The sequence below is a fragment of the Pseudomonas sp. NFACC02 genome, from assembly GCF_900110765.1.
Taxonomy (GTDB): domain Bacteria; phylum Pseudomonadota; class Gammaproteobacteria; order Pseudomonadales; family Pseudomonadaceae; genus Aquipseudomonas.
The window spans coordinates 1-57,671 of record NZ_FOEO01000029.1 but is presented as its reverse complement, the minus strand read 5'-3'; the positions used below and the strand labels follow the sequence as shown (position 1 = coordinate 57,671).

The 57,671-nt window shown below is 59.7% G+C and carries 52 protein-coding genes, 1 tRNA gene, 1 pseudogene and 1 riboswitch (1 of these 55 running past the window's edge); of the genes and pseudogenes, 29 read left to right on the top strand and 25 right to left on the bottom strand.

Annotation, left to right across the window (positions count from 1 at the left end; genetic code table 11):
* Positions 1-776, top strand: the 3' portion of a protein-coding gene (gene cmoB, locus BMY73_RS20395; protein WP_092409267.1) for a tRNA 5-methoxyuridine(34)/uridine 5-oxyacetic acid(34) synthase CmoB. Its footprint begins 184 nt before the window's first position; only the last 776 of its 960 coding nucleotides appear in the window; its start codon lies off the left edge, out of view; its stop codon occupies positions 774-776.
* Between the two features lie 170 nt (positions 777-946).
* Here the strand turns inward: cmoB and pdxJ are convergent, their stop codons facing one another.
* The 11 genes from pdxJ to rpoE all read right to left on the bottom strand — a co-directional run bounded on the left by pdxJ (position 947) and on the right by rpoE (position 11,409).
* A complete protein-coding gene (pdxJ, locus tag BMY73_RS20390) occupies positions 947-1,693 on the bottom strand; it encodes a pyridoxine 5'-phosphate synthase (RefSeq protein WP_062388187.1) in 747 nt (248 codons plus the stop codon).
* Positions 1,694-1,738: 45 nt separating this feature from the next.
* Positions 1,739-2,428 (bottom strand): DNA repair protein RecO, encoded by a 690-nt coding sequence (gene recO / locus BMY73_RS20385; protein ID WP_062388190.1) that lies wholly within the window; start codon positions 2,426-2,428, stop codon positions 1,739-1,741.
* Between the two features lie 159 nt (positions 2,429-2,587).
* Positions 2,588-3,490: a GTPase Era gene (era, locus tag BMY73_RS20380; protein WP_062388193.1), complete on the bottom strand. Its 903-nt coding sequence runs from the start codon at positions 3,488-3,490 to the stop codon at positions 2,588-2,590.
* Positions 3,483-4,172: a ribonuclease III gene (rnc, locus tag BMY73_RS20375; protein WP_062388196.1), complete on the bottom strand. Its 690-nt coding sequence runs from the start codon at positions 4,170-4,172 to the stop codon at positions 3,483-3,485. The genes era and rnc overlap by 8 nt, the downstream gene beginning before the upstream one ends.
* On the bottom strand, positions 4,169-4,546 hold the full coding sequence (locus tag BMY73_RS20370; RefSeq protein ID WP_062388201.1) for a DUF4845 domain-containing protein: 378 nt from the start codon (positions 4,544-4,546) through the stop codon (positions 4,169-4,171). Before BMY73_RS20370 ends, rnc begins: the two co-directional genes overlap by 4 nt.
* Positions 4,547-4,649: 103 nt before the next feature.
* Entirely contained in the window at positions 4,650-5,504 is an 855-nt protein-coding gene (gene lepB, locus BMY73_RS20365; RefSeq protein ID WP_062388204.1) for a signal peptidase I, read from the bottom strand.
* A gap of 9 nt (positions 5,505-5,513) precedes the next feature.
* Complete coding sequence (lepA, locus tag BMY73_RS20360) at positions 5,514-7,310, bottom strand: translation elongation factor 4 (protein WP_062388208.1); 1,797 nt, start codon at positions 7,308-7,310, stop codon at positions 5,514-5,516.
* A gap of 169 nt (positions 7,311-7,479) precedes the next feature.
* Entirely contained in the window at positions 7,480-8,883 is a 1,404-nt protein-coding gene (locus BMY73_RS20355) for a DegQ family serine endoprotease (RefSeq protein ID WP_370588179.1), read from the bottom strand.
* Between the two features lie 349 nt (positions 8,884-9,232).
* On the bottom strand, positions 9,233-10,195 hold the full coding sequence (locus tag BMY73_RS20350; protein ID WP_092409265.1) for a MucB/RseB C-terminal domain-containing protein: 963 nt from the start codon (positions 10,193-10,195) through the stop codon (positions 9,233-9,235).
* A gap of 8 nt (positions 10,196-10,203) precedes the next feature.
* Positions 10,204-10,794 (bottom strand): anti sigma-E factor RseA C-terminal domain-containing protein, encoded by a 591-nt coding sequence (locus tag BMY73_RS20345; RefSeq protein WP_062388221.1) that lies wholly within the window; start codon positions 10,792-10,794, stop codon positions 10,204-10,206.
* Between the two features lie 33 nt (positions 10,795-10,827).
* Positions 10,828-11,409, bottom strand: a complete 582-nt coding sequence (gene rpoE / locus BMY73_RS20340) for an RNA polymerase sigma factor RpoE/AlgU (protein ID WP_037014368.1) — start codon at positions 11,407-11,409, stop codon at positions 10,828-10,830.
* A 498-nt stretch (positions 11,410-11,907) separates the two neighbouring features.
* On the opposite strand from rpoE, the gene nadB reads away from it, so the two are divergent.
* On the top strand, positions 11,908-13,524 hold the full coding sequence (gene nadB, locus BMY73_RS20335; protein ID WP_092409263.1) for an L-aspartate oxidase: 1,617 nt from the start codon (positions 11,908-11,910) through the stop codon (positions 13,522-13,524).
* Here the strand turns inward: nadB and BMY73_RS20330 are convergent.
* A complete protein-coding gene (locus BMY73_RS20330; RefSeq protein ID WP_092409261.1) occupies positions 13,493-13,960 on the bottom strand; it encodes a protein YgfX in 468 nt (155 codons plus the stop codon). The genes nadB and BMY73_RS20330 overlap by 32 nt on opposite strands.
* Positions 13,944-14,198: an FAD assembly factor SdhE gene (locus BMY73_RS20325; protein ID WP_062388232.1), complete on the bottom strand. Its 255-nt coding sequence runs from the start codon at positions 14,196-14,198 to the stop codon at positions 13,944-13,946. The genes BMY73_RS20330 and BMY73_RS20325 overlap by 17 nt, the downstream gene beginning before the upstream one ends.
* 165 nt (positions 14,199-14,363) lie before the next feature.
* Here BMY73_RS20325 and BMY73_RS20320 point away from each other — a divergent pair, with 165 nt between their 5' ends.
* Together BMY73_RS20320 and BMY73_RS20315 are read left to right on the top strand one after the other, a co-directional pair.
* Positions 14,364-15,305 carry a CAF17-like 4Fe-4S cluster assembly/insertion protein YgfZ gene (locus BMY73_RS20320; RefSeq protein WP_092409259.1) on the top strand — a complete coding sequence of 314 codons (942 nt, stop codon included), beginning with the start codon at positions 14,364-14,366 and terminating at the stop codon, positions 15,303-15,305.
* A gap of 100 nt (positions 15,306-15,405) precedes the next feature.
* Positions 15,406-16,227 (top strand): HDOD domain-containing protein, encoded by an 822-nt coding sequence (locus BMY73_RS20315; protein WP_092409257.1) that lies wholly within the window; start codon positions 15,406-15,408, stop codon positions 16,225-16,227.
* Positions 16,228-16,333: 106 nt separating this feature from the next.
* Here BMY73_RS20315 and BMY73_RS20310 read toward each other — a convergent pair whose 3' ends face one another.
* A complete protein-coding gene (locus BMY73_RS20310; protein WP_092409255.1) occupies positions 16,334-17,743 on the bottom strand; it encodes a sensor histidine kinase in 1,410 nt (469 codons plus the stop codon).
* Positions 17,736-18,407 carry a response regulator gene (locus BMY73_RS20305; RefSeq protein ID WP_092409253.1) on the bottom strand — a complete coding sequence of 224 codons (672 nt, stop codon included), beginning with the start codon at positions 18,405-18,407 and terminating at the stop codon, positions 17,736-17,738. The genes BMY73_RS20310 and BMY73_RS20305 overlap by 8 nt, the downstream gene beginning before the upstream one ends.
* A 473-nt stretch (positions 18,408-18,880) precedes the next feature.
* Between BMY73_RS20305 and BMY73_RS20300 the strand changes: the two genes are divergently transcribed.
* The 4 genes from BMY73_RS20300 (at position 18,881) to BMY73_RS20285 (ending at position 22,945) form a co-directional block, all read left to right on the top strand.
* Complete coding sequence (locus BMY73_RS20300) at positions 18,881-19,867, top strand: Bug family tripartite tricarboxylate transporter substrate binding protein (protein WP_162770558.1); 987 nt, start codon at positions 18,881-18,883, stop codon at positions 19,865-19,867.
* 79 nt (positions 19,868-19,946) lie between these two features.
* Positions 19,947-20,405: a tripartite tricarboxylate transporter TctB family protein gene (locus BMY73_RS20295; RefSeq protein ID WP_062388246.1), complete on the top strand. Its 459-nt coding sequence runs from the start codon at positions 19,947-19,949 to the stop codon at positions 20,403-20,405.
* A 1-nt stretch (position 20,406) separates the two neighbouring features.
* A complete protein-coding gene (locus BMY73_RS20290; RefSeq protein WP_092409251.1) occupies positions 20,407-21,918 on the top strand; it encodes a tripartite tricarboxylate transporter permease in 1,512 nt (503 codons plus the stop codon).
* Positions 21,911-22,945 (top strand): AbrB family transcriptional regulator, encoded by a 1,035-nt coding sequence (locus BMY73_RS20285; protein ID WP_092409249.1) that lies wholly within the window; start codon positions 21,911-21,913, stop codon positions 22,943-22,945. The genes BMY73_RS20290 and BMY73_RS20285 overlap by 8 nt, the downstream gene beginning before the upstream one ends.
* A 105-nt stretch (positions 22,946-23,050) precedes the next feature.
* Here BMY73_RS20285 and ung read toward each other — a convergent pair whose 3' ends face one another.
* Positions 23,051-23,746, bottom strand: coding sequence for a uracil-DNA glycosylase (gene ung / locus BMY73_RS20280; protein ID WP_092409247.1), 696 nt, complete (start codon positions 23,744-23,746; stop codon positions 23,051-23,053).
* A gap of 171 nt (positions 23,747-23,917) precedes the next feature.
* Between ung and BMY73_RS20275 the strand changes: the two genes are divergently transcribed.
* Entirely contained in the window at positions 23,918-25,030 is a 1,113-nt protein-coding gene (locus tag BMY73_RS20275) for an enoyl-CoA hydratase/isomerase family protein (protein WP_092409245.1), read from the top strand.
* A gap of 100 nt (positions 25,031-25,130) precedes the next feature.
* Here the strand turns inward: BMY73_RS20275 and BMY73_RS20270 are convergent, their stop codons facing one another.
* Complete coding sequence (locus BMY73_RS20270) at positions 25,131-25,664, bottom strand: hypothetical protein (RefSeq protein ID WP_092409243.1); 534 nt, start codon at positions 25,662-25,664, stop codon at positions 25,131-25,133.
* A 276-nt stretch (positions 25,665-25,940) separates the two neighbouring features.
* Positions 25,941-26,043, top strand: a riboswitch (guanidine-I (ykkC/yxkD leader).
* A 59-nt stretch (positions 26,044-26,102) separates the two neighbouring features.
* Between BMY73_RS20270 and BMY73_RS20265 the strand changes: the two genes are divergently transcribed.
* The 12 genes from BMY73_RS20265 (at position 26,103) to BMY73_RS20210 (ending at position 41,261) form a co-directional block, all read left to right on the top strand.
* Positions 26,103-27,170: a putative urea ABC transporter substrate-binding protein gene (locus tag BMY73_RS20265; protein ID WP_092409241.1), complete on the top strand. Its 1,068-nt coding sequence runs from the start codon at positions 26,103-26,105 to the stop codon at positions 27,168-27,170.
* Between the two features lie 27 nt (positions 27,171-27,197).
* Positions 27,198-28,013 carry an ABC transporter permease gene (locus BMY73_RS20260; RefSeq protein WP_092409239.1) on the top strand — a complete coding sequence of 272 codons (816 nt, stop codon included), beginning with the start codon at positions 27,198-27,200 and terminating at the stop codon, positions 28,011-28,013.
* Positions 28,010-28,774 carry an ABC transporter ATP-binding protein gene (locus BMY73_RS20255; RefSeq protein ID WP_092409237.1) on the top strand — a complete coding sequence of 255 codons (765 nt, stop codon included), beginning with the start codon at positions 28,010-28,012 and terminating at the stop codon, positions 28,772-28,774. The genes BMY73_RS20260 and BMY73_RS20255 overlap by 4 nt, the downstream gene beginning before the upstream one ends.
* 12 nt (positions 28,775-28,786) lie before the next feature.
* The gene (locus tag BMY73_RS20250) at positions 28,787-29,512 is read left to right on the top strand and encodes an urea amidolyase associated protein UAAP1 (protein WP_092409235.1); all 726 of its coding nucleotides are present in this window, start codon (positions 28,787-28,789) and stop codon (positions 29,510-29,512) included.
* A gap of 11 nt (positions 29,513-29,523) precedes the next feature.
* A complete protein-coding gene (locus tag BMY73_RS20245; RefSeq protein WP_062388278.1) occupies positions 29,524-30,147 on the top strand; it encodes an urea amidolyase associated protein UAAP2 in 624 nt (207 codons plus the stop codon).
* A gap of 123 nt (positions 30,148-30,270) precedes the next feature.
* On the top strand, positions 30,271-33,912 hold the full coding sequence (gene uca / locus BMY73_RS20240; RefSeq protein ID WP_092409281.1) for an urea carboxylase: 3,642 nt from the start codon (positions 30,271-30,273) through the stop codon (positions 33,910-33,912).
* Between the two features lie 228 nt (positions 33,913-34,140).
* The gene (locus BMY73_RS20235; RefSeq protein ID WP_139214258.1) at positions 34,141-37,287 is read left to right on the top strand and encodes a dermonecrotic toxin domain-containing protein; all 3,147 of its coding nucleotides are present in this window, start codon (positions 34,141-34,143) and stop codon (positions 37,285-37,287) included.
* 112 nt (positions 37,288-37,399) lie between these two features.
* Complete coding sequence (locus tag BMY73_RS20230; RefSeq protein ID WP_092409231.1) at positions 37,400-38,881, top strand: sensor domain-containing diguanylate cyclase; 1,482 nt, start codon at positions 37,400-37,402, stop codon at positions 38,879-38,881.
* A complete protein-coding gene (locus BMY73_RS20225) occupies positions 38,878-39,096 on the top strand; it encodes a cysteine-rich CWC family protein (protein WP_092409229.1) in 219 nt (72 codons plus the stop codon). Before BMY73_RS20230 ends, BMY73_RS20225 begins: the two co-directional genes overlap by 4 nt.
* A 27-nt stretch (positions 39,097-39,123) precedes the next feature.
* The gene (locus BMY73_RS20220) at positions 39,124-39,816 is read left to right on the top strand and encodes a pseudouridine synthase (protein ID WP_092409227.1); all 693 of its coding nucleotides are present in this window, start codon (positions 39,124-39,126) and stop codon (positions 39,814-39,816) included.
* A 310-nt stretch (positions 39,817-40,126) separates the two neighbouring features.
* Positions 40,127-41,011: an alpha/beta fold hydrolase gene (locus BMY73_RS20215; RefSeq protein ID WP_062388288.1), complete on the top strand. Its 885-nt coding sequence runs from the start codon at positions 40,127-40,129 to the stop codon at positions 41,009-41,011.
* A gap of 176 nt (positions 41,012-41,187) precedes the next feature.
* Positions 41,188-41,261: transfer RNA gene (locus BMY73_RS20210), tRNA-Gly, on the top strand.
* A gap of 298 nt (positions 41,262-41,559) precedes the next feature.
* Here the strand turns inward: BMY73_RS20210 and BMY73_RS20205 are convergent.
* Together BMY73_RS20205 and BMY73_RS20200 are read right to left on the bottom strand one after the other, a co-directional pair.
* Positions 41,560-41,799: a DUF2188 domain-containing protein gene (locus BMY73_RS20205; protein WP_092409279.1), complete on the bottom strand. Its 240-nt coding sequence runs from the start codon at positions 41,797-41,799 to the stop codon at positions 41,560-41,562.
* A gap of 95 nt (positions 41,800-41,894) precedes the next feature.
* On the bottom strand, positions 41,895-42,122 hold the full coding sequence (locus BMY73_RS20200) for a hypothetical protein (RefSeq protein ID WP_062383637.1): 228 nt from the start codon (positions 42,120-42,122) through the stop codon (positions 41,895-41,897).
* 184 nt (positions 42,123-42,306) lie between these two features.
* Between BMY73_RS20200 and BMY73_RS20195 the strand changes: the two genes are divergently transcribed.
* The gene (locus BMY73_RS20195) at positions 42,307-43,338 is read left to right on the top strand and encodes a DUF4917 family protein (protein WP_062383640.1); all 1,032 of its coding nucleotides are present in this window, start codon (positions 42,307-42,309) and stop codon (positions 43,336-43,338) included.
* A 36-nt stretch (positions 43,339-43,374) separates the two neighbouring features.
* Here the strand turns inward: BMY73_RS20195 and BMY73_RS20190 are convergent, their stop codons facing one another.
* Entirely contained in the window at positions 43,375-43,833 is a 459-nt protein-coding gene (locus BMY73_RS20190; protein WP_256571233.1) for a type II toxin-antitoxin system PemK/MazF family toxin, read from the bottom strand.
* 253 nt (positions 43,834-44,086) lie between these two features.
* Entirely contained in the window at positions 44,087-44,317 is a 231-nt protein-coding gene (locus tag BMY73_RS20185) for a hypothetical protein (protein ID WP_062383647.1), read from the bottom strand.
* A gap of 264 nt (positions 44,318-44,581) precedes the next feature.
* Between BMY73_RS20185 and BMY73_RS20180 the strand changes: the two genes are divergently transcribed.
* The gene (locus BMY73_RS20180; protein ID WP_062383652.1) at positions 44,582-45,481 is read left to right on the top strand and encodes a DMT family transporter; all 900 of its coding nucleotides are present in this window, start codon (positions 44,582-44,584) and stop codon (positions 45,479-45,481) included.
* Here the strand turns inward: BMY73_RS20180 and BMY73_RS20175 are convergent.
* From BMY73_RS20175 to BMY73_RS20160, 4 genes are all read right to left on the bottom strand, one after another.
* Positions 45,478-46,695 carry a class I SAM-dependent methyltransferase gene (locus BMY73_RS20175; RefSeq protein ID WP_092409225.1) on the bottom strand — a complete coding sequence of 406 codons (1,218 nt, stop codon included), beginning with the start codon at positions 46,693-46,695 and terminating at the stop codon, positions 45,478-45,480. The genes BMY73_RS20180 and BMY73_RS20175 overlap by 4 nt on opposite strands.
* Before the next feature lie 108 nt (positions 46,696-46,803).
* Entirely contained in the window at positions 46,804-47,421 is a 618-nt protein-coding gene (locus tag BMY73_RS20170; protein ID WP_062383659.1) for a TPM domain-containing protein, read from the bottom strand.
* A 27-nt stretch (positions 47,422-47,448) separates the two neighbouring features.
* Complete coding sequence (locus tag BMY73_RS20165; RefSeq protein WP_062383662.1) at positions 47,449-48,198, bottom strand: TPM domain-containing protein; 750 nt, start codon at positions 48,196-48,198, stop codon at positions 47,449-47,451.
* The gene (locus BMY73_RS20160) at positions 48,198-48,821 is read right to left on the bottom strand and encodes a LemA family protein (RefSeq protein WP_062383665.1); all 624 of its coding nucleotides are present in this window, start codon (positions 48,819-48,821) and stop codon (positions 48,198-48,200) included. The genes BMY73_RS20165 and BMY73_RS20160 overlap by 1 nt, the downstream gene beginning before the upstream one ends.
* 283 nt (positions 48,822-49,104) lie before the next feature.
* Between BMY73_RS20160 and bglX the strand changes: the two genes are divergently transcribed.
* The 6 genes and pseudogenes from bglX to BMY73_RS20130 form a co-directional block, all read left to right on the top strand.
* The gene (gene bglX, locus BMY73_RS20155) at positions 49,105-51,405 is read left to right on the top strand and encodes a beta-glucosidase BglX (RefSeq protein ID WP_062383667.1); all 2,301 of its coding nucleotides are present in this window, start codon (positions 49,105-49,107) and stop codon (positions 51,403-51,405) included.
* Positions 51,406-51,563: 158 nt separating this feature from the next.
* Complete coding sequence (locus BMY73_RS20150; protein ID WP_092409223.1) at positions 51,564-53,309, top strand: sensor histidine kinase; 1,746 nt, start codon at positions 51,564-51,566, stop codon at positions 53,307-53,309.
* Between the two features lie 5 nt (positions 53,310-53,314).
* Positions 53,315-54,661 (top strand): sigma-54-dependent transcriptional regulator, encoded by a 1,347-nt coding sequence (locus BMY73_RS20145; protein ID WP_092409221.1) that lies wholly within the window; start codon positions 53,315-53,317, stop codon positions 54,659-54,661.
* A 295-nt stretch (positions 54,662-54,956) separates the two neighbouring features.
* Positions 54,957-56,279, top strand: coding sequence for an MFS transporter (locus BMY73_RS20140; RefSeq protein ID WP_092409219.1), 1,323 nt, complete (start codon positions 54,957-54,959; stop codon positions 56,277-56,279).
* A gap of 243 nt (positions 56,280-56,522) precedes the next feature.
* Positions 56,523-56,987 carry a hypothetical protein gene (locus BMY73_RS28940; protein WP_092409217.1) on the top strand — a complete coding sequence of 155 codons (465 nt, stop codon included), beginning with the start codon at positions 56,523-56,525 and terminating at the stop codon, positions 56,985-56,987.
* 423 nt (positions 56,988-57,410) lie between these two features.
* Positions 57,411-57,671 (top strand): annotated as a pseudogene (locus tag BMY73_RS20130) (hypothetical protein); the annotation flags it as partial.

Here is a 57,671-nt window from a genome sequence, read left to right as displayed (position 1 = left end):
TTATCCTCGATGCCGACTGCGACGACGCCACCCGCGAGCAGACCCGCGCCGCTCTCATGGGACTGTCGCCCTGGCGCAAGGGGCCGTTCGATGTATTTGGCGTTCATGTCGACACCGAATGGCGGTCTGACTGGAAATGGGCGAGGGTTTCACCGCACCTGGACCTCGTCGGCAAGCGAGTGCTCGATGTCGGCTGCGGTAATGGCTATTACCAATGGCGCATGCTCGGCGCCGGCGCGGACAGTGTGATTGGCGTCGATCCGAACTGGTTGTTCTTCTGCCAGTTCCAGGCGATGCAACGCTACTTGCCGGATTTGCCGGCGTGGCATCTGCCGTTCACGCTGGAAGACCTGCCCGCGCGGCTCGAAGGTTTCGACACGGTGTTTTCCATGGGCGTGTTGTATCACCGCAAGTCCCCCATCGATCATTTGCTGGCGCTGAAAGACTGCCTGGTCAAAGGTGGCGAACTGGTGCTGGAGACCATGGTGGTCGAAGGCGATGAGCATCAAGTCCTGGTGCCTGAAGACCGTTATTCACAGATGCGCAACGTGTGGTTCCTGCCATCAGTGCCGGCACTGGAGCGATGGCTGCGCCGTGCCGGTTTCGTCGATGTGCGCTGCGTTGACGTAAGCACCACGACCGTCGAGGAGCAGCGCGGCACGGAATGGATGCGCTATCAGTCGCTGAGCGACTTCCTCGATCCGGACGACCACAGCAAGACAGTGGAAGGCCTTCCAGCACCACGGCGTGCGGTGATTGTGGGGCGTAAGGCCTGAAGCTGCAGATGATCGTTCCCACGCTCCGCGTGGGCATGCGGCTCAGGACGCTCTGCGTCCCCCGGCGTGACGCGGAGCGTCCATCAAGGCATTCCCACGCGGAGCGTTGGAACGATCACTAATCGCGAAAAAATTCGCTCCCACAGGTTTAACTTGGTGCGGCCGTCAGATCACGCCTTCGCAGCAGCCGCCAGAATCAACGCCTTCATCTCCGACACCGCCGACTTGAAGCCCACGAACAAGGCATGCGCCACCAGCGCGTGACCGATGTTGAGTTCGTTGATGCCCTTGATCGCGGCCACAGCTTCGACGTTGTGGTAATGCAGACCGTGGCCTGCGTTGACGACCAACCCTTGCGCCAGACCGAACGCCACACCGTCGGCCACTCGCTTCAGCTCTTCAGCAACATCGGTCGGGGTTTCGGCATCGGCATAACGGCCGGTGTGCAATTCAATGGCAGGCGCTCCAATGCGCGCCGAGGCTTCTATCTGACGCTCGTCCGCGTCGATAAACAGCGATACTTCGCTGCCCATCGCAGACAGACGCTCCACCGCGGCCTTGATCCGGGCTTCCTGACCCGCGACATCAAGGCCACCCTCGGTGGTCAGTTCCTGCCGGGTTTCCGGGACCAGGCAGATATGTGCCGGACGGATACGCTCGGCAAACGCCATCATTTCCTCGGTCACACCCATTTCGAAGTTCATGCGTGTCTGCAGCACATCCTTGAGCAGCAGCACGTCGCGCTCCTGGATGTGACGGCGGTCTTCGCGCAGGTGTACCGTGATGCCATCGGCGCCCGCCTCTTCGGCGTCTAGCGCAGCCTTTACCGGGTCGGGGTAACGGGTGCCACGGGCCTGACGCAGCGTCGCCACGTGGTCGATGTTCACGCCGAGCAGAATGCGAGTGCTGTGGGTCACTGAGTTCTCCTGAAAACTTGATCGGCCAGGCGCACAACGTCCTGGCTAGGGCTTACGAAACAATTCACGGCTCACCAGCGGGCGACCGCCCAGATGCACGGCCAACGCCTGACGCATCAGACGCTTGGCGGCAGCAAGTGCCCCCGGCGCGCTCCAGTCCGCTTCAGACATCGCCAGCAACTCGGCGCCTTGAAACAAGCCGGGCTGCAACAGATACACCCGCTCGAGCCCGGCGTCTACTTGCAAGCGATACATGCCGTCGCTGGCCAACGGGTCACCGTTGATATCCGCATCGAGGGCAAAACCGTAACCCAGGTCGTCCAGCAGGCGCCACTCGAACGAACGCAACAAGGGCTCCAGCGCACGGCCGCCCGCCAGCGCTACCAGCGTGGCCGCGTAGTGATCGAACACACCCGGATGCGGATCTTCAGCGGGCAGCAGGCGGATCAACAATTCGTTGAGATACAGACCGCTGAACAACGCCTCACCTTCCAGCCAGGCGGCGATACCCGAGCTTTCCATGCGCCCGACGTTTTTCAGCTCCCCACGGCCCCGGAATTCGACCTCCAGCGGCACGAAAGGCCGCGCCAGCGAGCCCGCTTTCCCTCGCGCACTGCGCAACACGGCCCGCAAACGGCCTTGAGGCGTAAGGAAATCAACCAGCGCGCTGTTTTCGCGATAGGCACGGCTGTGCAACACGTAAGCGAGCTGGCTGGGGGGCGGGGTTTGCGACATTGCTATCTCAATGAAAGAACGCGGGCTAACACGGAATCTAAAACCACTGTGGGAGCGGGCTTGCTCGCGAAAGCGGTGTATCAGTCAACATCAATGCTGAAAGCTACATCTCATTCGCGAGCACGCTCGCTCCCACAGTGAATCGGTTTACAGCCAGACTTAGAGGTCGCCGTACCCCAGAGAACGCAAAGCACGCTCATCGTCGGACCAGCCGCCTTTGACCTTGACCCACAGGTTGAGCATCACCTTGGAGTCGAACAGCACTTCCATGTCGCGGCGCGCATCGGAACCGATGCGCTTGATGCGCTCGCCCTTGTCGCCGATGATGATTTTCTTCTGGCCGTCCCGCTCGACAAGAATCAGCGCATGAATGTGCAGGGTCTTGCCCTGCTGCTTGAATTCTTCGATTTCGACGGTGATCTGGTACGGAAGCTCGGCGCCCAGTTGACGCATGATCTTCTCGCGAACCAGTTCAGCCGCGAGGAAACGGCTGCTGCGGTCAGTGATCTGGTCTTCCGGGAAGAAGTGATCGTTTTCGGGCAGATGCTCGGCAATCACCTTTTCCAGCGCTTCCAGGTTATGGCCCTGCTGCGCCGAAATCGGAATGATCTGCGCATTCGGCAGTTGCTCCTGCAGCCAGGACAGGTGCGGCATCAACTCAGCCTTGTCCTCGATGCGGTCGGTTTTGTTCAGTGCGACGATCAGCGGGCCGGTCACGTACTGCACGCGCTCCAGCACCATCTGGTCTTCATCCGTCCACTTGGTGCGATCCACCACGAAGATCACGACGTCAACGTCTTTCAACGCAGCCGACGCGGTCTTGTTCATGTAGCGGTTGAGCGCCTTGTCACTGCCCTTGTGCATGCCGGGGGTGTCGACGTAGATCGCCTGAACCTGACCTTCGGTCTTGATGCCCAGCATGTTATGGCGCGTGGTCTGCGGCTTGCGCGACGTGATCGCAAGTTTCTGGCCGAGAATGTGGTTCAACAGCGTCGACTTGCCCACGTTTGGCCGGCCGACGATGGCGACATAGCCACAGCGTGTTGCAGTTGAATCAGTCATTGCCGTTCTCCACACCCAGGGCGATGAGGGCTGCGGCCGCGGCTACCTGTTCGGCAATGCGACGGCTGACACCCTGTCCCCGGCTCTTTTCGTTCAATAAGGTGATCTCGCATTCGACGAAAAACGTTCGACAATGCGGTTCGCCCTGAATGTCCACCACTTCGTAGCGAGGCAACTCACAAGCGCGGGACTGAAGGAATTCCTGCAGTCGGGTTTTGGGGTCTTTGTTGGTGTCGACCAGCGTCAGACTGTCAAACTCGCTGGCCAGCCAGGCGAGCACGCGCTCACGCGCCATTTCCATGCCGGAATCCAGATAGATCGCGCCAATCAGCGCTTCCAGCGCATCCGCCAGAATCGACTCACGACGGAAGCCACCACTTTTGAGCTCCCCGGAGCCCAGTCGCAGATACTCACCCAGGTCGAAACCACGGGCCAGCAGTGCCAGGGTTTCCCCCTTTACCAGGCGTGCGCGCAGACGCGACAGTTGACCTTCACGGGCCTGGGGAAAACGCTCGAACAGCGCCTCGCCGGCCACGAAGTTGAGGATGGCATCACCGAGGAACTCCAGGCGTTCGTTGTTGCGCCCGGCGAAACTGCGGTGGGTCAAGGCCAGAACCATCAGTTCCTGATCCTTGAAGGTATAGCCGAGCTGACGCTCCAGGCGACTCAATGACACGCTCACGGTTTACCCACGCTGAATTCGTGGTCGAACTTGACCACCAGATCGATGTTCTGGATCAGTGGCTCACGTTTCTCGTATTTCAAATGGGCGAGGAACCTGTTGTTCTCCGTCGTCACACTTAACGCCTTGTTCAAATCCAAATCCCGAATGTTATTGACCTGCATGCCTTTGGCGACGTAGTCGTAGAAATCACTGGCAGTGTTGATTTCTGCGGTTTTGTCCGTTCCGGCGGCTTCGATGATTTTCTTCATCGACATGTAATCGAGGTAATGCGGCACCACTTTGGCTGCAGTACTTGCGGCAAATGCAAGGACAGCCAGCAACACCAGCCACCCAATGAACGACAAGCCTTTTTGCGAACCGGCAGATGTCATGTGTGCCCTCAAGAATAGTCCTTCCCCGCTGCCTGCAGGGTCAGCCTTGCAGCATAGCCCGCCGAAACGACATACGGCGCTGTGTCAGACAGCGCCGCATCGGTTACTTGATCAACCCGACTCGCGAGAAGTTCGGGAAGTGACTGAGCTTCGGCTCAGGCCAGCTCATCCATACGGCGAAGGCCTTGCCGACGATATTCTTGTCGGGAACCATGCCCAGCTCATCTTTGGGAATATTGGGGTCATCCCAGTAACGGCTGTCGTTGGAGTTGTCGCGGTTGTCACCCATCATGAAGTAATGACCGGCCGGAACCGTCCATTCGTGATCAGGTGGCGCGCGGTAACGGCTCATTTCCAAACGAATCTGATGCTGGACTTCACCCAGCTTCTCTTCATAGAGTTCAGCGCTGCCCAACGTACCGGGCTCCGAACCTATCAGTTGCTTGGCCACCAGTTGTCCATTGACGAACAGTTGCTTGTCATTGGTATAGCGAATGACGTCGCCCGGCAGACCTACAACGCGCTTGATGTAGTTGACGCTCGGATCGCTCGGATAGCGGAAGACCATCACGTCGCCCCGCGCCGGATCGCTGACCGGGATGACCTTCAGGTCAATCACCGGCAAGCGGATACCGTAGGAGAATTTGTTGACCAGGATGAAATCGCCGACATCCAGCGTCGGCTTCATCGAGCCCGAAGGAATCTGGAACGGCTCAACCAGAAACGAGCGAAGCACCAATACGATGAACAATACGGGAAAGAACGATTTGCCGTATTCAACCAGCAAGGGTTCCTTGTTCAGCTGTTCGACGACAGCGACATCCGGCTGGCTCACGCTGCCTTGATAATTCGCTATCGCAGTCCGCCGACGCGGCGCCAGTATGATCAGATCGAACAAGGCCAGCAGACCGCAGACAAACACGGCGATGACCAACAACAGCGGGAAATTTAGTGACATAGGGCCTGACTATTCCAACCTGAGCACTGCAAGGAAAGCTTCTTGTGGAATTTCCACGTTGCCGACCTGCTTCATGCGTTTCTTACCGGCCTTCTGCTTTTCAAGCAGCTTGCGCTTACGGCTCACGTCGCCACCGTAACATTTGGCCAGTACGTTCTTTCTGAGCGCCTTGACGGTTGTCCGCGCGATAATCTGGCCGCCGATGGCAGCCTGGATTGCCACGTCGAACATCTGACGAGGAATCAGTTCTTTCATCTTTTCAGTCAACGCCCGGCCTTTGTAGGCCGCGTTGTCACGGTGCACGATCAGCGCCAGGGCATCGACCTTGTCGCCATTGATCAGCACATCCAGCTTCACCAGGTTCGCCGACTGGTAACGATCAAAATGATAGTCCAGCGACGCATACCCGCGACTGGTCGACTTCAGGCGATCGAAGAAATCCAGGACCACTTCGTTCATCGGCAGATCGTAGGTCACTTGAACCTGGGTACCGAGGAACAGCATGTCGTGCTGAATACCCCGCTTTTCGATACACAGCGTAATGACGTTACCCAGGTGCTCCTGAGGCACAAGAATATTCGCCCGTACGATAGGCTCACGCATGTCCTCGATGCTGGAGAGGTCTGGCAGCTTCGACGGGTTATCGACGTAAATGGTTTCACCGGTCTTGAGCAGCAGCTCGAAGATTACGGTCGGCGCCGTGGTGATCAGGTCCAGGTCGTACTCGCGCTCCAGGCGCTCCTGAATGATCTCCATGTGCAGCATGCCGAGGAAGCCGCAACGGAAGCCGAAGCCCAGGGCATCAGAGCTTTCCGGCGTGTACTGCAGCGACGAGTCGTTGAGGGTGAGTTTCTGCAGCGCTTCGCGGAAGTCTTCGAAGTCGTCGGAACTGACCGGGAACAGACCGGCGTAGACCTGCGGCTGGATACGTTTGAAGCCGGGCAGCATTTCGACGTCTGGCGTGGAGCTCAGGGTCAGGGTGTCACCGACCGGCGCACCATGGATGTCCTTGATACCCGCAATGATGAAGCCCACTTCGCCCGCTTTCAGATCGACGGTCGCCGTGTGCTTGGGGTTGAACACGCCGACGCTGTCGACCAGGTGAATCTTGCCGGTCGACTTGACGAGAATCTTGTCGCCCTTCTTGACGCGGCCGTGACGCACGCGAACCAGGGAAACAACGCCCAGGTAGTTATCGAACCAGGAGTCGATGATCAAGGCTTGCAGCGGGTCTTCGATGTTGCCGGTCGGCGCGGGAATGGTATGCACCAGCCGTTCCAGCACTTCATCCACACCCATGCCACTTTTGGCGCTGCACGCCACGGCATCGGTGGCGTCGATACCGATGATCTTCTCGATCTCTTCCTTGACGCGGTCGGGATCGGCCTGCGGCAAGTCCATTTTGTTCAGGACTGGCATGACTTCCAGGCCCTGTTCGATGGCGGTGTAGCAGTTGGCAACGGACTGTGCCTCCACGCCCTGACCGGCATCGACCACCAGCAGCGCGCCTTCACAGGCGGCCAGCGAGCGACTGACTTCATAGGTGAAGTCGACATGGCCCGGGGTATCAATGAAGTTCAACTGGTAGGTGATGCCGTCCTTCGCCTTGTAATACAGGGTAACGCTGTGGGCCTTGATCGTGATCCCGCGTTCACGCTCCAGGTCCATGGAATCAAGCACCTGAGCTTCCATTTCGCGCTCGGACAGGCCGCCGCACATCTGAATGAAACGGTCAGCCAGCGTCGACTTGCCATGGTCAATGTGGGCGATGATGGAGAAATTGCGGATATGACTCAAATCACTCACGGATCAACACTCGAAAAAGGTTGCAGGCAGACTGCCCGCCGAAAAATAGCCGGGAATTGTACCTGAAGGAAGGCTTGGGCGTCACGTTCACACGCACCGTCAGCAGCCACAAGACCATCGGGCACAAAAAAGGAGCGGACATGCCGCTCCTTTTTTCCGTTATGGCTGATTATTCCGCCAGTTTGAACGTGATGAATGTCGCACGACCCTGCCGCAGGACGCGCATGGAGACCGACCGGTTCTTCGGCAGGCCCTTGGCCACCTCAGTGAACTGCTTCGCCGAAGTAATGGCCTGGTTGTTCAGATGAGTGATCACGTCACCGGTCTGCAGACCGATCAGCGAAGCCGGACCGTCCTGCACGTCCTTGATGACCACGCCACCTTTGAGGTCCAGTGACTTCATCTGCTCAGCGGTCAGGTCGGCCACCGAAACGCCCAGACGATTGCTGCTGCGCTCGACACCGGCGTCTGCGCCAGCACCCATTTCCTCGCCTTCGGCAGGCAACGCACCCACGGTGACGGTGAGTTTCTGGCGCTTGCCGTCACGAATCACTTCCAGCTCGGCCTTGCTGCCGTCCTTCAGGTTGCCGATCAAGTGCGGTAAGTCTGCGGACATGACGATTGGCGTGCCGTTGGCGCTGAGAATCACGTCACCGACCTGCAAACCGCCTTTGGCAGCCGGACCGTTATCCAGAACCTGCGCCACCAGCGCACCGGCCGGCTTGTCCAGGCCGAACGACTCGGCCAGATCCTTGTTCACTTCCTGGATCACGACACCCAGCCAGCCGCGATTAACCTTGCCGTTGGCCTTGAGCTGATTGGCAACGTCCATGGCTACATCGATGGGAATCGCGAACGACAGGCCCATGAAACCACCGGAACGGGTGAAGATCTGCGAGTTGATGCCCACGACTTCACCGGCCATGTTGAACAGCGGACCACCGGAGTTGCCCGGGTTGATCGCCACGTCCGTCTGGATGAACGGCACATAGGTGTCGTTCGGCAGGCTGCGGCCTTTGGCGCTCACGATACCTTTGGTCACCGAATGGTCAAAACCGAACGGAGAACCGATCGCCAGGACCCACTCGCCGACTTTCAGCTTATCGGAGTTGCCCAGCTTGACGGTCGGGAGATCCTTGCCATCAATCTTCAGAACGGCCACGTCGGTACGCGGGTCAGTGCCGATCAGCTTGGCTTTCATTTCACTGCGATCAGACAGGCGCACGAGGATCTCGTCCGCACCGTCGATGACGTGGTTGTTGGTCAGGATGTAACCATCAGCAGAGATGATGAACCCCGAACCCAGCGACTGCGCTTCGCGCTGGCGGTCACCTTTGCCCGATCCAGGTGGACGCGATCCTGGCGGCATGCTGCGCTCCAGAAATTCGCGCAACATCGGTGGCAGACCTTCCAGATCAGGTGCCTGCCCTTGAGCCACCGCACGATCCGGTAGCTTCTGGCGAGTACTGATGTTCACAACGGCCGGCGAAGCCTGCTCCACCAGAGAGGTGAAATCCGGCAAGGCTTCGGCCTGCGCAGTAAGGACCTGACCGAGCATCAGCACCGCGGCCATCCAGGACAAATAGGTTTTCAAGCGTGGTATCGACATACGGCTCCCGTTCACAACGAGCATGGTTAAGCGGTACGAACCGACAGGTTCGAGGAGCATCTGCACCTCGCAAGTCTTGCTCAGTGCGTGGCTCTCAGCCAGTTTTACTCTCAATCAGCTTTCTGAAAGCTGAAACAACAAAAGGCCAGAGCCGCTAAGCTGTGACCTATAGAAAAAAAAGATTCTGATTGCAACCTGCAAAGCTGACCAAACATTTCAGCCTCTCGTCCTGCCCCCCGGAAATACGGGGCCATTGGCATGAAACGTCCAATATGAAACCTTTTTCATAGTGGACGTTTACGGTTTTGTCAGGTTACTTCCTGGTGGTCGGCGCAGCAGCATCGTTGCGCATGGACAGCGCGATCCGCTCGGCAGTCCCGATCGGGATTTCACCCACGACCGTCACCATCGCGTCACCCTTAGGGGTCGTCAAACGACGGGAAACTGCAACGGTAGGACCCAACTGAGTCCGGATGTCAGTCACGGCGGCGCCGCTGACAGGCTCGATGAACACCGAAAAGCGGGCCAGACCGTCGTCATACATGAGACTGGTCACCAACGCCTTGGAATCGGGGTCCTTGCGAGCCGCTGCGCTGCTGAGTTCGAACCCTGGCGGCAGCCAGTCCGAATGCCATGCCACTTGCTGCTTCTGAGCATCAGCCTTGGTCTTCACGACCTCGACCGGCTTGCAATCGGCGCTCGGCTGCAGCATCTGATCAGTCGGCGGATGGGTATCAAGTTCGGTGAACTGGAAACGTTCAAGGAGCTGACCTTTGTCGCTGAGCAGCAACGACTTCAGCGGCAGACCGGTTTCACTGTCCAGATGCAATTCGATACCGTATCGGTGCTGATCACGCGGCGTCAGGGTGACAACCACCGCTGGCCGACCAGCCACCCTGGAATTACCCCCTACCTTCATGTCGTACCACGCCGACAACTTCGCCGCGTCAAACGCATGAGCCGGGGAATCGGGAATATTCGAGACGCCCGCCACCAGGGTACCGCTGACGCATTGGGTGACCCCATCGACGCGCAGTACTTCCTGGGCGGATCCATCAAGCTGAAGGAGATGCTCACGAACCTTGCCGTCTACAACCCGATGCCAGATTCGATGAGTGGAAAAACTTCCATTGCGTTCGTAAACGAAAGTGCCTTGGAAACTTTGCTGCTGCTCTGCCTGCGCAAGACGCTTGAGCTGATCTTGCGCGTCATCGGCATGAACTGGAAGGACCAGCCATCCACCAAGCAGAAGCGGCACTAGAGGGATGGCGCGCATGATCCTCCTTAACGGTTTTCCAGGCTGGCGGCACGTGCGTATGGCAGAGCGCTTTCAGTGCCTTTCAACGCAGCTTGCTGAGCGTGTTGACGCAGGTACCCCGGCAGACGCTGATCGTGCCAGCCAGCCTGGTTCTGCATGACACCGCTGGCCATCGGGCCTGGAGCCTGCTCGCTTTCGGTGTAACCGGCCAGAACCGCCGGCCCTTTGACCTGAGGCATGGCGACGTTCGAAGGCTGCGGCGATTGCTGAGCGAGTTGGGCGCCAGCGATCTCATCCTGGTTGTACAGACGAACGCCTGCCAGCACAGCCACGGTCACCGAAGCCGCTACCGCCAGACGACCCAGCGTGCGCCAAGGCCCACGACCGGCCTTCAAAGGGCTGATCTCATCTGCAATCGCAGCCGATACAGCCGCCGAAATGTCCAGGTGAGGCATCAACAATTCTTTATGCATTGCTGCACGAGCAATTTGATAACGCGACCATGTGGCACGTGTATCCGCATCGTCGATTGCGTTGAGCACCCGACGTAATTCCAATTCGTCCGCTTCGTTATCCATCACCGCGGACAGCGATTCCTGCAGGGCTTCACGACTCATGGCGGTTCCTCTCATATGGCTGTCGCCGCTGTCTCAGGTTTCCTGCAACAAAGGCTGCAGGGCTTTATCGATGGCTTCCCGAGCGCGAAAAATGCGAGAGCGCACGGTACCAACCGGACATTGCATAACGCTCGCAATGTCTTCGTAACTCAGACCGTCAAACTCACGCAAAGTTAGAGCTGTACGCAAATCTTCTGGCAGTAGCTGGATGGTCCGATGGACGGTGCCCTCGATCTCATCCCTTAACAATGCACGCTCCGGCGACTCGATGTCCTTGAGGCCATGATCGCCGTCGTAGAACTCCGCGTCTTCAGATCTCACATCGCTGTCCGGCGGTCGCCGACCTCGCGACACCAGATAGTTTTTCGCCGTGTTAATGGCAATGCGGTACAACCACGTATAAAACGCACTGTCGCCGCGAAAGTTTCCAAGCGCGCGGTAAGCCTTGATAAAAGCCTCTTGCGCAACATCCTGGGCTTCGTGGGTGTCGTGGACAAATCGCACGATCAACCCAAGAATTTTGTGCTGATATTTCACCACTAGCAGATCAAAGGCTCGCTTGTCGCCGCGCTGTACGCGTTCGACCAGTTGCTGATCCTCTTCCTGGGTTAGCATGAACACTCCTCATAGAGCTCAAAGGAGTGTCGCAGAGGCTGCTTCACAGGCTTGCAAACATAGACTCGGGCTTTTCGCAAAAGTTCTCCCCCCTTCAAGCAAGTTTCCGGCGAGCGTCGGTAGCCCGCACGAAAAACGCAGCTCGAACCAGGTCGGCTGCGTGAATAATCTTGTCGTCGAAAGCGTTTGCGCAGATGTGAAAACCATCCCCGCACCACGCCGACGCTGTCCCTTTATCGGCAACCCTCTATTGAACGTAGGGCTTTATGAAAAGTTCCCACATTTCGCGCTAGAGCGTGAGACACACATCATCGTGTTTGTAGGATCCAAATTCGACAGTTACCTCACCATTGAATTTGCCCGCCAACGGTATGCACGATGTGGCGGAGTAGCGCACAATCCGTCCCCCGCCGTGATTCACAATTGCCATAAAATCGCGGCTATTGTGCCGTTCTCACTCTTTACATACTAGTGGCCATTTAGAAGCCGGAATCAGTCATGAGTCGACATTTTCAACACGATGTACTGGTGATCGGCAGCGGTGCTGCCGGATTGAGTCTGGCACTGACATTGCCGAGTCATTTGCGCATCGCGGTTTTGAGCAAAGGTGACCTCGCCAATGGCTCGACTTTCTGGGCACAGGGCGGCGTTGCCGCTGTTCTGGATAACGCCGACACGGTTCAGTCACACGTTGAAGACACGCTCAATGCCGGTGGCGGGCTGTGCAACGAAGCCGCCGTGCGTTTCACTGTCGAGCACAGCCGCGAAGCCATTCAATGGTTGATCGACCTGGGTGTGCCTTTTACTCGAGATGATCATTCGACGGTAGAAGACGGTGGCTTCGAATTCCACCTGACCCGTGAAGGCGGCCACAGCCATCGGCGGATCATTCATGCGGCGGACGCAACGGGCGCCGCGATTTTTCGGACCTTGCTGGCGCAGGCCAGGACGCGCCCGAACATCGAGCTGCTCGAACAGCGTGTCGCCATCGATCTAATCACTGAACGCCGGCTCGGTCTGGAAGGAGAGCGGTGCCTGGGCGCGTATGTGCTGGATCGTTCGACCGGCGAAGTGGACACCCACAGCGCCCGCTTCACGATTCTCGCATCTGGCGGCGCGGCCAAGGTTTACCTCTATACCAGCAATCCTGATGGCGCCTGCGGCGATGGCATTGCAATGGCATGGCGCTCAGGTTGCCGGGTGGGTAATCTTGAATTCAACCAGTTTCACCCGACCTGCCTGTATCACCCACAGGCCAAGAGTTTTCTGGTCACCGAGGCCTTGCGCGGCGAAGGCGCTTATTTGAAGCTGCCGAATGGCGATCGGTTCATGGAGCGCTTCGACCCACGCGCCGAACTGGCGCCTCGGGACATCGTCGCCCGGGCCATTGACCATGAAATGAAGCGTCTGGGCATCGACTGCGTCTATCTGGACATCAGCCATAAACCCGCGGACTTCGTCAAAACGCATTTTCCAACGGTCTACGAACGCTGCCTGACGTTCGGCATCGATATCACCCGCCAGGCCATTCCGGTGGTGCCCGCTGCCCATTACACCTGCGGCGGCGTGCTCGTCGATCAGCACGGCCGCACCGACGTGCCCGGGCTGTATGCCATCGGCGAAACCAGCTTTACCGGCCTGCACGGCGCCAACCGTATGGCCAGCAATTCGCTGCTGGAATGTTTTGTCTACGCGCGCTCCGCAGCGAACGACATCATGACCCAGTTGCCGGACATCGCTCAGCCTCGGGATTTGCCATCCTGGGATGCCAGCCAGGTCACCGATTCGGACGAAGACGTGATCATTGCGCACAACTGGGATGAGTTACGGCGGTTCATGTGGGACTACGTCGGCATTGTGCGAACCAACAAGCGGTTGCAACGCGCCCAGCACAGGGTCCGCCTGCTGCTGGACGAGATCGATGAGTTCTACAGCAACTATAAAGTCAGCCGCGACCTGATCGAGTTGCGCAACCTGGCTCAGGTGGCGGAATTGATGATTGCGTGCGCGATGGCTCGCAAAGAGAGTCGTGGTCTGCATTACACGCTGGACTACCCGGACATGCTGCCCGAGGCGCTCGACACTATTCTGGCGCCGCCCACCTATTGCGGCTGAACTTCAAACGCAGACGCAGGCGCCGGTGCAGATCCGGCGCCATGGCATCCGCCGGAATGCAAACGCTCCTGACCCACCTGCGCGTCAATCCATTGCCTGTCATCAGACGGAACCTGAGCACCACGATACGTGGCAGCGCCATGCTGTCGGGTCGCAATTGCACGGCTTGCCATCCGCCGTGTTCATTCCACACCTGCCATCCCGAGCTGTCTCGGCGCAAACCGGTGTAGGCGTGCTCATGACTCAACAGAATGGATCGATGCAGATAACGCAGGCCATGCAGCAGACACAACAACACGCCGACCGCCTTGGCCCAGACGGGAATATCAAGTAGAAAAACCGCGATCAACGCCAGCAACTGGGCACCGATGTAGGCCGTCAGCAATGCTCGGGAGCGCTGCCAACGGCACTCGAACCGATCATTTCGGCTGGACACGGTCCAGGATCATTCGAACCATGCGCTGCAGCTCAGGGTCTTCAGATTCGCCGCGTTGCATGAACCAGCCGAACATGTCCTGATCTTCACAGGTCAGCAGACGCACGTAGAGCGCACGGTCAACGTCATTGAGCGAGGGATAGACCTCTCTGACGAACGGCACCAGCAACACATCCAGTTCGAGCATGCCGCGGCGGCTATGCCAAAAGAGGCGATTGAGTTCAACATCTTCGACCATGGGGCGCTCCTCAAATTTGCGGGCGAGTATACAGGGCCGTGCTGTTCGGGCGTACCCGCAGTTAGTCGCAGGTTTTTGCAAGAGTCTTTAACCCGACTTGCATATACCCATTAACGAGACACAGCACTATGATGGTGCCCCAGACTTCTACCCACGCGATGACTCATGGCCGATTCCGCTTTTTTCTGTCCACTCTCCCACGAAGGTGTACTGGCCGTTCGCGGCGTAGACGCCGGCAAATTCCTTCAAGGCCAACTGACCTGCAACATGGATTACCTGAGCGATGCCAAAGCCACGCTTGGAGCCCGCTGCACTCAGAAAGGCCGCATGCAGTCCAGCTTCCGCATCCTTCTGGAAGGCGATGGTGTGCTTTTGGCCATGGCCAGTGAATTGATCGACGCTCAATTGCTGGACCTGAAAAAATACGCAGTGTTCTCCAAATCCAGGCTGACCGACGAGAGCGCATCATGGGTGCGTTTTGGCCTGAACGATGGCGACGGTGCGCTGGTCAGCCTCGGCCTCGACCTGCCACACGAAACCGATTCGGTCGTACGGGCCAACGATCTGATCGCGATTCGCGTTTCCCCTGCTCGCGCGGAGTTGTGGGTTCGCGCCGATCAGGCCGAAGAGATACGCAACCGTCTGGCCGCACAATTGCCGGAAGGCACATTGAATGACTGGCTGTTGGGCCAGATTCGTGCCGGTATCGGTCAGGTGTTTGGTCAGACCCGCGAAGAATTTATCCCGCAGATGATCAACCTGCAGGCCGTCGGCGGCGTCAGCTTCAAGAAAGGTTGCTACACCGGGCAGGAAATCGTCGCGCGGATGCAATACCTGGGCAAACTCAAACGTCGGCTCTATCGCCTGACATTGCCGGGCAGCGACGTGCCCGAACCGGGTGTCGAACTGTTTTCACCGGTCAACGCCAGCTCGGCGGGCAATGTGGTGGTCGCAGCGCGGGCTGGCGACACTGTCGAGCTGCTGGCGGTTCTGCAGGCCGACGCTGTCGAAGACGGCAACATACGTCTCGGCACTGCGGAGGGTAAGGCTCTGCAGCTGGCCGAACTGCCTTACACGCTGGACGCCAAGCTTGAAACACAGCGTTAACCCGCTTGAATGAAAGAGCCGCACGTCAGCGCAGTGGGTTGTGCTCCCGCCACAACGTGGCCGGGGGCGTTGGCCGAAATGCACCATCCAGGGATCCGACATGAGCAGTATGGCTGACGAGGTGCAGAGGGACCTGATCAAGGCGATCGACAGAGACGCCTTGTTCTTGCCGACGCTGCCGGAAGTGGCAATGAAAATCCGTCTGGCTGCGGAAGATTCGGAAATCACCATCGCAGCCCTCAGCAAAGTCATTGGCAGTGACACCGCCCTCTCCGCCCGCCTGATCAAGGTGGTGAACAGCCCGTTGCTGCGGCCCAACTTCGAAGTCAGTGACGTGCTGACCGCCGTTCGCCGCCTGGGCGTGAATTACAGCTGTAACCTGGCCATCGGTCTGGTGGTGGAACAGATGTTTCACGCCAAGTCCGGAGTCGTCGAGTCCAAGATGCGTGACATCTGGAAACTGAGCCTGCAGGTTGCCGGCGTCAGCAGCGCGCTCAGTATGAAGCGCACCCACCTGAAAGCCGACAAGGCCACGCTGGCCGGCCTGATTCATCTGATTGGCGTACTGCCGATCCTGACCTACGCCGAAGACAACTTCGAATTGCTGGCCGACCCGGTGAGCCTGAACCATGTGATCGAACGCATTCACCCGATCATCGGCGAACGGTTGCTACGCTCTTGGGACTTTCCAGAAGCGCTGGCGATCGTGCCGAAACAGTTTCAGAACTTCGCACGGGTCTCCACTCAGGCCGATTACGTTGACCTGGTGCAAGTCGCGACCGTGCACGTCCATGAGGCGACCGGACGGCCTTATCCGAATCTGGACGTTATGGCGATGCCTGCCGTCAACCAGTTGGGGCTGAACATGGCCGATGGCGCGCTGATCAACGAAATGAATGAAGCAATGACGTTGCTGTACTGACTCATCGCTGCCCGCCGTAGTGAGCCTGAAAGGCGCGGCCCCGTACCAATGGGGTGTGTCAGTCACCAGCGATGCCGCTGACCCACTGCATTTCTGCTGCAAGCACCTACGATGGAGTGACAGCCGGGAAGGTCACTCGAACCTTCAGACCGCGCTCTGCCCCGTCATGCAGGGTGATCTTCGCCAAGTGCGCGCGGCAGATTTCGCCGACTATTGCGAGGCCGAGCCCCGAACCGGTGCTCTGCTGGTTGCGCCGGTAGAAACGCTCAAACACGCGATCGCGCTCGTGGAGTGGAATGCCCGGGCCGTCATCCTCGACTTCAAGCACGCAGGGCGAATGCACCCTTAGCACCACATTGCCACCAGATGGCGTGTGTGCGAGGGCGTTGTCCACGAGGTTGCTCAGCAGTTCGTTGAGCAAGGTTGGCTCACCGCGCATCCAGACCGGCTGATCGGCTTCCAGCGCCAGGGCCACGCCGCGGGCATGGGCAAGCGGCGCCATCGCCATGCCTAACTCCCGCGCCAGTTGGCTGAGGTCCAGCAACTGCGCCCCGCCTTCAGCAATCGCCCGAGCACCGTTTTCGATACGCGCCAGCGACAGCAATTGATTGGCCAGATGCGTGAGCTTATCTGTCCCAATGGCCGCGCTTTCCAGCGTGCTGCGCCAGGCCGCCGGCTCCTGGTCACGTAACCCCAATTCGACCCGTGCCTTGAGCGCGGCCAGTGGCGTGCGCAGTTCGTGAGCGGCATCGGCGATGAACTGGGCCTGACGTTCGAACTGCATGCGCAGGCGCTCGGTGAAGTGGTTGAGCGAAATGACCAGCGGCCGCAGTTCATGCTGCACCTCGACCATGGGCAACGAACGTAGATCGTCAGGCTCGCGCTCCTCTACCGCCGTGCGCAAGCGATCCAGCGGTCGCAGTGCGGCGCTGACGGTAAACCACACCAGCAGCAACGCGCCACTGCCGAGCATGCCCAGACGTAACAGCGTATCGGCCATCAAGCCTCGCGCCATGCTCACCCGCTGCTCCTCGGTCTCGGCCACGCGGATTTCGGCCATGCCATTCATGTTCGGCTCGCTCACCGCTTTGAGCAGGCTGACGACCCGCACATCCTGGCCCTGATAGCGCGCGCTGTAGAACTTGGCCAGCGCCGGGTAAGCATCGGTGCGCGGCGTGCCGGGAGGCGGCCCGGGGAGATTTTCGTAACCCGAGATCAGCTTCTGATTGATGTCATTGACCTGGTAATAAATCCGGCCAGCGCTGTCATAGGCAAAGGTATCAAGGGCCACGTAGGGCACGTCGGCGCTGAGGGTGCCGTCACGCTCGGACAATCCGGCCGCGATGGTCCGCGCCGAGGCCAGAAGCGTGCGGTCATAGGCGGTGTCCGCTGCTTCGCGACCGTTCCAGTAGGCGCTCATGCCGCTGGCGATCATCAACACGACCAGCAGCAATCCCAGGTTCCACAGCAGGCGCCAGCGCAGGCTGTTTTCCGCAGCGGGGAACGGATTAAGCATCCCGGCTTTCCAGCAAATAGCCCAGACCACGGAAGGTCACGATACCCACCGGATGGCCGTCGAGCTTCTTGCGCAAACGGTGGACGTAGATTTCGATGGCGTCGGCGCTGGCGTCTTCGTCCAGCCCGAACACCTGCGCCGCCAGTTGCTCCTTGCTCATCACCCGACCGGGACGGGCGATCATTGCTTCGAGCACCGACTGCTCGCGAGAGGTCAGCGTCAGCACCTCGTCGGCCAGCGTGAAACGCCGGGTATCGAGGTCATACACCAGCACGCCACAACGCTGCTGCCGTTCGCCGCCCAATACGCTGCGTCGCAACAGCGCCTTGACCCGCGCTTCCAGCTCCGACAACTCGAAGGGTTTGGCCAGATAATCATCGGCTCCAAGATTCAGACCGTGTACCCGATCCTTGACGTCGCTGCGGGCGGTCAGCATCAACACCGGGATGTTCTTGCCCCGGCCGCGCAAGCGTGCCAGCACTTCGAAGCCGTCCATGCGCGGCAGGCCGACATCCAGGATCGCCACCGCATACTCTTCGCTGCCCAAGGCAAGATCAGCCGCCACCCCGTCATGCAGAACGTCCACGGTCAGCCCGCTGCCCTTGAGCGCCAGCGCGACGCTTTCAGCCAGTTGCAGATGGTCTTCGACGAGCAAAACACGCATCGGCTTCTCCCGATTGAGACGTTTGGTGGAGGCGGAGTTTACAGGCGCGCCGCCTCCTGTGAAGGCCTCAAAAACGTCAAACACTGCCGCAAGACGCGCCACTTTCTGGCGAAAGCTTCTTGAAAGGTAGTTGAAAGGTTGATGAAAGCTTCGCCGATTAGGATCTGGTTACGACTTGTTACGGTTGCCAGCATTGCGCCACCCGTGACACCCGGGTCGTGACGAAAAACGCCTCGATGCGTTTTCAACAATAAAAACAATATCGGAGTTATCGGTGATGATCTCACTGCAATCCTCGGCCACGGCGCCGTCTGAACCCCATGCTGTTTTGAGTACACTTCGCGATATTGTTGCGCAGTGCATCGTCACGTCCTCGCCCCTGATTCCTGTGCGTTTACGACGCTAGCGAATCACAGCCTGATCGACCACCAGCCCCATCTGAACGCATCCAAAAACAACAACTCCGTCGGAGACTGACCATGAACCTATCGTTGCGCCGTATCAGCGTCGCCGCCAGCTGCATGCTGGTAGCCACTCAACTGTGGGCGGCCGAGCCCAATCGTCCTGAATGCATCGCACCGGCGTCGCCGGGGGGTGGTTTTGACCTCACGTGCAAACTGGCACAAAGCGCGCTGGTCAACGAGAAAATTCTGACCAAGCCAATGCGCGTGACCTACATGCCGGGTGGCGTAGGTGCCGTCGCCTACAACGCCGTAGTCGCTCAGCGCCCTGCTGATGCAGGCACGCTGGTAGCGTGGTCCAGCGGTTCGCTGCTGAACCTGGCGCAAGGCAAGTTCGGTCGTTTCGACGAAAACGCCGTGCGCTGGCTGGCGGCGGTCGGTACCAGTTATGGCGCCATCGCGGTCAAGGCGGATTCGCCCTACAAGAGCCTGGACGATCTGGTCAAAGCGCTGAAAGCCGACCCAAGCAAAGTGGTCATCGGTTCCGGCGGCACCGTCGGCAGTCAGGACTGGATGCAAACCGCGCTGATCGCCAAGGCCGCTGGTATCAACCCGCGCGACTTGCGCTATGTCGCGCTCGAAGGCGGCGGTGAAATCGCCACTGCGTTGCTGGGCGGCCACATTCAGGTCGGCTCCACCGACATCTCCGACTCCATGCCGCACATTCTCAGTGGCGACATGCGCCTGCTGGCGGTGTTCTCCGAACAACGTCTGGACGAGCCGGAAATGAAGAATATCCCCACCGCCCGGGAGCAAGGCTACGACATCGTCTGGCCTGTGGTCCGTGGCTTCTACCTCGGCCCGAAGGTGACCGACGAGGAGTACAACTGGTGGAAAGCGGCGTTCGACAAGCTGCTGGCATCGGAAGACTTCGCCAAGCTGCGTGACCAGCGCGAGCTGTTCCCGTTCGCCATGACCGGTGACGAGCTGGACAAGTACGTGAAGACCCGCGTGGGTGAATACAAAGTGCTGGCCAAGGAATTCGGCCTGATTCAGTGATTGAACTGCCCTGAGTGGTTCTCGATTGACTGACGTGAGGGTGCGCCGCCTGCGCGGTGGCGCCACCCGGGAGCTTTCCATGGTCTTGCAACGCATTTTCGCCTTCGTGCTGCTGTTGGCCTGTATCGGCCTGGCGCTGATGGCTTGGCCTTATCAGGCACCTTTTTCCTACGAACCTGTCGGGCCGCGCGCCTTTCCTTTGCTGATGCTGGGGCTGATGGGCCTTTCGCTGCTGTACATGCTGTTTCGCCCCACGCCGATCAAGCACTCCGAAGACGAGCCCCCCCTGGATCGTCCGACGCTGATCAAGATCGCCGTGTGCACTGGTTTGCTGTTGATCTTTGCAGGCCTGTTCGAACCGTTGGGTTTCGTGCTGAGCAGCATGCTGGTCGGCATTCCCATGGCGCGCCTGTACGGCGGTCGCTGGGTGCCCAGCGTCATCATCATCACGTTGATGAGCATCGGCCTGTATCTGCTCTTCGACAAAGTGATGGATGTGCCCCTGCCCCTCGGCCTGCTCGACGTTCTGGAGAACTGATATGGATACTCTCGGCTATCTCGGCCAGGGCTTCGGCGTCGCGCTGACCCCGTACAACCTGGTCACTGCGCTTTCTGGCACGCTGATCGGCACCATCGTCGGCCTGCTGCCGGGCCTGGGTCCGATCAACGGCGTGGCGCTGCTAATCCCCATCGCCTTCGCTCTGGGCCTTCCGCCCGAGTCGGCATTGATTCTGCTGGCAGCCGTGTATCTGGGTTGCGAGTACGGCGGGCGTATCAGCTCGATTCTGCTCAATATTCCGGGTGAAGCGTCAACCGTCATGACCACGCTGGACGGTTACCCCATGGCCCGCCAAGGCCTGGCAGGCGTCGCGCTGTCACTGTCCGCGTGGAGTTCGTTCATCGGTGCGCTGATTGCGACCTGCGGCATGGTGCTATTTGCGCCATTGCTGGCGAAATGGGCGATTGCTTTTGGCCCTGCGGAATATTTCGTGTTGATGGTCTTCGCCATTGTCTGCCTGGGCGGCATGGCCGGCGATCGCCCGCTGAAGACGTTCGTTGCAGCATTGATCGGACTTTTTTTGTCGAGCATCGGCATCGACGCCAACAGCGGCGTCTACCGTTTTACCGGCGACAACATTCACTTGGCAGACGGCATCCAGTTCGTGGTGTTGGTGTTGGGCCTTTTCTCGATCAGCGAAATCTTGCTGTTGCTGGAAAAGACCCATCACGGTCAGGAAGCGGTCAAGGCGACCGGCCGCATGATGTTCAACGTCAAGGAAGCTGCCGCGGTGTTCGTCGTCAACCTGCGTTGCGGGGTGATGGGCTTCATCATGGGCGTGTTGCCGGGTGCTGGCGCCACGCTGGCCAGCGCCGTGGCGTACATGACCGAGAAACGTATCGCAGGTAAAAGCGGCAAGTTCGGACAAGGTGACATGCGCGGCCTGGCTGCCCCTGAAACCGCCATCGGTGGCGCAGCCTGTGGCGCACTGGTGCCGATGCTGACCCTCGGCGTACCGGGTTCGGGCACCACGGCCGTGATGATCGGCGCACTGTCGCTGTACAACATCACGCCGGGCCCGTTGCTGTTCCAGCAACAACCCGATCTGGTCTGGGGTCTGATCGCATCGCTGTTCGTCGCCAACGTCATGCTGGTGATCCTGAACATTCCAATGATCCGTGTGTTCACTCGCATTCTCGCCGTACCGAACTGGGCGCTGGTGCCGGTGATCGCGATCATTACCGGGATCGGCGTCTACGCGGTTCACGCCACCACCTTCGACCTGTTTCTGATGGTCGGCATCGGCATCTTCGGTTACATCCTGCGCAAACTGGATTTCCCGTTGTCGCCGATCCTGCTGGGGTTCATCCTCGGCGGATTGATGGAACAGAACCTGCGTCGGGCGCTGTCGATCTCTAACGGTTCGCTGGAAATTCTCTGGTCGAGTCCGATCACCCTGGGTGTATGGTTGCTGACCGTGATCATGCTGGCGTTCCCGCTGCTGCGCATCTGGCGCAAGCGTTCGCAACGTCGCGCGCTGGCCGATGTCTGATAGGCCCTTCAGAACGTGGTGGGGAACGCCGCTGGTCGGCCTGCTGGGAGGTTATCTCGCCAGCCAGGTCGGCTGGCCGTTGCCCTGGATGGTCGGCTCGTTGCTCGCGATCATCCTGGTCCGCTGCCTGACCCCGTGGCAGTTGGCTGAAATCCCCGGCGGCCGCAAATGCGGCCAATGGGTGGTCGGCATCGGGATCGGCCTGCACTTCACCCCTGTCGTCATCGAACAAGTTCTCTCCCATTTCGGCCTGATCTTCGTCGGTGCGCTGGTGACCAGCGTGTCCAGCGTGGTGGGCGTGTGGTTGATGCTGCGCACGGGCGAAGACCGCGCCACGGCGTTCTTTTCCAGCATGCCTGGCGGGTCGGGCGAGATGGTCAATCTCGGTGCACGCAATGGCGCGGTCCTGAGCAATGTGGCGGCCGGTCAAAGTCTGCGCGTGCTGGCCGTTGTCCTGTGCGTTCCGGCGATTTTCAAATACCTGATGGGCAATGGCGCCCCGCCGTCTCACGCCACGATTGTCGACTGGACGTGGCTTGCGTTGCTGTTTCCGCTGGGTGCCTTGGTCGCCTGGCTGTGGCAGCGCATGAAGCAGCCCAATCCCTGGCTGTTCGGGCCACTGCTGGTGAGCGGGGTGATCAGTGTCAGTTTCGACCTGCACATCGGCCTGCCGAATGGCGGTAGCCAACTAGGGCAATGGTTGATCGGCAGCGGTCTGGGGTGTCACTTCAACCGCGCGTTCTTCCGTCGCGCACCTTCTTTTATAGGACGGACGCTGGTCGGGACGGCGCTGACCATGAGCATCGCGGCGCTGTGTGCGTTGGCATTGAGCACCGCGACCCATCTGGACCTGCGCTCGTTGACCCTGGGTATGATGCCCGGCGGCATCGCGGAAATGAGCCTCACGGCCGAAGTGCTCCAACTGTCGGTGCCACTGGTCACCGCGATGCAGGTGATGCGATTGTTGTTCGTGCTGTTTTTGGCCGAGCCGTTGTTCAGGTACTGGAACCGGCAGTCGGCGGTGTGATCTTCTTGTCATGACCGTTCCCACGCTCAGCGTCCGTTGACGCGGAGCGTCAATCAAGGCGTTACCACGCCGAACGTGGGAACGATCACTGCGATCAGTGCATACCTACACCTGTTCAGGCAATCGCCAGTCAATCGGTGCAATGCCGTTCTGCTCCAGAAACTTGTTGGCCATGCCGAAATGCCCGCAGCCCAGAAAGCCTTTATAAGCCGACAACGGCGAGGGATGAACGGAGGTGAGGATCTTGTGCTTGGTCGCGTCAATGAGCTTTTTCTTGCTCTGAGCGTGGGCGCCCCACAGCAGGAATACCAGATGCGGTTGATGGGCGCTGACGGTTTCGATGATTTTATCGGTGAAATGCTGCCAGCCTCTCCCCGCGTGTGAGGCGGCATTGGCACGTTCGACGGTCAGCGTGGTGTTGAGCATCAGCACGCCTTGATCGGCCCATGACTGCAAGTAGCCGTGATTGGGGATGTCGATGTTCAGGTCGCGCTTGAGCTCTTTGTAGATGTTCACCAACGACGGCGGTGCCGGCACGCCGGGCTGTACCGAGAAGCACAGGCCATGGGCCTGATTCGGGCCGTGGTACGGGTCCTGGCCGAGAATGACCACCTTGACCTTGTCCAGCGGCGTAGAGTTCAGCGCATTGAAGATCAGCGGTCCGGGCGGATAGATCTCCTTGCCCGCCGCATGTTCCTGGCGCAGGAACTCGCGCAGTTCGCCCATGTAGGGCTTTTCGAATTCTTCACGCAGGGCCTGTTTCCAGCTGGCCTCGAGTTTGATGCGATCGTCGTTTGTCATGGGGGTATCCGGCAAAATCAATGGGCGGACTTTAGGGGCTGTGACCCATTATTTCCAGCGCAACGCGTCGCGGGTTTTCTACACTCCTCTGCACCACCCGATTGCAACTTCCCGACAGCCGCGGGACTCACAGTCCTTACTGGACGTCCGTACCACGAACACGAGGTCACGATGAATCTGCAATTCGAAGAACTCACCGGCACCGACGGCGCCCGTCTGGGCATCGCCACGCTGGATGCGGAAAAATCGCTCAACGCGTTATCCCTTCCGATGATTCTGGCGCTGCAGGATCGCCTTGATGCATGGGCCAGCGACCCTCAGATCGTTTGCGTGCTCTTGCGCGGCAACGGCGAGAAAGCGTTCTGCGCAGGCGGCGACGTCCGGGCACTGGTCGAAGCCAACCGCGGTAAACCGGGAAGTGTCCCACCGCTGGCGGCGCAGTTCTTCGCCGCTGAATACCGTCTGGACTATAAGCTGCACACCTACCCGAAACCGCTGATCTGCTGGGGGCATGGCTACGTGCTCGGTGGCGGCATGGGATTGTTGCAAGGCGCCAGCATCCGCGTGGTGACGCCCAGCAGTCGCCTGGCAATGCCTGAAATCAACATCGGCCTTTATCCCGACGTCGGCGCCAGTTGGTTTCTGTCAAGGCTGCCCGGCAAGTTGGGGCTGTTTCTGGGGCTGACGGGGTCGCACATCAACGGCCGCGACGCACTGGATCTGGACCTGGCCGATCGCTTTCTGCTGGACGATCAGCAGGAAGAAATGATTGATCGCCTGCTGCAGTTGAACTGGCAGGAACAGATCGCCGTGCAGTTGAACAGCCTGTTCAAGGCACTGCAACAGGAAGCCACAGGACAGCTTCCGGCCGCTCAATGGCTGCCCCGACGCCAGCAGATCGACGAGATCCTGGATGTCGCGGACGCCGCGTGTGCCTGGAACGCTTTGAAACATCAGCTTCATTCCCAAGATGCACTTTTGGCCAAGGCGGCAAAAACGCTGACAGAAGGCTGCCCGATGACAGCGCGGCTGGTATGGGAACAGATCGCGCGGGCGCGACACCTGTCGCTGGCCGAGGTCTTTCAGATGGAGTACTGCATGAGTCTCAATTGCTGTCGTCATCCGGAGTTCAATGAGGGCGTACGCGCGCGGTTGATCGACAAGGATCACAGCCCGCACTGGCACTGGCAGGACATCGCGACGATACCGATGGCGGTGGTGGACGCGCATTTCGAGAAGGCATGGGAAGGTAGGCATCCCCTGGCGGATTTGTCGGGGTATTGACGAAAGGCTCAAACGCCGGAAAAACAGGGGGTGTAGCCGGCGAGAAGTAGTACTCCTGCTTCAGAAAAACGGCGCTCCCAGGAGCGCCTTTTTCGTTGGCTTATCGGTTCCCGCCGCCCGGGCCGCCATGCCCGCCGCGACCAAAACCGCCGTCTTGGCGCCCGTTGCCGCCTGAAGGTCGGCCTGGGCCCGGACCTCCGCCACCAGGGTTGCCGTGCCAGCCGGAACCCGGTCCAGGGCCGTAGCCTCCGCCCGGCCTCGGGCCTGGGGGCGGTGGGCGATAACCCGACCCGCCGCCGTGGTAACCGCCTCCGCCACCGTGCCAGCCTCCGCCTCCGTATCCCGGACGCCCGCCGCCATAACCCGGCCCGTAATAACGTGGCGGGGGTGCGTAATAACGTGGCGCAGGGGCGTAGTAACGAGGCGGGTTGTAATAGCGCGGGCCGGAGTAATAGCGCGGCGACGAGTAGTACACCGCAGGCCCATACGCGGTCGGCCCATAAGGCCGATAGGTGTCATACACGTAGCCGCTGCTATAGACAGGCTGCGTATAGGTCTCTGATTCGTAATAGCCTCCATAACATCCTGCGAGAGACAACGTCATCAAAACGGTGATTAGGCTTCGTCGATACATGGCGGCCTCCTGGACCGCGATAGAGCTCGAACCAGCGACGCTGGCCGGCGTTCTCAAAACTGCCGAGAACGTAGTGTCAGACTGCAAAACCTGTTCCGAGTGCCCCACGCCGTGCCGCAACCGCTGGACGGCGCCCCGCAACGGTGCACGCCGTATCCGCGCAAATCGCATACGCCGATGCGCCCCCATGTCAGGCGGGGCCTGCGGCGACTTGGCACAACTCTCGCTTATCGAATGTTGTGCAGGAGTCAACTCAGGTTCGCGGCACCACAATTTGCAATAGCCGACTAGGGTTCCGGCTCGCTTGAAAGCGAGTGGCTGGTCCGAGAGTCGGCGACCTCCAGTAGAGGTTACACGGCGGGATAAAAGCCCGGGAGACAGGACACCAGTGGTGTCGCCGTGCTCCTGACCGCCCCTTTTCGCTACTGGAGGTTAACCATGCAAAAGTCCCGTCTGTTCGGTCTGCTCACCGCAGGCCTCATCGCTGCATTAAGCCTCTCGGCCACCGCCGCCCCGAAGAAAGACTTCAACGTCTGCTGGACCATTTATGCCGGCTGGATGCCCTGGGAATACGCAGGCACGCAAGGCATCGTCGACAAGTGGGCCAAGAAGTACAACATCAATATCAAGGTCACCCAGCTCAACGACTACGTCGAGTCGATCAACCAGTACACCGCAGGCCAGTTCGACGGCTGCACCATGACCAACATGGACGCCCTGACCATTCCGGCCGCAGGCGGCGTGGAAAGCACTGCGCTGGTGGTCAGCGACTTCTCCAACGGCAACGACGGCATTGTCATCAAGGGCGACGGCAAGAAAGTCACCGACCTCAAGGGCATGGACGTTAACCTGGTCGAGCTGTCGGTTTCCCACTACCTGCTGGCCCGCGCGCTGGATTCGGTGGACATGACCGAGAAAGACCTGAAGGTCGTGAATACCTCCGACGCCGACATCTCCGCAGCGTTTAACACCGATCAGGTCAAAGCCGTGACCACCTGGAACCCGATGCTCTCCGACATCAAGGCCAAACCGGGCGTCACTGAAGTGTTCGACTCCAGCAAGATTCCTGGCGAGATCATGGACATGATGGTGGTCAATACCCAGACCCTCAAAGACAACCCTGCGCTGGGCAAAGCCCTGACCGGCGCCTGGTTCGAAGTCGTGGCGTTGATGAACGCCAAATCCGCTGAGTCCACCCAGGCGCTGGAACACATGGCCAAGGCCTCGGGCACCGATCTGGCCGGTTTCCAGTCGCAACTGGACACCACCAAGCTGTTCGCCACGCCCAAGGAAGCCCTGGCATTCGCCACCAGCAAGCAACTGCCGAGCACCATGCGCAAGGTGGCTGACTTCTCCTTCGAACACGGCCTGCTCGGCGAAGGCGCCAAGGACTCCAGCGCCGTCGGCATGACCTTCGCCAACAACGTGACCGAAGGCGACAAGGGCAACCTCAAACTGCACTTCGACCCGAGCTATGTGCAGATGGCCGCTGACGGCACGCTGTAAACATTCGCTTCGCACAGGTTATTTGCCATGCGCCTGATAAACCGCCGCCCGGATCGCGCCAGCCGATTGGTTCTGGTGATCCTGCCGTTCGCCCTATTGCTGTTCGCCTACTTCACGGGCTCGGCCACGCGGCTGACGGAAAACCCCAACGACAAGCTGTTGCCCAGCGCCGTGCAGATGACGGATGCAATCAAACGTGTGGCGATCAACCCTGATCAGCGCACCGGCGAATACATCCTGTGGCAGGACACGGCGTCGAGCCTGCAACGCCTGGCCATTGGCCTTGCGATCAGTGCGGTCGTCGGGCTGTGTCTGGGCATTGCCTCGGGCGTGTTGCCGCTGTTCGGTGCGCCGTTGTCGCCCTTGCTGACGGTGCTGTCGATGGTGCCGCCGCTGGCGATTCTGCCAATCCTGTTCATCGTTTTCGGTCTGGGCGAACTGTCGAAGGTGATGCTGATCGTCATTGGCATCACCCCGGTGCTTGCCCGTGACCTTGAACAGCGCGCCCGGGAAATTCCGGTCGAGCTGTTGATCAAGGCGCAGACGTTGGGCGCGTCGACCTGGACCTTGATTCTGCGCGTGGTACTGCCGCAGTTGCTGCCGCGTCTGTTGATCTCGCTACGACTGGTACTGGGCTCGGCCTGGTTGTTCCTGATCGCGGCAGAAGCCATCGCGTCCACCGACGGCTTGGGTTACCGGATCTTCCTGGTGCGGCGTTATCTGGCAATGGACATGATCCTGCCCTACGTGGTCTGGATCACCCTGCTCGCCTGGTTGATGGACTGGGGCCTGAAAGCGCTGACACGCCAGGCGTTCCCTTGGTACGAGGGCGCACGCGCATGAGCTTCATTACGGTCAATAACGTCTGGCAACAATACGACGATCAGGTGGTGCTCGAAGGCCTGAACCTGAGCATCGCCGAGGGCGAGTTCTGCACCCTGGTCGGCGCTTCGGGTTGCGGCAAATCGACCTTCCTGCGCCTGTTGCTGGGCCAGGAAGTGCCGAGCAAAGGCAGCATTCTGCTCGATGGGCAACCCTTGGCCAAAGAGCCCGATGCCAGCCGCGGCGTGGTGTTCCAGCGCTACTCGGTGTTCCCGCACCTGTCGGTCCTGAATAACGTGACGCTGGGCCTTGAGCTGCCGCGTTCAGCGCTGTTGGGCCGGTTGTTCGGCAACGCGAAACGTGAGGCTCAGGAGCAGGCCTCGGTACTGCTGCACAAGGTCGGCCTGGGTCACGCGCTGGACAAGTACCCGACGCAGCTGTCCGGCGGCATGCAACAACGGCTCGCCATTGCTCAGGCGCTGATCATGAAGCCTCGCGTGCTGTTACTGGACGAGCCGTTCGGTGCGCTCGATCCCGGCATCCGCAAAGACATGCACGCCCTGCTGCTGGAGCTGTGGCGCGAGACGAAACTGACGGTGTTCATGGTCACTCACGACCTGTCCGAAGGTTTCAACCTCGGCACGCGGCTGCTGGTGTTCGACAAGGTCCGCATCGACCCGCACGCCCCCGGTGCGTATGGCGCCCGCATCACTTACGACATTCCCCTGAACAGCGATCGTCGCGCCGCGCGCGCGGCCATCGAATCGCTGCAAACGGCTTGAAGGATTCTCGACATGACTGATTCAACTGCTGTGTTTCCGGTATTCGCCGAAGAACTGTTGCCCGGTGGCGGCCACCTGTCGTTCGTGCTCAAGCGCGGCGAACTGCTGCGCCTGACCGACCTCAACGGCAACGCCAACGTCAGCCTCACGATGTTCAACGCCCATGAAAAAACCGAGCGTCTGAACCTCCCTGACAGCCTCAAATGCCAACACACCGCCAAGCTCACTGCCGGCCACTGCCTCTATTCCGACATGGGCCGGGTACTGGCGGCGATTACCGCTGACACCTGTGGCTGGAGCGACAGCATCGGCGGCGTATTGTGTGCCGAGGAAGTCACCGAGAAGTACGGCCAGGGTCGCTACCAGGAACTGCGCAACGGCTTCTTCCGCAACGGCACCGACAACCTGCTGGTCGAGATGGGCAAGTGGGGACTGGGCCTTTCAGATCTGCTAATGACGCTCAACCTGTTCAGTCGCGTGAACGTCGACGACCACGGCGCACTGTCGTTCGTCGCCCACAACTCGAAAGCGGGTGACTGCATCGAGCTCTACGCACCGATGGACACGCTGGTAGTGCTCACGGCGCTGCAACACCCGATGGACCCCAACCCCGAATACGCTCCGCAGCCCGTCAAGTTGAGCTGGATGAAGGCCGACGCCAGCGTCGCTGAACACTGCCGTACGTCCCGCGAGGAGAACGTGCGCGGCTTCATCAATACCGACCGCCTGTTCGCCTGAGGAGTGCCACGATGAATACGCCACAGAAAACCGCACCCGTTTCGATCACCCATGTCCCGGCCGGCGAACCTTCGCTCACCGAACTCAAGGCCGGGCAAACCCTGCGCCTGCTGGACCTGGAAGGCAATCAGGCCGTCGACACGCTGTTCTACAGCCTGGCCAACCCGCGTGAGCGTTATGACGTGCAGCGCACGTTGCGTCGGCAGAACAACGTCTATCTGAGCAAAGGCAGCGTGCTCTATTCCAACCTCGGCAAGCCGATGCTGACCATCGTCGAAGACACCTGCGGTCGCCACGACACCCTCGGCGGCGCCTGCGCACAAGAAAGCAACACCGTGCGTTACGCGCTGGAAAAGCGCCACATGCACAGCTGCCGTGACAACTACCTGCGCGCCTGTGTCCACGACGGCCGTCTGGGCAAGCGCGACATCAGCCCGAACATCAATTTCTTCATGAACGTCCCGGTCACCGCCGAAGGTGGACTGACGTTCGAAGACGGCATCTCCGGTGCAGGCAAATACGTTGAACTGCGCGCTGAAATGGACGTGATCGTGCTGATTTCCAACTGCCCGCAGTTGAACAATCCGTGCAACGGCTACAACCCGACACCCGCTGAATTGCTCGTCTGGGATTGATCCTTACACGAGCCTTGATTCGACGTTTTGGCGCGAGGGACGGCCTTCGTGCAACGAGTACAACAGCGGGACGGCCCGCTACCCGGTTCGGGATCGATGACTGCCGGTCCCTGGGGTAAGACCATGTTCGACACACTGCTGATCGCCAACCGCGGCGCCATTGCCTGCCGCATCCTGCGTACCTTGCGCGCTTTGAACGTTGAAGGCATTGCCGTCTACTCCGAAGCCGACGCTGCCAGCCTGCACATTCTGGAAGCCGATCAGGCCCACAGTCTGGGCGAAGGCGGCGCTGCTGGAACCTATCTGGCGGTGGAGAAGATCCTCGCCATCGCGCAATCGACCGGCGCCAAGGCGATTCACCCCGGCTACGGGTTTCTCTCGGAAAACGCCGCGTTTGCGCAGGCCTGTGAAGACGCGGGCATCGCCTTCGTCGGCCCGACGCCTGAACAGCTGCGCGTCTTCGGCCTCAAACACACGGCCCGTGCGCTGGCGAAACAGCATGGCGTGCCGATGCTGGAAGGTACCGAGTTGCTGGACAGCGTCGGATCCGCCTTGAGCGCCGCCGAGACAATCGGCTACCCGGTGATGTTGAAAAGCACGGCAGGCGGCGGTGGCATCGGCATGCGCGTATGCCGCACTGCCAACGAACTGAGCGAATCGTTCGAGGCCGTCAAACGCCTCGGCCAGAACAATTTCAGCGACGCGGGCGTGTTCATCGAGAAATACATCCAGCGCGCGCGGCATCTGGAAGTTCAGGTGTTTGGCGACGGTCAAGGTGACGTGATTGCGCTGGGCGTACGTGACTGCTCGGTGCAGCGCCGCAACCAGAAAGTCCTGGAGGAAACACCCGCACCGAATCTGCCTGAAGGCATGGCCGATGAGCTGTGCGCCGCGGCGATCAAGCTGGCCAAAGCCGTCCGTTATCGCAGCGCGGGCACCGTGGAGTTCGTGTTCGACAGCGACGACCAGCGCTTCTATTTTCTGGAAGTGAACACCCGCTTGCAGGTCGAGCACGGCGTGACCGAGCAGGTCTGGGGTGTGGATCTGGTGAGCTGGATGATTCAGCTGGCAGCCGGTGACCTGCCGCCCCTGGCTGACTTGCGAACGGGTCTGCAACCCAGCGGCCATGCGATTCAAGCGCGTTTGTACGCCGAAGATCCGGGTCGCGACTTTCAGCCGAGTCCGGGCTTGCTGACGTCCGTTCAATTTCCGCCCGCCGATGGCAGGCAGTTGCGCATCGACACCTGGGTCGAGGCCGGTTGCGAGATCCCGCCGTTCTTCGACCCGATGATCGCCAAGGTCATCTGTTGGGCGCCGGATCGTGCAGGCGCCCGTGCTGCACTGGCGCAAGCGTTGAGCGACACGCGCCTGTATGGCGTAGAAACCAACCGCGATTACCTGCGCCAGATTCTCGCTGATCAGCCCTTTGCCAGCGGCCATCCCTGGACCCGCTGCCTGGAAGGCCTGGTGTATCGCGCCGACACCTTCGAGGTGCTGAGCGGCGGTACGCAAACCAGCGTGCAAGATTATCCGGGGCGTCTCGGTTATTGGGCAGTGGGCGTGCCTCCGTCAGGCCCGATGGACAGCCGGTCGCTGCGGTTGGGTAATCGTCTGCTCGGCAATCCTGAAGGCTGCGCAGCGCTGGAAATCACCATGAGCGGGCCAATGCTGCGCTTCAACTCCGATGCCGTGGTGGCGGTGACCGGGGCCGTGATTCCGGTGACGCTGGACGGCGAGGCGCAGCCGATGAATCAGTCGTTTTTGGTGACTGCTGGTTCGACCCTGGCGCTCGGCACTATTGCCGGCGCAGGCGCACGCAGTTACCTGTGCGTGCGTGGCGGCCTGGATGTGCCGGATTATCTAGGCAGCAAAAGTACCTTCACACTCGGGCAATTTGGCGGCCACGGCGGTCGCGCCTTGCGGGCTGGTGATGTGCTGCACATTGCGCCGTTGACCGACCGCAATGTCGGGGAACAATTACCCGCTGAACAGGTTTCGGCCTTGCCTGCCGTGCGTGATATCCGGGTGATCTATGGGCCGCATGGCGCACCTGAGTATTTCACCGAGGGTTACATCCAGACCTTCTTCGCCACCGATTGGGAGGTGCATTTCAACTCCAGCCGCACCGGTGTACGCCTGATCGGGCCGAAGCCTGAGTGGGTACGTGCCGACGGCGGTGAAGCCGGGCTGCACCCGTCGAACATCCATGACAACCCCTATGCGATCGGCGCGGTGGATTTCACCGGCGACATGCCGGTGATACTTGGACCGGATGGACCGAGCCTGGGCGGCTTCGTGTGCCCCGTGACGATCATCGAGGCAGACCTGTGGCAGTTGGGCCAGCTCAAGGCCGGGGATAAAGTCCGGTTTCATCCCGTGACCGTCCAGGAGGCCCGCACGATTGCCTGTAGGAGCGCGCTTGCCCGCGATGACGATGGGGCAGACGCCAGAGATGCAACGGATGTACCGGCCTCTTCGCAGGCAAGCGCGCTCCTACAGGGGGTGGCGTTGACCTCGCCGATTGTGTTGGACATTGGCATCGCCGACACTCGCTTGGTCGCTCGTCTTTCCGGCGATACCCACCTGCTGCTGGAAATCGGTGCCCCCGAACTGGATCTGGTGCTGCGGTTCCGGGGCCACGCGCTGATGCAGGCACTGGAAGGTAAACACCTGGACGGTGTGATCGACCTGACGCCAGGCATTCGTTCGCTGCAAGTGCATTACCAACCTGAACAGCTCTCCCTTGCGGCGTTGCTGACAATCGTTGCGGGCGAATGGGACGCAGTGTGCGCCAGCAAGAACCTGGAAGTGCCGTCACGCATCGTTCATCTGCCGCTGTCGTGGGATGACCCGGCCTGCCAACTGGCCATCGAGAAGTACATGACCACCGTACGCAAGGACGCACCGTGGTGCCCGAGCAATCTGGAGTTCATCCGCCGCATCAACGACCTGCCGAATCTGGACGAAGTGCAGCGCACCGTGTTCGACGCCCGCTACCTGGTGATGGGTCTGGGCGACGTCTACCTCGGCGCACCGGTCGCCACGCCGCTGGATCCACGCCATCGTCTGGTGACCACCAAGTACAACCCGGCGCGGACCTGGACCGCCGAAAACTCGGTCGGCATCGGCGGCGCCTACATGTGCGTCTATGGCATGGAAGGGCCCGGCGGTTATCAGTTCGTGGGTCGGACCTTGCAGATGTGGAACCGTTACCGCGCCGTCGAAGCGTTCGACGGCAAGCCGTGGCTGTTGCGCTTCTTCGACCAGATCCGCTTCTACCCCGTCAGCGCCGAAGCCTTGCTGAAAATCCGTCGCGACTTTCCGCTTGGCCGCTACCCGCTACGGATCGAACACACCACACTGAATCTGGCCGACTACCAGGCGTTTCTGAGAAAAGAAGCCGAAAGCATCGCGGCATTCCGCAGTCAGCAGCAAGGCGCGTTCAATGCCGAGCGCGAACGCTGGATCGCCAACGGTCAAGCGACGTTCGAAAGCGATGAAGCGGTGGCTGAGAGCGTCGAAGAGGCCGCTGTAGCCGTCGGCCATCTGAGCGTCGACAGCCACATCGCGGGTAACCTCTGGCAGGTTCAGGTTGAACAAGGCCAGCGCGTCCAGGCGGGCGACACGCTGGTCATACTGGAGTCGATGAAAATGGAAATCCCCCTGCTCGCCCCGGTTGCCGGCGTGGTTCAGGAGGTGCGCGTGCAGCCCGGCTCGGCCGTACGCGCGGGCCAACGCGTGGTGGTGCTCGAAACGGAGGGCTGACAGCGAGGGCGGCGCCTATCCCGCGCCGCCCTTCCGGGCACCCAAGGCTCGTCGGAACCTGTAACAGCTTCTACCCCTTAAAAGGCGTTACATAAATATGCTTTTTTGGCGCTCAAGCACGACATAGTGCACCGCTCACTCCGTCATTTTTGCAACCTCATGAACCACAGCAACATTGCCGCCCCTCGCAAAACGCCCGCTCTGCTCAACCACAAGCAACTGACCAGAATGCATAACAGCCCTGTCGCGCGATTGCTGGCAGGCTCGATATGGACGCTGAAAGCCTGGCAACTGGACCTCGAATTCCCGCCTGCCATTCAGGCTTATCTTGACCAACAGCTCGAGCAGGCCCTGCTTGAGCGGCTTGGCCGTCCCATCGACATCGATACGCTGCACATCCATTTCAAGACCGAAGAAAATCCGACCGTGGAAAACAATGGCGAGGAACAATTCGATTTGCGCCTCTCCCTCCGCGAAATTGGCCGCGCGGTGCTCGATCCTCCGGCCTTTCTGGCACTGGAACGTTGCGTGGTACCTGACCGGCCGCTGCACGATGACTTTCCGCAATTCATCCCTGCAGCGCTGCTCGAACTGCTCGGCACTGCGCACTGGACACGCGAGTACGAATTACAGGTGCAGCGCTTCTGGGACCGACATGCCGACACCTGGCAAATGCTGGCGACCTTGTCGTTTCTCGAAGGTCTGCGTTTGTCGCAACGCCGTCAACACATCAGCATGGACGGGTACGTCCTCGCTCTGGATGCAGCGGGATTCGAACGGTTTCCACAGACCCTTCAGACACGGTCCCCAGACAAGCGCACTTACCGCTCGGCGGTGCACTTGCTGACCCTCAACGACGAACCGATTCCGGGTGTTTTCCATTTGAGGTCACGGTTCACGGGGCACTGCTACGTCCACCTGTTGGGCGCCAGAACACACTGTCACGAATACATCAGCGACGATGAGCCGTGGGATCAGGACGCCGTCCTGAAAGCCCTGAACGCGTCGCCCTGGCACCGAATGCACCTGGACCTGTCTCAGGCGCCGAACATACTGAGACTGAGCGAGCCGGTCGAGGACCTCTTCACACAACTGACGCACGCACATCGGCAATTTTCCATTGACCGCCTGGCGACCACCAGTCCGTTCGAATCGCCGGCATACGCACCAGAGGACGAAGATGATGTGCTGATGGCGCCGATCCAGGCGGCGATGACGCTGGTGAGCGTGCTGGATCACTGGCATGGCGAACCTAAGCTCCTCGAGCGCATCCCCACACCGACGACCGTCGCGAACCGGATCATGGGCAAATGGCTCAAGGGTCTCAACGCAGCGTTGCCGCATGATCTGGACCCCAAACACGTTTTCATCCGTTATATACGGGGCAACTCGACCACGCCTTGGGGCAATCCTCAAACACCCCCCAATCACGTCGTCGTACCGAGTGAAACGCCCGTAAGCCTCACTGAGGCCCTGATCAGGAACTACCGGGAAGAACGAGCCAGCGGGTACACCGACGAGGGCGGCCGGTCGGTGGTGTATATGGATGCCAGCGCCCAGGGAGTCTGGTCGCCCGAGGCAGAACTCCCTGTCACGCCCGCCAGCGTCGAGGCTCATGTCGACGGCGTCGAGTTTTTAGACGTGATGGGCCGCCGACTCAAGCGTTTCTGGGACAGACAAGGCACTGCCATTGAGCGCGCGCTGAAGAAGACCTTTATCGCGCAGGCAGTGTTGAGTCTGAAAAACAGCGATCTCTCCTCGATGGGCTTCGGTCTTCTGGTGACAGCCCTCGAAGAGGCTCAGCAAAACCCCGCACAACGTCAGACCCAGTGTTGCGCCCTGGGCTTTTACCTGAACGCGGGCTCCGTGGCGGGAGCTGACGCTCCGCCCTGTGTCGGCCTGCTGATGTTCAAACACAAAAAACAGTCCACCGCCGTACTTTATCAGGCCGGCCAGAAGCAGCCCTTCGTGGAGTTCGATGACGCCAGACGTCTGAATCAACACCTGGCTCACGCCGCTGCCGACGAGCACTGGCGCAAAACGCTGCTCAACTACATGCCCAGCCGTTTTCACGAGCGCCTTGCCTATATCACTGCACTCTGGGGTGGGACGGCCCCCGTTCCTGCGCCCGTATCCGACCTGCGCCCATGGACCGAGCGGATTTATAACGAAGACGTGTACAAGACCCGGCAAGGCGGGATAGCCGAACACGAGGTGTCGGCCTGTCCATTGGCATTCATGACGAGCGGGTTGCGGCAGAACAGCCATCATGATGCCGAAGACAGCATCGTCACTGACCGCGAGATCGCCATTCACCACTGGACGCAACAGGTCAGCCGGTTACAGGTACTGCTGGCACCGATGGCATTGCTCATGCCAGTCGTCATGATTGCATCGCTGACCGCGAGCGCGGCAAGCCTGGCGCTGAATGTCCAGGCCGCCAGCCTGCCGGGGCACCGTGCAGCCGAACGAAAGCAGGTATTTTTCGCGATCCTCAGCCTGGGATTGTTACAACTGGGGCCGGCAACCCCCCGACTGCTGCGGGCGTTCACTCAGCTCGCCACGCCCGCAAAGATGATTGGCGCGGCACGCGCTCTGCCTTCCCCCCGAAGTTTTGGCGAGTGGCTACGCGGTGCCACTCACTCGCGGAAAACCTATGTGAGCACGTTCTTCAATGGCACCGTGCCGATGAAAACCTGGACCATGCTCGAAAACAGCCGTTTTGGTGTCGAGCCCGTCAGGGTCTGGAAACTGGGGCGCAAGTTTTTACTCTGGACGTCGGAGCGAAACCAGGCACGCACCCTGGTCGTCAGCAGCCACGGCTATTACCTGCCATGGACCCGCACAACGACCATTCCCAACGGCACGGAGCTGCGCACCTACGCCCCTCATGGCCAGACGCTGATCGATCCGACCTTGCACCGTGTTGCCAGCCAGAACGTCATCCCCTACTCCGTACTCAACACTACGCGCCCCGTGCCCGGCCCCAACACTCCGCCTTTCTCATCCTGGCTGGAGGCCGACACCTTGATGGCCGGCACCACGCTGCCCGGACGGATCAAAAACTACACCCTGGCGAAATTTCAAAGCGAACATTATGAAAGTTACCGATACATCGGCCACATCGTACGCAACACCCAGCAGTCGCCACTGGCGGGGCAATTACCCTCGACGCCCATGGATGTGCTGACCGTGCGCAATCGTTTCGGCATGAGCAACCCGACCTTGCAGAACCTGTTCAACGAACTGAACCGGCATGGCATTCACTACGACAAGATTCTGCTGGTGCATTGCCGCTGCTCGGCGGTCAACTCGCTGTTGGGGCGAGTGCCTGATTTCCACGCTCCGGTCGGCAGCGCCCCCATCAGCCCTTAAGGGATCGTCATCCATCATGAACCGTTAACAGCAGGCCCCCATGGCGCAACAGGGTGGCCGCAGGCTAGCATGTCTCGATCAACGGACTCTTTTACATTCAAGCGGACTGGTCATGCCCCTTCGTTCCACGCTCCATTCACAACGCTCCCTGCTGTTGACGTTAGTGATCCTTCTGGGGAGCGGCTTTCTGGCGACATCCTTGCTCAGCTACGTTGCCTCGCGGGATGCCATCAGAGACAGCATCGTCAATACCGAACTGCCACTGACGTCGGACACCGTCTATTCAGAGATCCAGAAGGATCTGGTCCGCCCGGTATTGATTTCATCGATGATGGCCCGCGACACCTTCGTGCGCGACTGGGTCGTGGCCGGGGAAACAGACCCGCAGCCGATGACCCGTTACCTCAAGGAGGTCATGGACCACTATGGCGCCTACACGGCTTTCTTCGTCTCCAACCACAGCCTGACCTATTACCACGCCAAAGGTGTCCTGAAGAAAATCAGTCCCGACGAGCCCCGCGACGTCTGGTACTACCGCGTACGGGACATGTCCGATCCGTATGAGATCAATGTCGATCCGGACCTGGCCAACAAGGACAACCTGACCTTCTTCATCAACTACAAGGTCTTTGACTACAACGACAACTTCATCGGCGCCACCGGCGTGGGACTGACCGTCGACGCCGTCATCAAACTGATCGACCGTTACCAGCAGCGTTATCAACGCAGCGTGTATTTCGTCGACACCTTTGGCCGACTGGTTCTGACGGGCGCTCAAGGCGGTCCCGGCGGCGCGAAGATCGGTCAGGTCCTGCGCGACCTGCCCTATCTCAAAGGACTGCAGGAGCAGATGCCGAAGCCACAAAGCGGCAGTTATCAATACGATTCGCAGGATGACGCGCACTTCCTCAACGTGCGCTACATCCCCGAACTGAACTGGTACCTGTTCGTCGACAAACGCGAAGACGGCGCGTTGAACGAGATTCGCCAGTCGCTGTACCTGAACCTGCTCATCTGTCTGGCCGTGATGGTGCTGGTGCTGTACTTGCTCAACCGGGTCATCCGCCGCTTTCAGGTGCGCATTGAAACCCAGGCCATGCTCGACAGCCTGACAGGACTGCCCAACCGACGCGGTTTCGACCGGATTGCCATGGATGCGATCGCGGATGCGCGCCGCGAACACAAAGCGCTGTCGGCCATGCTGCTGGATCTGGACCACTTCAAGCGCCTGAACGACACATATGGCCATCTGGCTGGCGATGAAGTGCTCACCGGATTTGCAGACGATGTACGCCGTTGCCTGCGGGACACGGACATCATTTGCCGATGGGGCGGCGAGGAGTTCATCATCCTGCTCAAGGACACCCATATCAGCGGTGCCCGACGCGTCGCCGAGAAAATTCGTCTGCTGGCCGAGCAACATACCTACGTATTCGCCGGTTCGGCACTGCAAGTTACGGTCAGCCTTGGCCTGACCGAGCTGCACCCCGACGACACCCTGGAAAGCCTGATTGCCCGTGCGGACCAGGCGCTCTACAGTGCCAAGCAGAGCGGTCGCAACAGGGTCTGTACCGAGGAGGCAGAGCCAGTATGATCACGTCTGAGCCCAGCCCGCACACCTGCCCTGTTTGCGGGATGAGCAATCGCTGCACGCTGGCCGATCCGCGTACGGTGGATCAACCGTGCTGGTGCTTCACCGAAACCATTGACCCTGCCGTGCTGGCAGCGTTGCCGGACTCGGTACGCAACCAGGCGTGTCTCTGTCCACGCTGCGCGGGGCTGGTTGATACACATCCTGCTGGCCAATAACGCTTCAGACATTCACCGACCCCAGCCATGCGCCTCGACCGTTTTCTCAGCAACCTTCCCCGCTTCAGTCGCAAGGACGTGCGCCTCGCGCTGCTCGCCGGGCGGCTAAAGGTCGATGGGCTGACGGTCAAGGATCCGCTGCATGAGGTTCGCGAATTTAGCCACGTCATGCTCGACGACGAAGTGCTGCAGACGGGCAAGCCTGCTCGATACTTCATGCTGCACAAACCGCCGGGCTGCGTCAGTGCCACCACCGATCCTCAGCACCCTACCGTGCTTGAGCTCTTGCACGAGCCCGATAAGCACGACCTGCACATCGCCGGGCGTCTGGACTTCAACACCTCGGGGCTGATGCTGATCACCAACGACGGCCAGTGGTCACGTCGTCTGACCCAGCCGACCACCAAACTCCCCAAGGTCTATTACGTCGAAACCGAGCAGGACATCAGCGAGCATTACATTCAGAAATTCGCAGAAGGCTTCTATTTCGCTTTCGAAGACCTGACTACACAGCCTGCTCAGTTGACGATACTCGACCGCCGCCGGGCAAGACTGAGCATCGTCGAAGGCCGCTATCACCAGGTCAAACGCATGTTCGGTTTCTATGACAACAAAGTCGTGCGCCTGCATCGAGAACGTATGGGCCCGCTGGTCCTCGATCCGGCGCTACTGCCCGGCCAGTACCGGGCGCTGACCGCTGAAGAGATTCAGCTGGTCTGACATCTTTCGACCGCCCGGCAGATCGTGTAGGACAATTCGCGAATAGCACTTGCGGGTTACCGCTCCGCCTGCTTGAATCCAATCGTCGGTCCACATGTGACCGGATAGTCACGAACGCACTCTAAGAAACCTTTTGTCGTCACGAGCGCTTTCAGGCGCCCCGATCGGCAAACCGCCCCTCCAATAACAACACCTGTCGGACAGATCGTCCCGGACCGACATGGGCCCCTTGCAAGGCATTGCCTACCTGTCACGAAACTCGTGCAACGTGGTTGCGCGCACACCGGTTTTAACGTCAGGAGACATGGATATGAGGCCAGAAATCGCTGTGCTTGATCTACAGGGCCAGTTTCGGGTTTACACGGAGTTCTATCGCGCAGATGCCGCAGAAAAGACCATCATCATGGTCAACGGCTCACTGGCCACTACTGCATCTTTCGCCCAGACCGTCCGTAACCTGTACCCGCAATTCAATGTGGTGCTCTACGACCAGCCTTACGCGGGCAAATCGAAGCCTCACAACCTTCACGAACGGCCACTGACCAAGGAAGTTGAAGGCCAGATCCTGCTGGAGCTGATCGACCACTTCAACGCCGAACACATCATGTCATTCTCATGGGGTGGCGCGGCCGCGCTGGTGGCGCTGGCCCATCGACCCAAGCGCATTGAGAAAGCCGTGATCAGCTCGTTTTCCCCCGTGATCAACGAGCACATGCACGACTACCTCACCCGAGGTCAGCAACACCTGGGCGCCTTTGATCGTTTTGAAGTCGGTAACCTGATCAACAGCACGATCGGCAAACACCTGCCGTCGCTGTTCAAGCGCTTCAACTACAAACACGTCAGCTCTCTGGACCTGCACGAATACGCGCAGATGCACCACCACATCAACCATGTGCTGGATGTCAGCACGCTAAACCAGATCAAAGCCGCTAAACGTATCAACGTGCCAATCCTATTCATGAACGGCGAATGGGACGAATACACGGCAGCCCCCGACGCCCGACTGTTCGCCAATCACATCCGGGATTGCCATTTCACGACCATCAAGAGCGCGGGGCACTTCCTGGACATGGAACACAAAGCCGCATGCCTGGAATCCCGAAACGCATTGTTGAGCTTCCTCACACCGGCACCTGAACCCAGCCGAACCCACTATCGACAGGCCCAGACGCACCATGCATTTGCAGTCTGACCGTGAAGGTCTCAAGGAACGGATTCATTCGCCAGCGCCCGCCCACCCGTCCTCGGCGAATGAATCCGAACCTTCCCCGCAGCACCCGCCACACTCACTGATTTCCACGCGCAGCATTTAACGCTTCAATTCAGTGCCCGCTTCTGGTACAAAGTCAGCCGCTGAAAGCGTCAAAAGCGGGTGTCGTATAATGGCATTACTCCAGCTTCCCAAGCTGATAACGAGGGTTCGATTCCCTTCACCCGCTCCAGCCTTCCTTCTGCTCCTCTTCTCTCTTAGTTATTGCATTCTCACCCGCGTGAAAGACTAACGATCTCCTTGCAAGCCTGCTTGGCCGGTGTCTATGCCAAAACCAGCCTCTTACACGGCCTTCCACGATCAGCCTCACAACACCAAATTGCGAAGTCCAACCGGGTTTTCGGCGAGCATGGTGGGCATGGGTGTTCCTGATTTGAGTGGACGCCTTGCTATCCGCGGTCATTAAACTCAAAAGCCCCGGCAAGAGCCGAGGCTAGATTTTCGTTACGCATTTACTGTTTCGCTTGGGATTATGCTTTTGGCGCTTCATTCTCGGCCTTGGTTGGCTTGGCCTTAGCCGCAGTTGCGGGCTGTTCGCTCATCGCCGTCCGCTCCTCATAAGCAGGTAACGACGCGGCAAACGCCATTGCCTCCTCGCGAGAATCGAACGATCCAAGTCGGTCGTGGTGGGTGCAGACCCGCCATGGACCGTTATTGACGTTGATCACGTCGTACCCATTGAAATGCGTTTTGCTGATCGCACTGTGCATGGTGACCTCCCTCTCATTCAGAGAGTGTTTTGGATTGCCCCGAAAGACCTTACACCCGGTCGCCTTCATGCGACGGACCGTAAGACAGATGGCGCTCAAGGTTTCAGAGGCAGTTCTTCGTCTTTTTCCGAAAGGCTTTTCCCATCGTCCGGGTGTTTCCAGGTTTGCGGGGGCGGCGTTTCGCGCCTTTGCTCATCGGTGGCTTCTACCCGTTCGAATTCGTCGGCAGGCAGCGACGACCTGTCGCGGCGCGGGGTTTCCATCGGGCTTGGATGAGGGCCGGGGCTTTGTGCCGCGGCGGTATTCACTGGATCGGTTTTCATGATCACCTCTCAGCGAACCGGATTTGAGGTTCAAGTGTTAGAAACACGCTCGACACAGGGGTTCGAAATATCTTCCGGACGGTTCTACGCAAGTTCCGGCGTTGACAATGTCGACCTGGCTTCCTATAAGTCCACTCCGTTTGGCCACTCGGCCAGCCTGCTCACCTGAACGCGAAGCGAGAAGATGGAATTCACGGATTTTGACGCTGAACTTGCCGACTGGCCTCAACTGCAAACCGCTCACCCGTGTTCAGGTTTGCTGTTGGGCAACGGTGCCAGCCTCGCAGTGTGGAAGAACTTCGCTTACGACTCGCTGTTCGAGCTGGCGCAAACCACTCGTAACAAGCCGCTGAGCCCGACCGAGCTGGCGCTGTTCAAGTCCATGGAAACCGAGAACTTCGAGCCCGTTCTCAGTGGCCTCAAGGTGGCGATGCGGGTGAACGCCGCGCTGACGGTCAGTTCGTCTTCGCCACGCAACCGTTACTTCGCGATCAAGGAAGCGCTCATTCACGGCATTCGCTCGGCGCACATTCCATGGCGCTTGATGGCGCCTTCGACCATCGCACAGATGAGCCACGCACTGAGTCAGTACGCAACGGTCTACTCCACCAACTATGACCTGCTGGCCTATTGGGCGGTGATGCATGGCGCACAGCCGTTCGATGATCTGTTCGATGACGACGCGGTCTTCAATCTGCACCGGACCACCAGCCACGCCACGCGCATCCTGTATCTGCATGGCGGCATGCATCTGGTGAAAAACTTCGACGGCACTGCGCGCAAATTGATGTCCTCGGAAAGCACGCTGCTCGGCAGCTTTGCCGTCAATGCGCTGGAAGACGTCCCGCTGTTCGTCTGTGAAGGCCGCAGCCACGACAAGATGAAAATCATCCGGGGCTCGGACTACCTTTCGTACTGCCACGCCCAACTGGCGCAACACCAGGGTTCGCTGTGCATTTTCGGGCATTCGCTTGGCAAGCAGGACCGACACATTCTCGACGCGGTGCTGCAGGCCAGGCCGAAAACCCTCGCCATCTCGATCCTTCCGCGCAGCGAAGCGTTTATCCAGCATCAGAAACGGCACTACAGTGCGCTGTTCGAAGGCCAGAACATCGAGTTGAAGTTCTTCAATGCCAAAACGCACCCGCTGGGCAATCCCGAGTTTTCGGTGCCGGTGGCGCGGTTGAAGGAAGGGTTGGAGCTTAAGAAGGGTTGAGCTCTGTCTGCGATGAAATCTTCGGAATGAACTGGACTAAAGCGGTAAGTAAGCCTTTACGCCGTTGATCACCGCCTCAAGGTCATTTGGGCAAAGACGCGGAACGAAATATTCCCTTCCGCCCCTCGTCTTACGATGAGCCTTGTCCAGCCGATCAAAGCTGACGGTGTAGATCATGTCGCACTTGACCCATAGCTGTTGCGCCCCATCCGTCATCAGAGGGTTCACTCTAAGCACATGATGCCAGTCAAATTCGTTTTCAGGAGACGTGGACGAGATAGGAACCACGGTACATAAACGTCTACGGTGCCTGGCCCGGTGAGAGATGACCACCACCTTTCGAACCTTCACCATTTCTGGAGGCACAAAACCTCTGGTGAAATCACAGACGAGCACATCGCCCTGTTTAGGCAAGTAGTAGAGAGGCATCCCTTTCTCCAGCAAAAGCAAAGCCGCCCGAAGGCGGCCTCTATCGACACGCAGAAGAACTTGCATCGCCCTTACCGCGCCGCTGGTTCAACCTCAACCGAGGGATCCAGACTCCATTCAGCTCTCGCTGATCACCCGCGCAGTATGTGCAGTCTGCATTCCTGTTTCAAGCACACTCCGGACATTCAGAAATTTCCCACCTGTTACGGCGATGCTTCCTAGAAATGCCCTGATTGAAAGCCATAAAAGCGAGCGAGGCCTCAAGGAACAGTTTCTGCCCGCTCAGCCCCCCCGCTCCCAAACTTCCCAGCGCGACGGTCTACTCGTTACTTTCCGACAAGGCCCCCACCACAACCGTGTTGCCGTGCGCCTTCTTGTTGATGCTGGCAGCAACTGATTCCGTGGACAGTCGTACGCTGCTGAGGGCGGCGAGGCGGTCGCTGCTCGTCGATTTGACGACGCTCGCTGACCATTGAGCCGCCACGGTCGCCATCCATGCGAACAGGAACACCACCACACCTTGCAACGCCCATTTTCCGATGACCGACACGATTGTTCTCCCGGCTGAATTCGACGCCACCCATTTGACCTTCAAAGGGTTGCAGGAAGATGGCATTCAATTTCTGCACCAACATTCAGCGGTGTTCAGGGGCCAGCAGGAAAATCCTCACAAACGGCGTTTTCCCCGTGTAACACCAAGTGTACGGTCGATTCTGTCGGAATCTGTTAAGGGGCTGGACGAGGCATCTGTGGCTGAATGGAGGCCTGCTTTCACCTCTGGCTTTTATTCTTAAAACAAAAGGCACGACCCAACATGTCCTCTCGCGAAAACACCGGCATGGTCCTCGGACTGATCGGCGTGGTGATCTTCAGTCTGACGCTGCCCATGACCCGCATCGTGGTTCAGGAAATCCATCCTCTGCTCAATGGCCTCGGCCGAGCATTGTTCGCGGCGATTCCAGCGGCGGCACTATTGCTGTGGCGTCGGGAGAAATGGCCGACCCGCGCCCAGTTCAAAGCGTTGATGGTGGTGGCGTTGGGCGTGATCATCGGCTTTCCGGTGCTGTCTGCCTGGGCCATGAAAACCCTGCCGGCCTCTCACGGTGCATTGGTCAACGGGCTGCAGCCTTTGCTGGTGGCGATCTATGCGGCATGGCTGTCCCATGAGCGTCCGTCGAAAGCATTCTGGCTCTGTGCGGCAATGGGCAGTGTGCTGGTGTTGGGCTATGCGCTGATCAGCGGGGCGGGCAATTTGCAGGCCGGTGACCTGCTGATGGTCGGCGCCGTGGCGATTGGTGGACTGGGCTATGCCGAAGGCGGGCGCCTGGCCAAACAGATGGGCGGCTGGCAGGTGATCTGCTGGGCGCTGGTGATTTCGATTCCGGTGTTGATCATCCCGGTCGGCTACCTTGCCTCGCAGCACGAAGGACCGATTTCAGCGGGCGCGTGGTGGGCGTTCGGTTACGTGTCGCTGTTCTCGCAATTCATTGGCTTTTTCGCCTGGTACGCGGGCCTTGCCATGGGCGGCATTGCCCGCGTCAGTCAGATCCAGTTGGTTCAGCTGTTCTTCACCATGGCTTTTTCGGCCCTGTTCTTCGGCGAACACATCGACCCGATCACCTGGATTTTTGCCGCCGGCGTGGTCGTAACGCTGGCCATCGGGCGCAAGACGGCGGTCATCGCGCCCAAGCCGGTTGTGGCTACCCGCCTCTAGCCGATCAGATGGTCTGCCTGGAGCAGGGTCTCCAGGCAGTGCTCCTTGATGCCATAAAACGTCTTCAGCTCCTGAATTTTCGCCAGCAGCTCCGCCGGATCGGCGGGCGTTGCGCGTTTGACCGCCAGGATCATCTTGTTCTTGTTGGTGTGTTCCAGCGAGATGAACTCGAAAACCTTGGTCTCGTAGCCACACACTTCCAGCAACAATGCACGCAACGCATCGGTGACCATCTCAGCCTGCTGCCCCATGTGCAGGCCGTATTGCAGCATCGGTTTGAGCAGCGTCGGGCTCTGGATTTGCAGGCGAATCTGTTTGTGGCAACACGGCGAGCACATGATGATCGACGCGCCCGAACGAATACCGGTGTGAATCGCGTAATCCGTGGCGATGTCGCAGGCGTGCAAGGCAATCATGACGTCCAGCTCGCTCGGCGCCACCGAACGCACGTCACCACACTTGAACACCAGCCCCGGGTGCTCCAGACGCGCGGCGGCGTTGTTGCACAGCGTCACCATGTCCTCACGCAACTCGACACCCGTGACGTTGCCTTCAGCCTGCAAGGTATTACGCAGGTAATCGTGGATGGCAAACGTCAGATAGCCTTTTCCTGAGCCGAAATCAGCCACCGTCACCGGCTTGTCGAGCCCGATTGGCGAGTTCGACAATGCGTGAGAGAACACCTCGATGAACTTGTTGATCTGCTTCCATTTGCGCGACATCGCCGGAATCAGTTCATGCTGCTTGTTGGTCACGCCCAGGTCCGTGAGGAACGGGCGGCTCAGTTCCAGGTAGCGTTTCTTCTCGCGATCATGCTCCGCAGAAGGCGCTTCGCGCTGTTGCTGTGGGGTATTGCGGAACAGGCTGCTCTTGCCCTTCTTGCTGAATTCCAGCTGCACCTCGTCAGTGAGCGACAGCAGATGCGCGTTCTTGAACGATTCGGGCAACAGGCTGGCGATCAGCGTTTGCGCCTCGGCCAGCGGATGGTTCTTGGTGATGTCGCGCGTCTTGTAGCGATACACGAACGACAAGCAAGGCTGATCCTTGATTGTCGTAGGCTTGATGATGATCCGTTGCAGCTCGGCCTCGGTCCCGACGTACTTGGCCAACACCAGCTTGATCAGTGAGTTCTGCGTCAGACAGGTGTCGAGCAGGCTCAGGAACTGGGCGCGGTGATCCTGCGCGGGAGCGACGTGGGGGGCAGTGACGGACATCGGGTGAACCCTGTGGAAGCGAAAAATGCGAGGGCGGTATTTTAGGCGGGATGACGGGGCGTGGTGGATTTAATTACTAACCACCACAAGCCCGTAGATCGGATGCCCCTAGTCCAGCACCACCAGACGGTTCGGCAATTCATTGCGCGGCTGCGTCACTGGCACCTGATCGCTCAGCACCTCGCCGCAGGAACGAATACAGCCCAGAAAGCCTTCCAGGATCTTGCCTTCGCTCACTTGCCGGGTGAACACATCGACCATCGAACGCCAGACCATGTCGTCCACATGACGGGCGATGCCGTCGTCGACGATGATTTCGACGTAACGCTCGGCCTCGCTGACGAAGATCAACACCCCCGTGCCATTGGCCGTCGCATGCAGGTTCTGCTCGAGGAACTGACGTCGTGCCAGGCTCCCCGCTCGCCAATGCCGCACCGATCCGGGCACCAGACGAGAGGTCACGGCGGGCAGGCGGCACAACAGCGCAACGACGATGAACGTCGCGATCTGGGTCAACAACAGCTCGTTGGCATTCAGCCATCCGGGGTAAAAGTTGATCAGGCCGGGCAGAAGCAAGGCCACCAGCCCGGCCCAGATCAAGGGCACGTAAGCATAATCGTCGGCACTCGCGGCCAGCACGGTCACCAGTTCGGCGTCGGTCTGTCGTTCGACCGCCTCGATGGCCTGAGCGACCTGCTTCTGTTCGTCTTCAGTCAGTAACGCCATGCACTGCAATCCTTATTGAGCTATCGATTACCAGCCACCTGAGGCACCGCCGCCGCCAAAACTGCCGCCGCCACCGCGCATGCCACCGCCACCTCCGGAGCCGCCGGAACCAAAGCCGCCACCGCCCGAGCCGATGTAGCCGCCGCCCAGACCGCCCAGGGCCCGGCCCCAGCGCATGTTGATAAAGACAAACGCCACGAAGAGGATGAGAAACAGCAGGCTCATTTTCCAGTCAGTGACATCGTCACCGCCGGACGCACCGACCACGGGCTCAGCCAGCGGATCACCGCCCAGCACCTGCACGATCGCTTCGGTGCCTTTGCTGACGCCGCCGACGAAGTCCCCTTGTTTGAAGGCCGGCGTGATGATCTGGTTGATGATCACCGACGACTGTGCGTCCGTGAGCCGGTCTTCCAGGCCGTAGCCGACTTCGATGCGCACCTTGCGCTCGTCCTTGGCCACAATCAATAACGCGCCGTTGTCCTTGCCCTTCTGACCGATGCCCCAATAACGACCGAGTTGATAGCCAAAGTCCTCGATGGTCGCACCTTGCAGATTGGGCAGCGTGACCACCACGACCTGCTCGGTGGTGAGCTCTTCATGAGCCCGCAGCATCTGGGACAGGCGTTCCTTGCTCGCGTTGTCGATCATGCCGGCCGTGTCGACGACCTGCCCGCTCAGCGCCGGGAACTTCAGTTCGGCCTGAGCCCATTGGGCGAGCAGGCCGACCGACATCGCCAGCAACGCGACCAGAATGCCCCGCCGCGCGCGCCCCATCAGAACTTCACTTGCGGCGCTTTGTCAGCGTCTGCAGCGGTGGCTTCGAAGTTAGGCCGGATGGGCAAATCGCTGTACATCACCGAATGCCAGAGGCGGCCAGGGAAGGTACGGATTTCCGTGTTGTACTTCTCGACCGCAGCGATGAAATCGCGACGTGCCACGGCAATCCGGTTTTCCGTCCCTTCGAGCTGCGATTGCAGCGACAGGAAGTTCTGGTTGGACTTCAGGTCCGGATACCGCTCGGACACCACCATCAGCCGGCTCAACGCGCCAGTCAACTGGGCTTGCGCGTCCTGAAACTGCTTGAGCTTGGCGGGATCGTTCAGCGTATTGGCATCGATCTGGATGGACGTGGCCTTGGCCCTGGCTTCGATCACGGCCGTCAGCGTCTCCTGCTCCTGTTTGGCATAGCCCTTTACGGTCTCGACCAGATTGGGAATCAGGTCGGCCCGCCGCTGATACTGGTTCTGCACCTGAGCCCAGGCGGCTTTGACCTGCTCGTCATAAGTCGGAATATTGTTGATGCCGCAACCGGACAACAACGTGCTCAGCAGCATCAGCAACGTCAGTGACAAATTGTAACGACTGCCCCGAATGTGTCCATAACGCTCTATTTGCATAGCCTGTGCGCCCCTTCATGTCCTGCATTAGTCTTCCCGTCTGACCATGACTTTAGCCAAATCGGACGATCCCCGGCATAATCCTGCCCCATCACGTTGTCAGGACACTGGATTGCCAAGCAGCAATCAGATAAAACTCGCTGCGCTACTGATGCTCAGATGCCTCGGGAGTTCAGCGACAGCCCCGTCCTGATGACAATAAAAACCAAAGGTTTCACACCAAAAACAAAGGCCACCCGGTATTTCGCGCGAGTTGCCGGTCAACGCCTTGAGAAAATCATTCATGAATAAGCTGTGTTTACTGAGTCTAGTCGTCGGTTTGGCCAGTCAGTCCGTCTGGGCCGAAACCGCAACCAGCCCCGCCAGTAATCTGTCCACGTTACAGGCCAAGAATGCATTCATCTCCAACCTGATGAAGCAGATGACCCTCGACGAGAAGATCGGTCAACTGCGCCTCATCAGCATCGGCCCGGAAATGCCGAAGTCGGAAATCGTCAAGGAAATCGCTGCAGGCAGAATTGGCGGTACCTTCAACTCCGTTCTGCTGCCCGATAACCGCGCCATGCAGGACGCCGCCGTCGGCCACAGCCGCATGAAGATCCCGATGTTCTTTGCGTACGACGTGATCCACGGCCAGCGCACCATATTTCCGATCAGCCTGGGACTGGCATCGACCTGGGACATGGACGCCGTCACCCGTGCCGGTCGCGTTTCCGCGATCGAAGCCGCTGCCGATGGCGTAGACATGACCTTCGCGCCGATGGTCGACATCACCCGTGATGCCCGTTGGGGCCGCAGCTCCGAAGGCTTCGGCGAGGACACGTATCTCGTCTCCCGCCTCTCCGCGACGATGACCCGCGCTTTCCAGGGCACCAGCACTCAAGCACCGAACAGCATCATGGCCGCCGTCAAACACTTCGCCCTTTATGGAGCAGTGGAAGGCGGTCGCGACTACAACACCGTCGACATGAGCCCGGTGCGCATGCAGCAGGATTACCTCCCACCCTACCGCGCCGCCATCGACGCGGGCGCTGGAGGTGTGATGGTCGCCTTGAATTCAATCAACGGCGTGCCTTCCACCGCCAACGCGTGGCTGCTGCAGGACGTGTTGCGCAAGGACTGGGGATTCAAGGGTGTCACCATCAGCGACCACGGGGCGATCAAGGAACTGATCGACCACGGCGTGGCCAAGGACTTCCGCGAAGCCGCGAAGCTGGCGATCAAGGCCGGTGTAGACCTCAGCATGAACGACAAGGCTTACGGCGAAGAACTCCCTGCGCTGGTCAAGAACGGTGAAGTGTCGATCAAGGAGGTCGACAATGCCGTGCGCGAAGTACTCGGCGCGAAGTGGGAAATGGGCCTGTTCGCCAACCCCTACCTGCGCATAGGCGCGGCCGTCGACGACCCGGTCGATCGCGATGCCGAAAACCGCCTGCACCGCACCGAAGCCCGAGACGTCGCGCGCCGCAGCATGGTCCTGCTGAAGAACGACCACAACACCCTGCCGCTGAAGAAACAAGGCACCATCGCTATCGTTGGTCCGCTGGCCAAGAGCTCGCTGGACATGCTGGGCAGTTGGTCTGCCGCGGGCCTGGCGCGTCAGACGGTCAGCGCCTACGACGGGCTGGCCAATGCCATCGGCGACAAAGCGAAGATTCTCTACGCCGCCGGTACTAACGTCACCGATAACCAGGAAGCGATCACCTACCTGGACAAGATGGATGACCAGATTCACATCGATGGCCGTCCCGAGCAGGAGATGATCGACGAGGCGGTCAAGGTAGCCCAGCAGTCGGACGTGGTCGTGGCCGTGGTCGGCGAATCGCGCAACATGTCCCATGAAGCCGCAAGCCGTGTGGACCTGGTACTGCCAGGTCGTCAGCGCGATCTGATCAAAGCGCTCAAAGCCACTGGCAAGCCATTGGTCATCGTGCTGATGAATGGCCGGCCGCTGGCGCTGGTCGAGGAAAACAAGCTGGCCGATGCCATGCTTGAAACCTGGTTCCTGGGCACAGAAGGCGGTAATGCGCTGGCGGACGTGCTGTTCGGCGACTATAACCCGTCCGGCAAGCTGCCCATGACTTTCCCTCGCTCGGTGGGGCAGGTACCTGCCTACTACAATCACCTGAACACCGGTCGTCCGTACCGCGTCAACGACTCGAACTACACCTCGAACTATTTCGAAGAGCCGACCAGCCCGCTGTTCCCGTTTGGTTATGGCCTGAGCTACACCCAATTCAACGTCTCGGACATCGTCCTGTCGATCAACAAGATGACCCGCAAAGACAAACTGACCGCGACTGTTCAGGTGAAGAACACCGGCAAGGTTGCGGGCGAAACGGTGGTTCAGCTGTACCTGCGGGACGTCGCGGCGTCCATCAGCCGTCCCGTCAAAGAGCTGAAGAACTTCCAGAAAATCATGCTGAAACCCGGTGAAGAAAAAACCGTGACCTTCACCGTGACCGAGGAAGACCTGAAGTTCTTCAATCCGTCGCTCAAATACGCGGCTGAACCGGGCGAATTCAAACTGATGATCGGTCTGGACTCCGAGGACGTGAAAGAAACGACGTTCAGCCTGCTTTAAGCCCCGCAGGTGGCGCGGTGTGCAAGATCGCGCCACGAAGAGATTAATGTGCAGGAGCGCGCTTGCCCGCGATTACATGCCTTCAGCGCCTGCCGAGGCGACTGACATGGGCTATTGCGGGCGAGCACCTACAGGTTCAGTACCCTCAGGCCTTTCACATGCCCCGCGCCGCCCGTCTTCTTCTATATGTCCTGCTCATCCTGGCGGGCGCCGTGATTGTCGCCACCCTGGCGATGCATCAGGCGCAACGCCATTCACTCGAAGACGAGGCTGCTCGCGCGCAAGACCAGCTTTCGCTGTATGCCAACACCTTGCAAACCCTGATCGAGCGTTACCGTGCCCTCCCCGCCGTCCTGGCACTGGACCCGGAACTGCGCGCCGCCCTGCGCGGACCGGTCAGCGCTGAAACCACGCAAGCCCTCAACCTGAAACTCGAGCAGATCAACGGCGCCGCGCAGTCCTCCACGCTGGAACTGCTCGATCGTGACGGACTGGCGATCGGTGCCAGCAACTGGAAACTGCCCAGCAGCTACGTCGGCCACAATTACGGGTTTCGTCCTTATTTCACGCAAGCCAAGGCCACGGGCGTCGGGCGGTTTTACGCGGTCGGCGTCACCAGCGGCATCCCCGGTTACTTCCTGGCCAACGCAGTGCGTGACGACGCCGGGACGTTCATCGGTGCAATGGTGGTGAAGCTGGAGTTCCCTGACCTCGAGCACACGTGGGCGCAGGGCGACGACCTGCTGCTGGTCAGTGATGCAAAAGGTGTGGTTTTCATCGCCAATCAGCCCGGCTGGCGCTATCGCTCGCTGCGGCCGTTGTCGGATCAGGACCGCAGTGAATTGGGCAGCACCCGCCAGTACGATAAACAACCGCTGACACCCCTGACTCAGGAGCCGCTGCGCACGTTCAGCGACAACAGCCACCTGAGCCGGGTCGTCGCGCCCGATGGCTCCACCGATTACCTCTGGCAGTCGTTACCGCTGCAACCGGAAGGCTGGACACTGCACCTGCTGCGCAAACCTCAGCCTGCCACTGAAGACATTCGAAACGCCGCGTTAGCAGCCGCCGGCGCCTGGTTGACGCTGGTGTTCCTGGGGCTGTTTCTCTATCAGCGCTGGCGACTGGCGCGCATGCGCCAACGCAGCCGTGAAGAGCTGGAACAGCTGGTCGAAGCGCGCACTCGGGATTTGCGAACGGCCCAGGACGGACTGGTGCAATCGACCAAGCTCGCGGCGTTGGGGCAAATGTCCGCCGCCCTCGCCCACGAAATCAACCAGCCGCTGACCGCACAACGCATGCAACTGGCAACCCTGCGGTTATTACTCGACCATGGCCGGGTCGATGACGCTTATAAAGCGCTGGCCCTGCTCGACCAGCAGTTGACCCGCATGGCGGCGCTGACCGGACACCTCAAGACCTTCGCCCGCAAAAGCCCCAGTGGCCTGCGAGAGCGCGTGGACCTTGCCTGTGTGGTCGATCAGGCGATGTTGCTGCTCGACGCCCGGATTCGTGAGGAGCGCGTGAGCTGTGTACTGGACCTGACGCGTCCCGCCTGGGTACGGGGCGATGCGATTCGCCTGGAGCAGGTGCTGATCAACCTGCTGCGTAATGCCCTGGACGCCATGCGCGAGCGACCGATCAAGCGACTGGAAATCCGCATCGATGCAGAGGGCGAGCAGTGGCGCTTGAGCGTGGGAGACAGCGGTAGCGGAATTGCCCCGGAGCATCTGGCGAACATCTTTGACCCATTCTTTACCACCAAACCCGTCGGTGACGGGCTCGGTCTCGGACTGGCGGTTTCCTACGCTATCGTGCATGAGTCGGGAGGACGCCTGAGCGCCGAAAACCTCGACAATGGCGCGCGTTTTTCCTTCTGTCTGGCCCAGGCCGCGGAGGCTTAAACCCTATGCTGAACTCGGTGGTCGTGGTCGACGACGAGGCCCCCATTCGTGAGGCCGTAGAACAATGGCTGTCACTGTCTGGTTTCGCGGTGCAGTTGTTCAGTCGGGCCGAAGACTGTCTGGCGCGACTGCCCGTACACTTTCCCGGCGTGATCCTCAGCGACGTGCGCATGCCGGGTATGGGCGGGCTTGAGCTATTGGCGCAACTCCAGGCCCGCGATCCGGACTTGCCGGTGATTCTGCTGACCGGGCACGGCGATGTGCCGATGGCGGTGGACGCCATGCGCGACGGCGCCTATGACTTTCTGGAAAAGCCGTTCACCCCGGAGACCTTGCTGAGCAGCCTGCGCCGTGCACTGGAGAAACGCCGGCTGGTGCTGGAGAACCGCCGCCTGCATGAACAGGCGGACCATCGCAGCCGTCTCGAAGCCACCTTGTTGGGCTTGTCGCCGAGCATTCAGACGCTACGCCGTCAGGTTCAGGACCTCGCCCAACTGCCGGTCAACGTGCTGATTCGCGGCGAAACCGGCAGCGGCAAGGAAATGGTCGCGCGCTGCCTGCACGACTTCGGCCCTCGGGCCGACAAACCGTTTGTGGCCGTCAACTGCGCCGCCATTCCGGAGCAGTTGTTCGAAGCCGAACTGTTTGGCCATGAGAGCGGTGCCTTCACCGGCGCGCAAGGCAAGCGCATCGGCAAACTGGAGTTCGCCCACGGTGGCACGCTGTTCCTCGACGAAATCGAAAGCATGCCCTTGGCGCAACAAGTGAAACTGCTGCGGGTGATTCAAGACCGGCGCCTTGAACGATTGGGCTCCAATCAGAGTATCGAGGTTGACCTGCGCATCGTCGCCGCGACCAAGCCAGACCTGCTGGACGAGGCCAGGTCCGGGCGTTTTCGTGAAGACCTGGCGTACCGCCTGAACATCGCCGAGCTGCGCCTGCCCCCACTGCGTGAACGCCGCGAAGACATCCCGCTGCTGTTCGGTCATTTCTCACGGCAGGCGGCGGAACGTCTGGGCCGTATCGCGCCGGTGCTCAGTGGCGGGCAACTGAGTCATCTCCTGAGCCATGACTGGCCGGGCAATGTGCGGGAGTTGGCCAACGCCGCCGAACGTCAGGTGCTCGGGCTGGAAAACCCGGCCTCGGTGGACATGCCGGCCGGGCAGTCGCTGGCGGCGCAGCAGGAAGCGTTCGAGGCCCATTGCCTGCGCTCGGCACTGAGCCGGCACAAGGGCGACATCAAAGCGGTTTTGAACGAGCTGCAACTGCCGCGACGAACGCTGAATGAAAAGATGCAGCGCCATGGCCTGGTCCGGGAAGTTTTTCTGCCTGACAGCGGCGACTCTGTGTAAGACCCCGTCCATTGCAGGAGCTGCCGGAGGTTACGACGGTGGCGAATGCTGCGAACCTGATACGAATAGGCGGGCTGACCTGATGCCATCCCGGGCAAGAGCGCTCCTTAAAAAACGCACGCGATAAGCAAAATCTCGCTCACCCAACCACACCACATCGGCGGATTTCCGCTCACCCAAGCCAAGCAAACCCTTCTAGTCCGGGCTTTTCAAGGCCTGGCACGTCTCCTGCTATCACCCTGGCAAGACCGCATCGCTGCGATCCATCTAAAAACAATGACTTGCAGGAAATCCTATGGCCATTCCCAATTCTGTTTCCAACGGATCATCGACCGCGCCCGTCGCCGAAAAAACCACCCGAAATCGACTGAAATCGATTTTCAGCGGGTCGGTCGGCAACATGGTCGAGTGGTACGACTGGTACGTCTACGCTGCCTTCTCCCTTTACTTCGCCAAAGTCTTCTTCCCTAAAGGGGACACCACCGCACAACTGCTCAACACTGCGGCAATCTTCGCGGTCGGCTTTTTGATGCGCCCGATCGGCGGCTGGCTGATGGGCCTTTACGCTGACCGCAAAGGCCGCAAGGCTGCTCTGATGGTTTCGGTTCTGCTGATGTGTTTCGGCTCGCTGATCATCGCCCTGACACCCGGTTACGAAACCATCGGCGTCGGCGCCCCCATCCTGCTGGTGTTCGCTCGCTTGCTGCAGGGCCTGTCAGTCGGTGGCGAGTACGGCACCTCGGCGACCTATCTCAGCGAGATGGCGACCAAGGAACGTCGTGGCTTCTTCTCCAGCTTCCAATACGTGACGCTGATCTCCGGCCAGCTCATCGCACTGGGCGTGTTGATCGTGCTGCAGCAGACGCTCACGGTCGAGCAGTTGAACACCTGGGGCTGGCGCATTCCATTCGCCATTGGCGCACTGTGTGCCGTGGTAGCGCTGTTCCTGCGTCGCGGCATGGAAGAAACAGAGTCATTCACCAAGAAAAAGGAAAAGCCAAAAGAGAGCCTGATGCGCACCCTGATGCGTCATCCCAAGGAACTCATGACCGTGGTTGGCCTGACCATGGGCGGTACCCTGGCGTTCTATACCTACACCACCTACATGCAGAAATACCTGGTGAACACCGTCGGCATGAGCATCACCGACTCCACCACCATTTCCGCAGCCACGCTGTTTCTGTTCATGGTGCTGCAACCGGTAATCGGTGCGCTGTCTGACAAGGTGGGTCGTCGCCCGATCCTGATCGCCTTCGGTGTGCTCGGCACACTCTGCACAGTGCCTATTCTCACAACGCTGCACACGATTCAAACCTGGTGGGGTGCATTCTTCCTGATCATGGCGGCGCTGATCATCGTCAGCGGTTACACCTCGATCAACGCCGTTGTGAAGGCCGAGCTGTTCCCCACTGAAATTCGTGCACTGGGCGTCGGCCTGCCGTACGCACTGACCGTCTCGATCTTCGGCGGCACCGCCGAGTACATCGCGCTGTGGTTCAAGAGCATCGGCATGGAAACCGGTTACTACTGGTACGTCACCGCCTGTATCGCCTGCTCGCTGCTGGTCTACGTATTCATGAAGGACACCCGCAAGCACTCCCGTATCGAGACCGACTGATCGTACTGAAAGGGCCGTGCGTGCGCGCCCAGGCACGAAAACCGGAGGGGCAGCCACGCAGGTGGCTGCCCCTTCTTTTCGCGGCCATGCCTGCTAAGTCGCTGAATCACCATGTGCTTTTCGTAGTATCAATTTCAGCGATGATCGCTACTAATGCGATTGACTTCTTAATAATCCAGAGCCGAGTAAAGTTAACTCCATACCGAGTCACCCACTTACTTGAATCGATCTGGAGCAACTACCATGAAAACTAACAAACTGATCTTCGGCCTCGCTTTCTCTCTTCTGGCATCTAGCGCTTTTGCACTTCCCGCTGTGGACGCAAGCAAACATATCAACGCGCCGGTAGTTGCCGAAAACGGCTCTTCCCATACCAATATCGGTCGCGTTGCTGCTGATGGCGCCGACCACGTAGGTGCCAATCGCCTGGCTGCTGACGGTGCCGACCACGTAGGCGCCAACCGCCTGGCTGCTGACGGTGCCGACCATGTAGGTGCCAACCGCCTGGCCGCCGACGGTGCGGACCACGTAGGTGCCAATCGCCTGGCTGCCGACGGTGCGGACCACGTAGGTGCCAGTCGCCTGGCTGCCGACGGTGCCGACCATGTAGGTGCCAACCGCTTGGCTGCTGACGGTGCGGATCATGTTGGTGCAAATCGTGTCGCTGCAGATGGCGCTGACCACGTGGGTGCAAACCGCCTGAGCTGATCGACTCCAAGCGGTTCTCTTCCAGCCCGGCTCATGCCGGGCTTAGTTTTTTCAGGCTCGGCAAAACCTTCGAGCCCCGTCATTACGCACCCTCGCAGGCTTACGGAGTGACTTTGCTCATCGGGCAGGCCGCTTCACGCCAAAGGCCAGCTCAATCACGCCTCGCGACGCAAACCCCAACAAAAAAAGTTTAATTCACAAAATTAAACAGTTGTCAAGATTGAAAAATGTCAAAATTGACAGAAATTGCCCCATCTCGGATCAAAATCCCCCGGAGCGCTTTAAAACCGGGCGCTGCAGCCAACTATCATTTTCAACGATGGTCGTTAGCAATCTTGTTAACTTCTGCTTAATGCATACGCGCGTAGAATTCACTCCATACCCAAGTTAAAGAAACTACTGAACTTTGATGGAGCAAACATCATGAAAACTTCGAACCTTCTGTTTGGCCTTAGTCTTTCCATTCTGGCATCGAGTGCATTCGCTCTGCCCGTTTCTGATAATCACGCGATATTGAACGGTACTGTTGTCGCTGAAGGCGGCTCTTCTCACACTAATGCATCGCACACCGGTTCTTATCGTCAGGCTTCCGATGGTGCTGACCATGTCGGTGCAAATCGTCTGGCCGCTGATGGCGCCGACCGTGTAGGTAACAACCGTCAGGCTGCCGATGGCGCTGACCAC

Excerpts from the sequence above, each read along its gene's own strand:
- recO (WP_062388190.1), bottom strand. The coding sequence starts at position 2,428 with ATGTCGCAAACCCCGCCCCCCAGCCAGCTCGCTTACGTGTTGCACAGC.
- era (WP_062388193.1), bottom strand. The coding sequence starts at position 3,490 with ATGACTGATTCAACTGCAACACGCTGTGGCTATGTCGCCATCGTCGGC.
- BMY73_RS20370 (WP_062388201.1), bottom strand. The coding sequence starts at position 4,546 with ATGACATCTGCCGGTTCGCAAAAAGGCTTGTCGTTCATTGGGTGGCTG.
- lepB (WP_062388204.1), bottom strand. The coding sequence starts at position 5,504 with ATGTCACTAAATTTCCCGCTGTTGTTGGTCATCGCCGTGTTTGTCTGC.
- BMY73_RS20355 (WP_370588179.1), bottom strand. The coding sequence starts at position 8,883 with ATGGCCGCGGTGCTGATGCTCGGTCAGGTCCTTACTGCGCAGGCCGAA.
- BMY73_RS20350 (WP_092409265.1), bottom strand. The coding sequence starts at position 10,195 with ATGCGCGCCATCCCTCTAGTGCCGCTTCTGCTTGGTGGATGGCTGGTC.
- BMY73_RS20345 (WP_062388221.1), bottom strand. The coding sequence starts at position 10,794 with ATGAGTCGTGAAGCCCTGCAGGAATCGCTGTCCGCGGTGATGGATAAC.
- rpoE (WP_037014368.1), bottom strand. The coding sequence starts at position 11,409 with ATGCTAACCCAGGAAGAGGATCAGCAACTGGTCGAACGCGTACAGCGC.
- nadB (WP_092409263.1), top strand. The coding sequence starts at position 11,908 with ATGAGTCGACATTTTCAACACGATGTACTGGTGATCGGCAGCGGTGCT.
- BMY73_RS20325 (WP_062388232.1), bottom strand. The coding sequence starts at position 14,198 with ATGGTCGAAGATGTTGAACTCAATCGCCTCTTTTGGCATAGCCGCCGC.
- BMY73_RS20320 (WP_092409259.1), top strand. The coding sequence starts at position 14,364 with ATGGCCGATTCCGCTTTTTTCTGTCCACTCTCCCACGAAGGTGTACTG.
- BMY73_RS20315 (WP_092409257.1), top strand. The coding sequence starts at position 15,406 with ATGAGCAGTATGGCTGACGAGGTGCAGAGGGACCTGATCAAGGCGATC.
- BMY73_RS20310 (WP_092409255.1), bottom strand. The coding sequence starts at position 17,743 with ATGCTTAATCCGTTCCCCGCTGCGGAAAACAGCCTGCGCTGGCGCCTG.
- BMY73_RS20305 (WP_092409253.1), bottom strand. The coding sequence starts at position 18,407 with ATGCGTGTTTTGCTCGTCGAAGACCATCTGCAACTGGCTGAAAGCGTC.
- BMY73_RS20295 (WP_062388246.1), top strand. The coding sequence starts at position 19,947 with ATGGTCTTGCAACGCATTTTCGCCTTCGTGCTGCTGTTGGCCTGTATC.
- BMY73_RS20290 (WP_092409251.1), top strand. The coding sequence starts at position 20,407 with ATGGATACTCTCGGCTATCTCGGCCAGGGCTTCGGCGTCGCGCTGACC.
- BMY73_RS20285 (WP_092409249.1), top strand. The coding sequence starts at position 21,911 with ATGTCTGATAGGCCCTTCAGAACGTGGTGGGGAACGCCGCTGGTCGGC.
- ung (WP_092409247.1), bottom strand. The coding sequence starts at position 23,746 with ATGACAAACGACGATCGCATCAAACTCGAGGCCAGCTGGAAACAGGCC.
- BMY73_RS20275 (WP_092409245.1), top strand. The coding sequence starts at position 23,918 with ATGAATCTGCAATTCGAAGAACTCACCGGCACCGACGGCGCCCGTCTG.
- BMY73_RS20270 (WP_092409243.1), bottom strand. The coding sequence starts at position 25,664 with ATGTATCGACGAAGCCTAATCACCGTTTTGATGACGTTGTCTCTCGCA.
- BMY73_RS20265 (WP_092409241.1), top strand. The coding sequence starts at position 26,103 with ATGCAAAAGTCCCGTCTGTTCGGTCTGCTCACCGCAGGCCTCATCGCT.
- BMY73_RS20260 (WP_092409239.1), top strand. The coding sequence starts at position 27,198 with ATGCGCCTGATAAACCGCCGCCCGGATCGCGCCAGCCGATTGGTTCTG.
- BMY73_RS20255 (WP_092409237.1), top strand. The coding sequence starts at position 28,010 with ATGAGCTTCATTACGGTCAATAACGTCTGGCAACAATACGACGATCAG.
- BMY73_RS20250 (WP_092409235.1), top strand. The coding sequence starts at position 28,787 with ATGACTGATTCAACTGCTGTGTTTCCGGTATTCGCCGAAGAACTGTTG.
- BMY73_RS20245 (WP_062388278.1), top strand. The coding sequence starts at position 29,524 with ATGAATACGCCACAGAAAACCGCACCCGTTTCGATCACCCATGTCCCG.
- uca (WP_092409281.1), top strand. The coding sequence starts at position 30,271 with ATGTTCGACACACTGCTGATCGCCAACCGCGGCGCCATTGCCTGCCGC.
- BMY73_RS20235 (WP_139214258.1), top strand. The coding sequence starts at position 34,141 with ATGCATAACAGCCCTGTCGCGCGATTGCTGGCAGGCTCGATATGGACG.
- BMY73_RS20230 (WP_092409231.1), top strand. The coding sequence starts at position 37,400 with ATGCCCCTTCGTTCCACGCTCCATTCACAACGCTCCCTGCTGTTGACG.
- BMY73_RS20225 (WP_092409229.1), top strand. The coding sequence starts at position 38,878 with ATGATCACGTCTGAGCCCAGCCCGCACACCTGCCCTGTTTGCGGGATG.
- BMY73_RS20220 (WP_092409227.1), top strand. The coding sequence starts at position 39,124 with ATGCGCCTCGACCGTTTTCTCAGCAACCTTCCCCGCTTCAGTCGCAAG.
- BMY73_RS20215 (WP_062388288.1), top strand. The coding sequence starts at position 40,127 with ATGAGGCCAGAAATCGCTGTGCTTGATCTACAGGGCCAGTTTCGGGTT.
- BMY73_RS20205 (WP_092409279.1), bottom strand. The coding sequence starts at position 41,799 with ATGCACAGTGCGATCAGCAAAACGCATTTCAATGGGTACGACGTGATC.
- BMY73_RS20200 (WP_062383637.1), bottom strand. The coding sequence starts at position 42,122 with ATGAAAACCGATCCAGTGAATACCGCCGCGGCACAAAGCCCCGGCCCT.
- BMY73_RS20195 (WP_062383640.1), top strand. The coding sequence starts at position 42,307 with ATGGAATTCACGGATTTTGACGCTGAACTTGCCGACTGGCCTCAACTG.
- BMY73_RS20190 (WP_256571233.1), bottom strand. The coding sequence starts at position 43,833 with ATGCAAGTTCTTCTGCGTGTCGATAGAGGCCGCCTTCGGGCGGCTTTG.
- BMY73_RS20180 (WP_062383652.1), top strand. The coding sequence starts at position 44,582 with ATGTCCTCTCGCGAAAACACCGGCATGGTCCTCGGACTGATCGGCGTG.
- BMY73_RS20175 (WP_092409225.1), bottom strand. The coding sequence starts at position 46,695 with ATGTCCGTCACTGCCCCCCACGTCGCTCCCGCGCAGGATCACCGCGCC.
- BMY73_RS20170 (WP_062383659.1), bottom strand. The coding sequence starts at position 47,421 with ATGGCGTTACTGACTGAAGACGAACAGAAGCAGGTCGCTCAGGCCATC.
- BMY73_RS20165 (WP_062383662.1), bottom strand. The coding sequence starts at position 48,198 with ATGGGGCGCGCGCGGCGGGGCATTCTGGTCGCGTTGCTGGCGATGTCG.
- BMY73_RS20160 (WP_062383665.1), bottom strand. The coding sequence starts at position 48,821 with ATGCAAATAGAGCGTTATGGACACATTCGGGGCAGTCGTTACAATTTG.
- bglX (WP_062383667.1), top strand. The coding sequence starts at position 49,105 with ATGAATAAGCTGTGTTTACTGAGTCTAGTCGTCGGTTTGGCCAGTCAG.
- BMY73_RS20150 (WP_092409223.1), top strand. The coding sequence starts at position 51,564 with ATGCCCCGCGCCGCCCGTCTTCTTCTATATGTCCTGCTCATCCTGGCG.
- BMY73_RS20145 (WP_092409221.1), top strand. The coding sequence starts at position 53,315 with ATGCTGAACTCGGTGGTCGTGGTCGACGACGAGGCCCCCATTCGTGAG.
- BMY73_RS20140 (WP_092409219.1), top strand. The coding sequence starts at position 54,957 with ATGGCCATTCCCAATTCTGTTTCCAACGGATCATCGACCGCGCCCGTC.
- BMY73_RS28940 (WP_092409217.1), top strand. The coding sequence starts at position 56,523 with ATGAAAACTAACAAACTGATCTTCGGCCTCGCTTTCTCTCTTCTGGCA.